This is a genomic window from Pediococcus acidilactici, from assembly GCF_016127815.1.
Taxonomy (GTDB): Bacteria; Bacillota; Bacilli; order Lactobacillales; family Lactobacillaceae; genus Pediococcus; species Pediococcus acidilactici.
On the sequence record NZ_CP066046.1, the window covers coordinates 1,034,221 to 1,091,891 of the forward strand.

The 57,671-nt window shown below is 41.3% G+C and carries 49 protein-coding genes and 1 pseudogene (2 of these 50 only partly in view); 11 read left to right on the forward strand and 39 right to left on the reverse strand.

The annotated features are described in order from the left end of the window. The 4 genes in view from I6H64_RS05145 to I6H64_RS05160 are tightly spaced (at most 25 nt apart) and all read right to left on the reverse strand, a layout consistent with a single transcriptional unit that may run on beyond the window. Positions 1-216, reverse strand: the 5' portion of a protein-coding gene (locus I6H64_RS05145) for an L-rhamnose isomerase (RefSeq protein ID WP_008841905.1). 1,056 nt of this gene lie to the left of the window's left edge; 216 of the gene's 1,272 nt are visible here — the first part of the coding sequence; it begins with the start codon at positions 214-216; its stop codon lies beyond the left edge, outside the window. A 23-nt stretch (positions 217-239) separates the two neighbouring features. After that, positions 240-554 carry an L-rhamnose mutarotase gene (gene rhaM, locus I6H64_RS05150; protein ID WP_005916343.1) on the reverse strand — a complete coding sequence of 105 codons (315 nt, stop codon included), beginning with the start codon at positions 552-554 and terminating at the stop codon, positions 240-242. A gap of 15 nt (positions 555-569) precedes the next feature. Then, positions 570-2,027 carry a rhamnulokinase gene (gene rhaB / locus I6H64_RS05155; RefSeq protein WP_141348654.1) on the reverse strand — a complete coding sequence of 486 codons (1,458 nt, stop codon included), beginning with the start codon at positions 2,025-2,027 and terminating at the stop codon, positions 570-572. Between the two features lie 25 nt (positions 2,028-2,052). Further along, the gene (locus tag I6H64_RS05160; RefSeq protein ID WP_008841903.1) at positions 2,053-3,318 is read right to left on the reverse strand and encodes an MFS transporter; all 1,266 of its coding nucleotides are present in this window, start codon (positions 3,316-3,318) and stop codon (positions 2,053-2,055) included. A gap of 118 nt (positions 3,319-3,436) precedes the next feature. Between I6H64_RS05160 and I6H64_RS05165 the strand changes: the two genes are divergently transcribed. Both I6H64_RS05165 and I6H64_RS05170 read left to right on the forward strand, forming a co-directional pair. Further along, positions 3,437-4,411 (forward strand): AraC family transcriptional regulator, encoded by a 975-nt coding sequence (locus I6H64_RS05165; RefSeq protein WP_036685576.1) that lies wholly within the window; start codon positions 3,437-3,439, stop codon positions 4,409-4,411. A 149-nt stretch (positions 4,412-4,560) separates the two neighbouring features. After that, a complete protein-coding gene (locus I6H64_RS05170; RefSeq protein ID WP_008841901.1) occupies positions 4,561-5,682 on the forward strand; it encodes an NAD(P)-dependent alcohol dehydrogenase in 1,122 nt (373 codons plus the stop codon). Between the two features lie 170 nt (positions 5,683-5,852). Here the strand turns inward: I6H64_RS05170 and I6H64_RS05175 are convergent, their stop codons facing one another. Further along, entirely contained in the window at positions 5,853-6,491 is a 639-nt protein-coding gene (locus I6H64_RS05175; protein ID WP_024862459.1) for an AP2 domain-containing protein, read from the reverse strand. 177 nt (positions 6,492-6,668) lie between these two features. Then, positions 6,669-7,196: pseudogene (locus I6H64_RS05180) on the reverse strand (recombinase family protein); the annotation flags it as partial. Positions 7,197-7,658: 462 nt separating this feature from the next. On the opposite strand from I6H64_RS05180, the gene I6H64_RS05185 reads away from it, so the two are divergent. Beyond that, entirely contained in the window at positions 7,659-8,828 is a 1,170-nt protein-coding gene (locus I6H64_RS05185) for an iron-containing alcohol dehydrogenase (protein ID WP_008841898.1), read from the forward strand. A 78-nt stretch (positions 8,829-8,906) separates the two neighbouring features. On the opposite strand, the gene I6H64_RS05190 is transcribed toward I6H64_RS05185, so the two are convergent. The 9 genes from I6H64_RS05190 to I6H64_RS05230 form a co-directional block, all read right to left on the reverse strand. After that, positions 8,907-9,167, reverse strand: a complete 261-nt coding sequence (locus tag I6H64_RS05190; protein ID WP_008841897.1) for a metal-sensitive transcriptional regulator — start codon at positions 9,165-9,167, stop codon at positions 8,907-8,909. After that, the gene (locus I6H64_RS05195) at positions 9,168-9,461 is read right to left on the reverse strand and encodes a rhodanese-like domain-containing protein (protein WP_008841896.1); all 294 of its coding nucleotides are present in this window, start codon (positions 9,459-9,461) and stop codon (positions 9,168-9,170) included. It lies immediately after the preceding gene. Beyond that, the gene (locus tag I6H64_RS05200; RefSeq protein WP_008841895.1) at positions 9,448-11,112 is read right to left on the reverse strand and encodes an FAD-dependent oxidoreductase; all 1,665 of its coding nucleotides are present in this window, start codon (positions 11,110-11,112) and stop codon (positions 9,448-9,450) included. The genes I6H64_RS05195 and I6H64_RS05200 overlap by 14 nt, the downstream gene beginning before the upstream one ends. 1 nt (position 11,113) lies before the next feature. Further along, positions 11,114-11,425, reverse strand: a complete 312-nt coding sequence (locus I6H64_RS05205; protein WP_008841894.1) for a rhodanese-like domain-containing protein — start codon at positions 11,423-11,425, stop codon at positions 11,114-11,116. Between the two features lie 335 nt (positions 11,426-11,760). Then, positions 11,761-12,198: an RbsD/FucU family protein gene (locus tag I6H64_RS05210; protein WP_036685573.1), complete on the reverse strand. Its 438-nt coding sequence runs from the start codon at positions 12,196-12,198 to the stop codon at positions 11,761-11,763. A 2-nt stretch (positions 12,199-12,200) separates the two neighbouring features. Further along, positions 12,201-13,538 (reverse strand): sugar porter family MFS transporter, encoded by a 1,338-nt coding sequence (locus tag I6H64_RS05215; RefSeq protein WP_056985198.1) that lies wholly within the window; start codon positions 13,536-13,538, stop codon positions 12,201-12,203. Between the two features lie 2 nt (positions 13,539-13,540). Beyond that, entirely contained in the window at positions 13,541-15,043 is a 1,503-nt protein-coding gene (locus tag I6H64_RS05220; RefSeq protein ID WP_008841890.1) for a rhamnulokinase, read from the reverse strand. A gap of 13 nt (positions 15,044-15,056) precedes the next feature. Then, positions 15,057-16,844: an L-fucose isomerase gene (locus I6H64_RS05225; RefSeq protein WP_008841889.1), complete on the reverse strand. Its 1,788-nt coding sequence runs from the start codon at positions 16,842-16,844 to the stop codon at positions 15,057-15,059. Positions 16,845-17,060: 216 nt separating this feature from the next. After that, positions 17,061-17,816, reverse strand: a complete 756-nt coding sequence (locus I6H64_RS05230; RefSeq protein ID WP_056985200.1) for a DeoR/GlpR family DNA-binding transcription regulator — start codon at positions 17,814-17,816, stop codon at positions 17,061-17,063. Positions 17,817-18,001: 185 nt separating this feature from the next. Between I6H64_RS05230 and I6H64_RS05235 the strand changes: the two genes are divergently transcribed. Beyond that, a complete protein-coding gene (locus tag I6H64_RS05235) occupies positions 18,002-18,766 on the forward strand; it encodes a class II aldolase/adducin family protein (protein ID WP_008841887.1) in 765 nt (254 codons plus the stop codon). 119 nt (positions 18,767-18,885) lie between these two features. Here the strand turns inward: I6H64_RS05235 and I6H64_RS05240 are convergent, their stop codons facing one another. Further along, positions 18,886-19,905, reverse strand: a complete 1,020-nt coding sequence (locus I6H64_RS05240; RefSeq protein WP_008841886.1) for a glycoside hydrolase family 18 protein — start codon at positions 19,903-19,905, stop codon at positions 18,886-18,888. A 117-nt stretch (positions 19,906-20,022) separates the two neighbouring features. On the opposite strand from I6H64_RS05240, the gene I6H64_RS05245 reads away from it, so the two are divergent. Together I6H64_RS05245 and I6H64_RS05250 are read left to right on the forward strand one after the other, a co-directional pair. After that, positions 20,023-21,339, forward strand: coding sequence for a PTS sugar transporter subunit IIC (locus tag I6H64_RS05245; protein WP_005916288.1), 1,317 nt, complete (start codon positions 20,023-20,025; stop codon positions 21,337-21,339). A gap of 15 nt (positions 21,340-21,354) precedes the next feature. After that, positions 21,355-22,632 (forward strand): alpha-L-fucosidase, encoded by a 1,278-nt coding sequence (locus I6H64_RS05250; protein ID WP_056985202.1) that lies wholly within the window; start codon positions 21,355-21,357, stop codon positions 22,630-22,632. A 116-nt stretch (positions 22,633-22,748) separates the two neighbouring features. On the opposite strand, the gene I6H64_RS05255 is transcribed toward I6H64_RS05250, so the two are convergent. Together I6H64_RS05255 and I6H64_RS05260 are read right to left on the reverse strand one after the other, a co-directional pair. After that, a complete protein-coding gene (locus tag I6H64_RS05255) occupies positions 22,749-24,326 on the reverse strand; it encodes an alpha-L-rhamnosidase-related protein (RefSeq protein WP_056985204.1) in 1,578 nt (525 codons plus the stop codon). 6 nt (positions 24,327-24,332) lie between these two features. Then, positions 24,333-25,598: an MFS transporter gene (locus I6H64_RS05260; RefSeq protein WP_008841881.1), complete on the reverse strand. Its 1,266-nt coding sequence runs from the start codon at positions 25,596-25,598 to the stop codon at positions 24,333-24,335. Positions 25,599-25,714: 116 nt separating this feature from the next. Here I6H64_RS05260 and I6H64_RS05265 point away from each other — a divergent pair, with 116 nt between their 5' ends. After that, positions 25,715-26,710, forward strand: coding sequence for an AraC family transcriptional regulator (locus I6H64_RS05265; protein WP_008841880.1), 996 nt, complete (start codon positions 25,715-25,717; stop codon positions 26,708-26,710). Between the two features lie 137 nt (positions 26,711-26,847). Here the strand turns inward: I6H64_RS05265 and I6H64_RS05270 are convergent, their stop codons facing one another. From I6H64_RS05270 to I6H64_RS05320, 11 genes are all read right to left on the reverse strand, one after another. Beyond that, positions 26,848-28,275: a C69 family dipeptidase gene (locus I6H64_RS05270; RefSeq protein ID WP_036685570.1), complete on the reverse strand. Its 1,428-nt coding sequence runs from the start codon at positions 28,273-28,275 to the stop codon at positions 26,848-26,850. 24 nt (positions 28,276-28,299) lie between these two features. After that, positions 28,300-28,653: a PqqD family peptide modification chaperone gene (locus tag I6H64_RS05275; protein WP_005916267.1), complete on the reverse strand. Its 354-nt coding sequence runs from the start codon at positions 28,651-28,653 to the stop codon at positions 28,300-28,302. Then, positions 28,646-30,580: an OPT family oligopeptide transporter gene (locus I6H64_RS05280; RefSeq protein ID WP_056985206.1), complete on the reverse strand. Its 1,935-nt coding sequence runs from the start codon at positions 30,578-30,580 to the stop codon at positions 28,646-28,648. Before I6H64_RS05280 ends, I6H64_RS05275 begins: the two co-directional genes overlap by 8 nt. Before the next feature lie 182 nt (positions 30,581-30,762). Beyond that, positions 30,763-32,106 carry an APC family permease gene (locus I6H64_RS05285; RefSeq protein ID WP_004165629.1) on the reverse strand — a complete coding sequence of 448 codons (1,344 nt, stop codon included), beginning with the start codon at positions 32,104-32,106 and terminating at the stop codon, positions 30,763-30,765. 107 nt (positions 32,107-32,213) lie between these two features. Next, positions 32,214-33,266: a bifunctional threonine ammonia-lyase/L-serine ammonia-lyase TdcB gene (tdcB, locus tag I6H64_RS05290; protein ID WP_004165628.1), complete on the reverse strand. Its 1,053-nt coding sequence runs from the start codon at positions 33,264-33,266 to the stop codon at positions 32,214-32,216. A gap of 49 nt (positions 33,267-33,315) precedes the next feature. Next, on the reverse strand, positions 33,316-34,422 hold the full coding sequence (ald, locus tag I6H64_RS05295) for an alanine dehydrogenase (RefSeq protein ID WP_004165367.1): 1,107 nt from the start codon (positions 34,420-34,422) through the stop codon (positions 33,316-33,318). A 410-nt stretch (positions 34,423-34,832) separates the two neighbouring features. Then, complete coding sequence (araA, locus tag I6H64_RS05300; protein ID WP_056985208.1) at positions 34,833-36,257, reverse strand: L-arabinose isomerase; 1,425 nt, start codon at positions 36,255-36,257, stop codon at positions 34,833-34,835. 33 nt (positions 36,258-36,290) lie between these two features. Beyond that, positions 36,291-37,019 carry an L-ribulose-5-phosphate 4-epimerase gene (locus tag I6H64_RS05305; RefSeq protein ID WP_004165370.1) on the reverse strand — a complete coding sequence of 243 codons (729 nt, stop codon included), beginning with the start codon at positions 37,017-37,019 and terminating at the stop codon, positions 36,291-36,293. A 14-nt stretch (positions 37,020-37,033) separates the two neighbouring features. After that, the gene (locus tag I6H64_RS05310; protein WP_036685761.1) at positions 37,034-38,629 is read right to left on the reverse strand and encodes a xylulokinase; all 1,596 of its coding nucleotides are present in this window, start codon (positions 38,627-38,629) and stop codon (positions 37,034-37,036) included. Positions 38,630-38,648: 19 nt separating this feature from the next. Next, positions 38,649-40,019: a sugar porter family MFS transporter gene (locus I6H64_RS05315; RefSeq protein WP_005916241.1), complete on the reverse strand. Its 1,371-nt coding sequence runs from the start codon at positions 40,017-40,019 to the stop codon at positions 38,649-38,651. 196 nt (positions 40,020-40,215) lie between these two features. Next, a complete protein-coding gene (locus I6H64_RS05320) occupies positions 40,216-41,301 on the reverse strand; it encodes a GntR family transcriptional regulator (RefSeq protein ID WP_036685763.1) in 1,086 nt (361 codons plus the stop codon). A gap of 194 nt (positions 41,302-41,495) precedes the next feature. On the opposite strand from I6H64_RS05320, the gene I6H64_RS05325 reads away from it, so the two are divergent. The 4 genes from I6H64_RS05325 (at position 41,496) to I6H64_RS05340 (ending at position 45,449) form a co-directional block, all read left to right on the forward strand. Next, positions 41,496-42,527 (forward strand): aldose epimerase family protein, encoded by a 1,032-nt coding sequence (locus I6H64_RS05325; RefSeq protein WP_008842175.1) that lies wholly within the window; start codon positions 41,496-41,498, stop codon positions 42,525-42,527. Positions 42,528-42,834: 307 nt separating this feature from the next. Next, positions 42,835-43,683 carry a DUF3100 domain-containing protein gene (locus I6H64_RS05330; RefSeq protein WP_005916233.1) on the forward strand — a complete coding sequence of 283 codons (849 nt, stop codon included), beginning with the start codon at positions 42,835-42,837 and terminating at the stop codon, positions 43,681-43,683. Positions 43,684-43,686: 3 nt separating this feature from the next. Beyond that, positions 43,687-44,133, forward strand: coding sequence for a hypothetical protein (locus I6H64_RS05335; protein WP_008842176.1), 447 nt, complete (start codon positions 43,687-43,689; stop codon positions 44,131-44,133). Between the two features lie 17 nt (positions 44,134-44,150). Next, positions 44,151-45,449, forward strand: a complete 1,299-nt coding sequence (locus tag I6H64_RS05340; protein ID WP_008842177.1) for an amidohydrolase family protein — start codon at positions 44,151-44,153, stop codon at positions 45,447-45,449. A gap of 247 nt (positions 45,450-45,696) precedes the next feature. Here the strand turns inward: I6H64_RS05340 and I6H64_RS05345 are convergent, their stop codons facing one another. The 10 genes from I6H64_RS05345 to I6H64_RS05390 all read right to left on the reverse strand — a co-directional run. Continuing rightward, positions 45,697-47,130, reverse strand: a complete 1,434-nt coding sequence (locus I6H64_RS05345; protein WP_056985210.1) for a PTS fructose transporter subunit IIC — start codon at positions 47,128-47,130, stop codon at positions 45,697-45,699. 25 nt (positions 47,131-47,155) lie between these two features. Then, a complete protein-coding gene (locus I6H64_RS05350; RefSeq protein ID WP_008842180.1) occupies positions 47,156-47,608 on the reverse strand; it encodes a PTS sugar transporter subunit IIA in 453 nt (150 codons plus the stop codon). Positions 47,609-47,611: 3 nt separating this feature from the next. After that, positions 47,612-49,531: a BglG family transcription antiterminator gene (locus I6H64_RS05355; protein WP_008842181.1), complete on the reverse strand. Its 1,920-nt coding sequence runs from the start codon at positions 49,529-49,531 to the stop codon at positions 47,612-47,614. 221 nt (positions 49,532-49,752) lie between these two features. Next, positions 49,753-50,751 (reverse strand): alpha/beta hydrolase, encoded by a 999-nt coding sequence (locus I6H64_RS05360; protein ID WP_008842182.1) that lies wholly within the window; start codon positions 50,749-50,751, stop codon positions 49,753-49,755. Positions 50,752-50,786: 35 nt separating this feature from the next. Continuing rightward, a complete protein-coding gene (locus I6H64_RS05365; protein WP_056985212.1) occupies positions 50,787-52,496 on the reverse strand; it encodes a DUF4091 domain-containing protein in 1,710 nt (569 codons plus the stop codon). A 2-nt stretch (positions 52,497-52,498) separates the two neighbouring features. After that, positions 52,499-53,470, reverse strand: coding sequence for an alpha/beta hydrolase (locus tag I6H64_RS05370; RefSeq protein WP_008842185.1), 972 nt, complete (start codon positions 53,468-53,470; stop codon positions 52,499-52,501). Then, complete coding sequence (locus I6H64_RS05375; protein ID WP_008842186.1) at positions 53,463-54,830, reverse strand: glycoside hydrolase family 1 protein; 1,368 nt, start codon at positions 54,828-54,830, stop codon at positions 53,463-53,465. Before I6H64_RS05375 ends, I6H64_RS05370 begins: the two co-directional genes overlap by 8 nt. Then, entirely contained in the window at positions 54,823-55,707 is an 885-nt protein-coding gene (locus tag I6H64_RS05380; protein WP_005916203.1) for an ROK family protein, read from the reverse strand. The genes I6H64_RS05375 and I6H64_RS05380 overlap by 8 nt, the downstream gene beginning before the upstream one ends. Positions 55,708-55,729: 22 nt before the next feature. After that, positions 55,730-57,076: a PTS sugar transporter subunit IIC gene (locus tag I6H64_RS05385; RefSeq protein WP_008842187.1), complete on the reverse strand. Its 1,347-nt coding sequence runs from the start codon at positions 57,074-57,076 to the stop codon at positions 55,730-55,732. A 23-nt stretch (positions 57,077-57,099) separates the two neighbouring features. Further along, positions 57,100-57,671, reverse strand: the end of a protein-coding gene (locus I6H64_RS05390) for a glycoside hydrolase family 3 N-terminal domain-containing protein (RefSeq protein ID WP_008842188.1). 1,636 nt of this gene lie beyond the right edge of the window; the window shows 572 of its 2,208 coding nt (coding positions 1,637-2,208); its start codon lies beyond the right edge, outside the window; its stop codon occupies positions 57,100-57,102.

Sequence of the window (57,671 nt, forward strand, 5' to 3'; positions counted from 1 at the left end):
CCGCGCCATACCAGGATAATCGCCAGAAACCCCAATGCCCCCCGTCAATTCTTGTTCGGGATTCACAAATCCATGAATATCATCACCTTGCCAACAATGCACCGACAATTTAATCTTCGCCAGCTTAGCCAACATAGCTTCGGTATCAACCCCAATTTCGGCGTAACGCGCTTGAGCAACTTTGTACGCGTTTTCAACTTCGCTTGCTTTAGTCATTTTATTTTCCTCCTAAAAATTATTTAATCTAAATGAAAGACTTCTTTTAAATCAGTGGTCACCGGGCTATTATCTGGATTAGTTTCCATCAATGGTTTCATGTAGGCCCACCATTTTTTACAGATTGCCGTCTGAGCGATTTCGTTGTACTTGGCCACGTCTGGAACTTCTAAGTAGGCAAACGTCTGCCCCGTTTTTTCGTTTAAGTAAATCGAATAATTATGTGCACCGTGTTCCTTAAGGGCTTCCTTCATCTCTGGCCATAGCTCAGCATGCCTTTTTGCATATTCGGCGTATGCATCTTTGTGTAAATACATCACTTGTCCAATTCGGATCATTGATACCACTCCTTTCTAAACTTGGCTTGTAATAAATTGTTGGTACTGTTGTAAAATGTCGCCGTATTTACCAGTTTCCGGATAATAATGCTTTAATTTAAACGACTTACCAATCAATTGGCGTCCCGCATTAATATTTTCCACGGCGTCCGTTGCGATCATCTGGACTAAGACGTTACCAATTGCGGTGGCTTCGCTAGGTCCTGCAATAACTTCCACATTGGCTAGCGTACTGGTAAGTTGATTCATCAAGGCAACGTTGCTGCCCCCACCAACAATGTTAAGTCGTTCAATATGGTAGTTTAAAATTTGATCTAATTTTTGAAGCTCATTTGCGTAATATAACGATAAGTTACTGTAAATCGCTTGGAAAAGTTCGCCCGGCGTTTCTGGAACCGGTTGTTGAGTTTCCCGACAGTAATTTTGTAGTTCAGCCGTCATGTTTGCCGGATTGACAAACCGGGGATCATTAATGTCAATGAACTGCTGGAACGGGCGGACTGCTTCCGCTTGCTTAGCAAGTTCTCCAAAACTAATTTCATCTGCTAATTCACGACGAACGCATTGCGCAATCCACAACCCCATGATGTTCTTTAAGAAACGGTAAGTTCCGTAAGCCCCCCATTCGTTTGTATAGTTTTCATGGAAAGCAGCTAAACCATTTTCCGGAACGTTCAGCTCGGTGCCCAGAAGCGACCAGGTCCCCGAACTTAAGAATGCCCAGCGATCGCCCTGGCCTGGAGTTCCCACTACTGCTGAAGCCGTATCGTGGGTCGCTACCGTGATCACTTCAGTTTCTGGCAAATCGAATTGGCGATGCCATTTATGACCTAAGTTGCCCAAAACCGTTCCTGATTCAACTAACCGAGGGAATTGGTCTGGAGAGACGTTAACTTTGGCCAACAAGTCTTTATCAAACAAGCCGACCCGTAAATTTAACATCTGCGTGGTGGATGCATTAGTAATTTCAGTAACTGCATTCCCAGTTAGTACATAGCCAATGTAGTCGGGAATCATCATGATTTTGTCCGTTTTAGCTAGTAATGCTCGATCAGTCTTGTAAAGCTGGTACAGCGTGTTAAAGTCTTGGAACTGGATTCCAGTTTTTTCATAAATGTATTCCTTCGGCAATTCACTGGTTAATTCGGTAATCGCCTGGGAAGTTCGCCGATCCCGGTAACTGATTGGATCTTCTAACTTCTGACCGTCAAAACCTACTAAAACGTAGTCAACTGCCCAAGTATCAATGCCTAATTCAATGGCGTTAATCCCCCGCGCCTTGACCTTGGTTAACCCCACGAGAATCTCGTGAATCAAATGGTCAATATCCCAACGGTCATGTCCATCTTTAAGTTTGAAACCGTTAGTAAATCGATGGACCTCTTCTAATGTAAGCCGCCCATCTGCGGTGGGTTGAGCTAGCATCAGGCGTCCGCTAGATGCGCCAATGTCAACGGCAACGTATGTTTTCATCTTTTCCACCAACCTTCTTTCCAAACTAATCTTGGTCATTACCGTAACGTTCCTTACTAATTTGCTCTAGAGATTTTCCTCGAGTATGCGGTGTCCAAACCGTCCCAATCACTAAGGAAACAATCAATAGTGCAATCATGAAAGTTCCGGCAGCCTTAAAGCCCATGCTAGTTAAGATAGTTGGAAAAATAATTGACCATATTCCAGCGGATCCTCGCACAACGAAAAACATTACACCTTGCGAACCAGCCCGGTAGCGAGTCGGAAACAGTTCAGTAGCCCACAATGCATACCAAGCTTGCGCGCCGATTCCAGCAGACACGCCCCAAAGAATTACGAAAAGCCATAAGCTAGTCCAATTCATTCCCGCATAAGTTAATACAATCCATGACGCTGCTGCCATTGCCGCCCCAACAAAGTAGAAAATTCGGTGGTTTGCTCGATCACCAAATTTAGCGAACCCGACATAGGTACCTAAAGCAGTTAAAATCCAGAGTACTGCTTGCAATAAGTTGGCTTGCATGTTGGTTAATCCCCCAACCGTTTCGTAAACATACGGCATGAAAAATCCCATTGCGCCAGCAACTAGATTCCAGAACATGTAAACTCCAATCAAAAAAAGTAGTGACTTGATATTAACCATGTTGGAAAATAGATCTTTATACGGATGGGAAGTGATCCCACTATCTTTTTCGGCCTGTTTTTGCTCTTCAAAAACTTGAGACTCTTCCAATTTACTTTGCAATCGCCACGCAATAAATGCCACAATTGTTAAGAAAATGAATAAAAGTCGATTTCCAAGCAAACCGATAGGTGCTAAAATGGTCCCCGCGATAAAAATGATTGCTGGTCCCATTGACCAAGCAAATTGGGAAATCCCAATATTCTTTGCCCGATCAGTTGAACCCGATGTTTCTGAAATATAAGTCCAGGACGCAGGCACCCCAGCTCCCACAGCAATTCCCGTAATTAAAAAGCCGGCCAAAAGCATTGGAAAATTAATTGAAAAAGCAATAATGGCAGTTCCTAGCATGTAAACTAACATGTCATAAGTGTAAATTACTTTTCGGCCAAACTTATCTGATAGATGCCCACCGATTAACGCTCCAATTGCTGAACCAAACGCGTTGGCACTTAACGCGCCTAAAAGCCCCACTTGGAAACTAGAAAGACCCAGTTCCTTTGTCCAAAATGTCAATCCACTGGCTCCAGCGACAATTGAGCCTGAATCTAAAAAATTCGTGATTGATACGGCAATGGTCGATTTCACCGATCCTTGTTCTTCACTCATTTCAATACCCCCTCAAATCATTTATATTTGCTTACATTCCGAATTGTAATCGTTTACAACGGGTGATAAAATATCCTAGTTCTTCATGAAAAGTATCATATTTACAGGAGGTATTCAGATGAATCCTAGAGCCTTGCACATGCTGTCACAAACTAATATAGTTGAGGAAAAACAGAAGATTAAGCGATCTTTTGTTGAAGACATGCCATCTTACGTTCTTCAAACTGGCGAATTAAGCGACGATAAAATTCAAATTCTAAATAACAATTTATTTAAGAATCGAGATGTTTACATTAGTCGCCACAATCGTTATGCTCCCTACCCCGCACACAGTCATACTTTTTTCGAAATGAATTACATGCTTCAAGGGCATGCTACTGAAATAGTTAACGATCAGCGAATTGAACTACAGACCGGTGATTTATTGCTTTTAGATATTGGCGCAAAGCACCAAATCGCTGCCCTAGGTGATCACGATATCTTGGTTAATATTCTTTTTAAACGACAAGTTATTAGCATTAATTTATTAAATGACATTCGTCGCAGTAATAGTATTTTGCACGAGTTTTTAATTGATCGAGCCATTGACGATGCAACTGGCACGAAAAATTTTTTATTATTTAAGCATAAATCCGGCCATGAAATTCCTAACGTTTTGGATAAAATTATCGAAGAATATTATTTAAAACGAGATTTTTCTAACTCAATCATTAAATCCTATCTACAAATTTTATTTGTACTTCTCGTCCGCCACTATCCCCTCGATATCGGCCAACATCCCACTAAACAACAAATTTTGGTCACTAAAATCCTTAAACAAATTGCCGAAAACTACCAAACAATTCGTCTTGATGATCTAGCACGTAAATACAAATATAGTAAAAATTATCTTGGAAACCTGTTTAAAGAAGTTACTGGAAAGACGTTCACTCAAGCAGTCACACAGCAACGTTTGATTCAAGCCCGTAACTTAATTTCTTCAACCAACCTACCCATTACCGAAATCATGCATCAAATTGGCATCACTAATAAGACCTTCTTTTATAAAAAGTACGAAGAGTTTTACCACGGGAAGCCAGGAGATGATCGTTAATTTAAATTTTTTGAAAAAATTTCTTCATCTAGTGCATTATTTTTCAGCTTTTTCTGAAACAAATTCACCGAATTTTCTCTTTGCAAACGCTTTCTTTTGTGAAATAATGAACCTGTTAAAACATAAAAGCACAAAGGAGATTTGTTAATATGAAAATTAAAGCAGCAGTTGTTGAAAAACAAAACGCAGATTTTACCATCAAAGACGATATTGAGTTAGCCCCCATGGGTGCGGGTGATATCCAAGTGCACATGGTTGCTAGTGGGATTTGTCACTCCGATGAAGCCTTGCGAGTTGGCGACGCAGTAATTGATTATCCAATTATTCTTGGCCATGAAGGTGCCGGAATTGTTGAAAAAGTTGGTCCAGAAGTTACCCAATTTAAACCCGGCGATCACGTAGTTTTAAGTTTCTACGCTTGTGGTAATTGTGATAATTGTTTGAAAGGCATCCCTACCCAATGCCGTAATTATGCTGCCAACAATCTTTCCGGTGTACGTCCCGATGGCTCCGATCATTTCACTGAAAATGGTGAACACGTTGCAGACATGTTTGATCAAAGCTCCTTCACCACCACCACCGTGGTTCGGGAACGCAACGCTGTTAAAGTTGATGACGAACTCGACCTTCGTAAATTAGGCCCGCTTGGTTGCGGATACGTTACTGGTTCAGGAACCGTGCTTAATACTCTCAAACCGCGGCCTGGTGATACGATTGCTGTTTTTGGTACCGGGGCGGTTGGACTGGCTGCCATGATGGCTGGTAAAATTTCTGGGTGCACTAAGGTAATCGGAATTGATATTGTGGATTCTCGGCTGGAATTAGCTAAAGACTTAGGCGCTACCGACGTGATTAATAGCCGTAACGTGGACGTGGTTGAAGAAGTTAAGAAACTCACGAATGGCCGCGGGGTGAACTGGGCCGTCGACACCACTGGAATCACCCAAGTGATGGAACAATCTATCCAAGTGCTCACCCAAGGCGGAACCACCGCAACCATTGCCGTTACGCCAAATCACATTGACCTAGACACTTGGAACGACCTTTGTGTAGATGACAAGAAGATTGTGGGGGTCAACATGGGGGACTCAATCCCACAAATCGACATTCCTCGTTTAATTGAATTTTACAAAGCTGGTATGTTTGACTTTGATAAAACCGAGAAATTTTTTAAGTTTGAAGATATCAAGGAAGCTAATGAAGCATCCCGTTCCGGAGAAGTTATTAAACCAGTCTTGATTATTGATCCTGACTACGTTCCAGGGAAATAACCTACTCAAAATTAAAGATCTCGAAAAAATGAGTTGAACAAAAGTCGGATAGTTTGGCTTTACTAAAGTCAACGCACCAAGGTAATTTTTTTTAAAAATTTTATCCTTAAAAAAGGAGTTCTCAGTTTTAAACTGAAAACTCCTTTTTAATGCTACAAAAAAACTTTTAATTACTTTAAATATTTTAATTCAGCTTTTCGCCGTGCCGCCACAGCATCATTGAATTCGTCGTAAGACTCATTTAAAACCATTTTGCCATTAACCATCATGCGGGCGACCCACTTGTTTCCAGAAGAGTTAAAGGAAACCCCTACCACACCTGATTGATTACGTGAACTAGTCACTACCGATTGAATTGGATTGCCATTTGGATCCCGAAAAGCGTCCTTAGCTCCCATTTGAGCAGATATCTTTCGGTTATTCTTTAAACGTTCGGCGGATTTCTCCTTTCGTAAGCATCCGCAACTCCTAACCTTGCCATGGCGGAGTAAATAGCTTTCTGCATCCACTTTTCGGCCACAATCACATTGACAAGCCCAATAATAATTACCTGAAGTACTTTTACGGTTGGTCCGTCCCGTCACCACTAGCCGTCCAAAGCGTTTTCCTGTTAAATCGTAGCGAACTTTTGTACAATACCCACAGCTTTTGGTATTGCCGGTTTTTAAATGTTGCAAATCAACATTAGTCACCCTTCCACAATCACACTGGCAATGCCACTGCAATTTACCAGTCTTAGGTGATCTAACTGGATACTGAGCTACAAGTTTTCCAAAACGTTTTCCAGTGATATCGATACGGATTCTCATCGTAATCCTCCCCAAATTTTGGTATCTTATTTTCTGTTTGAAAGTGTCTTTTTAGGGTACACCCTAAAAAGACATCGACTATCAACATGTATAATCATTAAATCGTAACTAACTTTTCAATTTATTGTACACCAAAACACTACTACTTACATAAAGTAAATCTTTGCAGGTGTTAATTTATGACATTTCAGATTTAATTCGGTAAATTAGCGTACGGCTAACACCTAATTTTCTTTTAATTGCCATAATGCTTTTTCCAGCTTCTAAGTTATCACGAATATCAAAATAAATCTTACGCCGGTTAGGATTTTTAACGTCTGGGCCATATAAAACGGGCCGTCCTTTGTATACCCCGCGTTTTTTTGCTAATTCAATTCCTTGTCGTTGACGAATTCGAATTCGTTGCCGTTCTGATTCTGCTTGAAACTTCTTGGTCTCGATAAAAATGTTTTGTAGAAAGTTTCGCATATTTTCATCATCAATGTCGTCAAAGGTTGGTAAATCCAGGATAATCAGTTTAGCTTCCCGTAAATAAACTTCCATAAAAATATGAGTTAAAAACTTATTATTTCTTCCTAGCCGTTCCATCTCTAATACATAAAGCTCGTCGCCAGGTTTTAAAACATCAAGAACTTTAGCAAGTTCGGGGCGTTCATTAATTGCTCCTGAAATCTTTTCTTTGTATATTCGATTAACCCCAACTTCTTTTAACCTGGCTAATTGTCGCGCAAGGTTTTGATCTTTTGAGCTAACTCTTGCATACCCCTATTTCACTTTTCTTCCTCCTTATTTTTGAACTTTTAGGGTGTACCATAAAAAAGCACTTCAACAAAATTGTTACCATTAACAATCGCTTTAAGTGTTGATGTAATCCCCTTCTTAACCTTATTATTGGTATCCAATTGGGTTGCTAAACCTTTTTATATTACCCGATTGCGGTACGATTAGCAAGATAATTGATTAATTAACCGATTCTTTTTAGAGCCTAATTATTTAAAATAACTAATCAACAATACCTTACAAAACTTAAATACGGTAAAATTTGTCTACTAAATCTAATTAGTTTCTCCTATAATTTTCTACCCTTGCTCAATTGAAGCGTTTTCATTAGAGTGGTAACATTAAAGTGTACAAAGTTACTAAAGCGTACCTGAGGAGGTCCTCGTAATGAAAGAAAACTTTGATTTTTTGATGCCAAGCGTAAACTTTTTTGGCGCAGGCGTAATTAATAAGATCGGTGAACGTGCAAAAATGGTGAATATGAAAAAGCCCCTATTAGTAACCGATCAATTCTTAGAAAAAATGGAGAACGGTCCTGTAGAGCAAACCATCAACTCACTTAAGGATGCTCAAGTAGATTTTGCGATTTACGACGGCGTTGAACCCAATCCTAAAGTAAGAAACATTAAGGAAGCTAAACAGGTTTACTTAGATAACCATTGTGACGGAATCATTACCGTTGGTGGCGGTTCTGCTCACGATACTGGCAAAGGAACTGGCATAATTTTAACGAACGGTGATGACATCACCAAGTTAGCGGGTATCGAAACTTTAGATAATCCGCTCCCCCCACTAATTGCCGTAAATACTACCGCGGGAACGGCTTCTGAATTAACTCGGCATTGTGTAATCACCAACGAAGAAACCCATTTAAAATTTGTCGTAGTTTCCTGGCGCAACGTTCCCCTAGTTTCGTTTAACGATCCAAAATTAATGCTTGGCGTACCACCAAAATTGACCGCCGCTACCGGGATGGACACCTTTGTACAGGCGATCGAACCCTACGTTTCGACTAACCATAATGATATTACGGATGGTCAATGCCTCCAAGCAATTCGCTTAGTTGAAGAGAGTTTACGTGAAGCAGTTGCTAATGGAGAAAATCTCGAAGCGCGGACAAAGATGGTTGAAGCTGAAATGCTCGGTGGAATGGCTTTTAATAACGCTGACCTTGGTTACGTACACGCCATGGCACACCAGCTTGGCGGACAATACGACGCTCCTCATGGGGTCTGTTGTGCTGTATTGCTTCCAATCGTGGAACGCTTTAACATTATTGCTTGCCCAGAACGGTTTGCCGATTTAGCGGTTGCGATGGGTGAAAATATCGACGGGCTTTCCGTTCGGGAAGCTGCTGATAAAGCAATTGATGCCATGCAACAACTTAACGACGACGTAGGCATCCCGCGGAGCATCAAGGATCTCGGCGCCGATCCTAAAGATTTCGAACTGATGGCTGAAAATGCGTTGAAAGATGGCAATGCTTTCTCCAACCCACGGAAAGCTACTAAAGAACAAATCGTCGCGTTATTCCAAGCTGCATATGACGCAAAATAATATATTAATTAAACGAAAAGACGAAGCTGAATTCAACTCGAATTCTAAACTTCGCCTTTTTAATTTGCCATCTAAAATTTATTTTTTTACGATCATTTCAATTGCTCGCGCAATCTTTTCACCCTGGGTTTCTTTATCATTCGCCGGATTTTCTAAACAATCTTTTAAATTTTCGGCAACCATGATGCCCTTAATTCGATCTACGCTGGACTTTACTGCATTTAATTGGGGAATAATTTCCGAACATTCTTTTCCATCCGTAATCATTTTTTGAATTCCTCGAATTTGCCCTTCCGCCCGCTTTAATCGATTTAAAATTTGTTGATTACACGTAGCCATTTAGTCAATATCTCCTTGCCAAGCATTCATTCCACCTTCAACATTGATTATATCAAACCCAAGCTGGTCCAAATAACCACAAGCATTAGCCGAACGCGCACCTGATTGACAAATGACGTAGTAAGTCTGATTTTTATCTAAACTTTTAGCTGTATCTTGTAAGGTGCTTAGTGGAAAGTTCTTTGCGGAAGGAACATGTCCCATCCCGAACTCAAAGCTTTCCCGCACATCAATTACGTTTACCTTCTTATTTTCAATTTTCTTCATTAAATCTTTTGCTTTAATACTTTTCAATCTGTTCAACTTCCTCTTTCATTATCGTTTTATACAACCCAAACGCTCCATCTAAATTTTCAACTTTAAATCCTTTTTGTCGTAAAATTCGTTCTCCAACGTAGCTTCGTAACCCGCTTTGGCAGTAAAGAACGTACTCCTGATGGGGATCCAAAAGATCAGTGTGCTCCCGTAATTGGTTTAAAGGTATGTTGGTTGCACCCTTAATCCGACCATCCCTTACAATTTCTTTTGGATCACGCAAATCAAGTAATTGTTTACCCTTTGCTAATTCGGCAGATAGCTCGTGCCATTGAATATTTTTACTTAATCCTTCAACCAGGTTGGTTGCAACGTAACCAGCCATATTAACAACGTCTTTTGCCGTGCCAAACGGCGGTGCATAAGTTAATTCTAGCTCTGGTAAATCAAATACCGAAAGATTCCCTTTGATTGCTGTCGCCAACACGTCAATTCGTTTATCGACACCGTTTGCACCAACTGCTTGCGCACCATAAATTTGCCCCGTCTTTCCGTCAAAAATCAGTTTGAGCCACATCGCCTGACTATTAGGATAGTAGGTCGCATGGTCCGTGCCGCTCACGTGAGCAACTAAGACGTTAGCAAATTCCTGTCGGGCCGTCTGCTCACTTAACCCGGTGGAAGCCGCACTCAAATTGAACGCTTGCACAATTGCCGTGCCAATACTGCCCCGATTTACGCGGCGTAAACCAGCTAATACATCTGCAACTTGCCGTCCTTGTCGATTTGCCGGAGAAGCTAACGGAATTAAAGTTGGTTCGTTTGTAATCTGCTGCTTAGTCACCGCTACGTCACCAACTGCATAAACATGCTTCACGCTCGTTTCATAATTTTCATCCACCATAATGCCCTTTTTCAAGCCTAACTGAAGTCCAGCATTTTCTGCGAGAGCACTATTGGGCTGAACTCCAACGGATAAGATTGTTAGGTCGGAGTTAATCTGAGTTCCGTCATCTAAAACAAGGCGAGTTCCATTACCCTTGATTTCAGCAACTGCCTTAGAAAGTTGGAGATCTACGTTATTTTTTAACAACTCTTCTTCCACAAAAGCTGCCATTTCAGCATCCAAGTTAGGCAAAACGTGGGTTGCTTTTTCTACCAAAGTAACGTGGATCCCCCGCTTATGTAAATTTTCAACCATTTCCACACCGATAAATCCCGCTCCTACTATCGTTGCGTTTTGTACTCCTTGCTCCAACTGGTTTAAAATCTCGTCCATATCGGGAATGTTCCTTAAGGTATGCACATTTTTAGCCTGCGCAAGCCCCTCAATTTGCGGAATAATTGCGCTAGCTCCGGTCGCTAATATTAATTCATCGTAACTTTCTTGGAAAACCTTCCCTCGATGCTGTACTTCCACTATTTTTTCTTGAGGGTGAATACTAATAACTTCGTGGTTAGGCCGTGCGTCAATTCTGAACCGGGCCCATAATGCTTCCGGACTTTGAACCATTAGTGACGTTCTTTCTGGAATCGTTCCTGAAAGGTGGTACGGCAATCCGCAATTGGCAAACGAGACGTACGGCCCCTTCTCAAAAACGATAATCTCAGCATCTTCTGCTAACCGGCGTAACCGGGTTGCTGCTGACATGCCGCCAGCAACCCCGCCAACAATAACTACTTTACTCATTTTATTTCCCCTTTCTTACCGGGCCATCCCATTGGTTCATTCCTCCACGAACGCTTTTAGCATCATAGCCTTGGTTACGCAAAAATTTAGCCGCCCGCTTACTGCGCATCCCCGATTGGCAAATCACATAAACGGGTTGATCTTTTCTGCCAGAAAATCGAGTAATTTTATCTAAGGGAACGTTCTTTGCGTAATTAATGTGTCCGCTCCGAAATTCAACAGGTGTACGTACGTCAATTAGTTCGAAATCCTCTTTACGTTCTGCAATTGCACTAATATTAATAGTATTATGTCCCCAAAATGGTAGTTTCATCCTTTAAAATACCTCCATGGGTATATTAAACTATATTGCTATTTTTAAGTCAAATTTAAGTTACTAAAAATCATTTACCTTTATACATTGCTAATATAAAAGAATTTAAATACCCATAATAGTATTATAGTTACATAAAAAAGACAAAATCACTATGGATTTCATCTTCTTAGATAAATAATCAACTTGTAATTACTTTGAATACATTTTTTAAATTAGGATAATCTTGTTCTTTTATAAAGACCCTACCTAACTACGAAAAATCGTAATTAGATAGGGTCTTCGATTTACAGAATTAGCTTATGATGTCTGAGTTATTTCTCAAAAGAGAAATTTTACATCACCACGCCTTTTCGCAAAATCAAATTGCCATACAGTGCTTTTTCGCCCGTCTGTACAATGGCAAAGCATTGGTGCGAATATTCGTAAAAGGCGGATCGTTCAATCTGTTTTACCGTATAATTTTTAAAGCTTTTTCCAATGCTATCCCGGTACTTCTCCCAAATCGGTGGAGTACCATTAGGAACGTTCTGATCTCCAGGTACAACTTGCATGAAAATTGCCTGGTAATCAGAATAGCTATCTAACGGCATCAATTTTAAAATTGAATCAAGTAATTCTGGAATCATTAAGCCATCTGCTCGAATAATTTTTTTGTTATTGGACACCGCAGGATAATTGGCATCCGCCAACAAGATTTCATCCCCGTGTCCCATTTCTATTAGCGTCTTTATTAGCTCCGGCGATAGATTTTTAGGTACTCGATTTAACATTCTCATTCCTTCTTTCTTGATTCCCAATAGGCTTCAATTTCTTCTAACGACCGCCCTTTAGTTTCTAAAACATACTTATGGATGTACCAAACCGAAAAGGCGGATAAAAATGCGAAGAAATAGAAAATATTTATGCCAACAATACTTAGGCAAATTGGGAAGATCAACGAGAAAATGGCATTTAAAAGATATTGAGTAAAGGTGATTACTCCCATCCCTAAAGCACGCGCTTTTAAAGGTAGGATTTCTGGAACATATGACCAAAACACCGGTCCAAGACCGAAACCGAACATAAACACGTACAGAAAAATCGAAATAACCGCGATAATTACGTTATCTGACCAAATACATAGCGCAATCGCTGGTAGGACTTGACCACCCAAACTGATTTCTAATAATTTTTTTCGTCCCAACTTGTCAATGAAGGGCAAAGAAACGAAGGTCGAGACTACTAAAGCAATTCCCACCCCAAAATCAGCGACGATGCTAGAATTTGCCATTCCTAAGTTATGAAAAATTTCCGGTGCGTAGTAAACGGCGGCATTAATTCCGGTAAAAACCTGAAAGATAGTTAAAATAATTAGTAACGTAAGGGCTGGCCGAAATGTGCCAAATAGTTCACTTAACCCCGCTTCTTTTGTTTTCAGACTATTTTGAATATCTTTAATTTCAGATTCCACTTCTGTACTGGTGAACCGGACTTTAGTCAAAACTTTTCGTGCTCGTTCAACTTTGCCATCCCGGATTAGCCACCGGGGACTTTGGGGACTCATTACCATCCCGATTGTCAGTATCAGGGCTGGCACCACCCCTAGTCCTAAAGTCCACCGCCAATCATCTTGGGGTAAATTGTATGCTCCAACCGCATAAGCAACCAGGATTCCCACGTTAACACTTAATTGGTAAAGTGAAGACATTAACCCTCGAATGTGAGCAGGTGCTAGCTCTGATAAATAAATCAGACCGTACATATTTGCAATTCCGGCCGCAATTCCTAAAACGAAACGTGCCATCATCAAGAAAACTGTTCCCGTCGCAATTGCACTTAGCAAGCTCCCCGCTAAGAATACTACCCCAGCGACAATCAAAACGTTGCGTCGTTCAATTTTCTTTTCTAACGCGGTAAATACGACGATTGAAGGCAACGCGCCGAAAAGAAGAAAGCTAACCACCAGCCCCTTTTGAACCGAATCCAATCCAAAAGCCGTAGTAATCGATGGTAACGCCAACGAAATAGCCCCTGAGTCATACCCGTAAAGTAACCCGGCAAATCCTCCTAAAATAGCAAATAGGTAAACAATCCCCTTCGTTTTTGGTTTAGTAGATAGATTTTCTTCCATAATTATTTTCCTTCCGTATTATTTGCAGCTAATATCCTCATAAATTGGGCATACTTCTGTTCTAAACCAGGAATTTCAGTTGGATTAAAATCTTGTACATCAACCGTATTTGCTAAAACATCTAGTTTAACCGGGTCAGTTATCTTACCGAAAACCTTTAATTGGGCGACTACATTTCCCAAAACACTGGCTTCGACTGGTCCGGTAACCACCTTGCGCTGTGTAAAATCTGCGGTTAGTTGAACTAATAACTGGTTTTGAATACCTCCGCCGAACATATGAACTTTTTGCAAGGTTGTTCCAGTAAGTTTTTCTAACTTTTCAATCACCTGTCGGTAGGAAAAAGCTAAACTTTCTAATACCACTCGGATCAACTGTCCCCGATTCTTCGGTAAAGTTTGATGGGTTTCTTTAAGAAAGGCTACAATCTTTTCTTCCATTTGCCCAGGTTCGGCAAAACGCACGTCTGCTAAGTCAATAAAGGAATTGATTGAGTACGCTTTTGCAGCTTCATCCTGCATCTTAGCAAAGCTTATCTCTGCACCCGTATACGCCCATTCTTTTTGTAGTTCTTGAATTACCCACAAGCCGGTAATGTTTTTTAACACCCGGTTAGAACCATCAAAACAACCTTCATTCGTCAACCCCATTTCAAAAGCCGCTTCGCTAATGATTGGCTGGTCATTTTGTAATCCCACAATCGACCATGTTCCGCAACTAATAAATGCGGTTTGTTTACGTTCCGCTTCGTTTAGTGGCAATGCCATTAAGGCTGCTGCTGTATCATGACCAACACCTGAAATAACCCGCATTTCAGCAGAAACCTTAATCTCTTCACTAATTGCTTGACGAATCGGGCCTAAATCGGCTCCCCCAATAACAACGTCTGCAAACCATTCTGCTGGAATTTCCAGCCTATTTAGAACTTTTGTATTCCAATTCTTAGTTCGCACGTCGAGGAGTCCCGTAGTACTGGCAATGGTAAATTCATTTTGTTTTATCCCGCTAAAAAAGTATTCAATCAAACTAGGCATCATTAACAACTGGTCAACCGTTCGTTTTAAAAAGGGGGCCCGTTGCAGGTCTGCGAAAACTTGCAGATTGGTATTGATCCGATCTGGAGCGTTTCCAGTCATCCTGAACAATTGCTTAGCTGGAAGTCTTTCTGCAAATTCTGCTTCATAAGGGGCCGTACGGCTATCCCGATAACAATGAGGAGCAAAAAGTACTTCTCCTTCCTTAGTCAACAAGCCATAATCGACGCCCCAAGTATCTACGCTCAAACTATCTAGATGTCCTAGGTCTCGCATTGTTAACGCTAAACCACGCTTTACTTCCTGAAAAATCTTTAAATAATCCCAATTAAGTCGGTCATTAATCTCGACGGGGTGATTGGAAAATCGGTACTGCTCCTTTAGTTTAATTTGTTTTCCATCGAACTGACCGGAAATTACGCGACCAGAACTTGCCCCTAAATCTACTGCAATTACATTCACTTTTTCCATATTTCATCACACGCTATTTATATAAAGGACCTAAAGTTTGACAAGCATTAAAGTCCGCTGCTTCTTGATTTTCCGTTCCAATCAGTGACCATACCCGTGGACGGAAAATCTTATCTTCGGACACGTTATGCATGTTAACTGGGATCCGCAACATGGATGCCAACGTAATTAAGTCTGCACCAATATGTCCATAACTGATTGCACCATGATTTGCTCCCCAGTTATCCATTACGTCATAAACACTCTTAAACGCTCCGTGCCCGGTTAAAATTGGCGCAAAGAATGTTGAAGGCCAGCCTTTATCAGTCCGTTCGTTAATCACGTTAAAGACTTGTTCAGGTAAATCAATTGCGTAACCTTCTGCAATTTGAAGAACTGGTCCTACACCCTTAACTAAATTAATCCGTGACATCGTTACGGGCATGCCTTGACTACCACCTTTAGTAAGGTAATTGCTAGAGAAGCCGCCACCCCGGAAGTAACCGATATTTGCAGGAATCCAACGTGTTTTTTCTAGACTACGTTTTGCTTCATCTTCGGTAACTTGCCAGAACGGTTTAATGGCAAGATTGCCATCCACTTTTTCCTCACCAGTCGCGTCCAAGGTTTGCGCGCCAGAGTTACTGAGATGAAGGAAACCATCTTTTCCTAATCCGGTTAACTCGGTTCCAGTAACCCGTTTGATTGCTTCGGGACTCCAGAAGGTCCGTACGTCGGCAAAAATTTGAGGTGTGTTAGTCAGTAAGTAGTTAAGCAACATCGAAGCTCCATTTAAGCTATCGTTCTCCGTTGCAAATACGTGTGGCGCATGGATGCCATTCCAGTCGAATTGAGAGTTCAAAAAGGCCTCCATGTAATCGCCGTTTGGAAAATGATCGGTCCATTGCCGTTGTCCTTGGAATCCCGCAGCAATTGCATTATGTCCGTCAGCTTCTTCAACAAATCCTTTTTCAGCTAACTTCGGGTTCCCTTCCATTAAGTCTCGAGCAATGATGGCCATCTTAACGCAATCGGCCAACTGTGCTTTCTTTTCTTTGTCTGTAAATCGATTAGGATCATCACTATTATATAGATCTGGTCCGATTGGAGTATGTTTTTCAGCCCATTTCATGGCTTTTTCAAACTCTTCCTTGTCATAAATTCCTTCATCCCAACGCCGAACTATTTCAGTCATGTCCACATATTCGTTTCGCATACCTAAATAGTTTTGGAAGAAATCGGCGTTAACCATTGAACCACCAATTCCCATTGCTACGTTACCAATCGATAAGTAAGATTTATTGCGCATAATGCCAACTGCAAGTATTCCTTTAGCAAAACGAATAAGCTTCTTGGCAACGTCATCTGGAATTGATTTATCATCAGCATCACAGACGTCCGCTCCGTAAATCCCAAAAGCAGGAATCCCTTTCTGCGCATGCGCTGCTAAAACTGCTGCTAAGTATACTGCCCCAGGACGTTCAGTTCCGTTAAATCCCCAAATCGCGTGAGGAATGTCAGCGGTCATGTCCATCGTTTCGCTTCCATAGCACCAGCAAGGGGTTACCGTGATGGTTCCACAAACATTTTCCTTATCAAATTTTTCTTTCGAAGCTGCTGCCTCTTTTACTCCCCCAATAGTTGAGTCAGAAATCACGGTTTTTACCGGCGTGCCATCAGGATAAAATAATTTTGATTCCAACAGTTCAGCAACCGCTTTAGCCATATCCATGGTTTGAGTCTCTAACGATTCCCGAATCCCCTTACGCCGTCCGTCGATAGTTGGACGAATTCCAATTTTGGGATAATTAATTTTTAACATGTCCTAACCTCCTAAAGTATTTAAACTGTTTGTTAAAAGAAATACATAATTTCTTTTCGTCCTCATAGTAACCGCTTCCATAAGCGTTTGGAAGGTGTTTCACGTCTTCTGAAAGTTCTTCATATTTTTTGCATCTTTTTGTTCAAAAGCATTCATCATTTTCATTCATTTAACAAAAAAACCGGGAACATCCCGGCCACAAAATTATTTAAATTTTTAATACAAAACCTCCACGTTTTTATGGGACCAAACCGCCATAATTTCTTCCGGTGGCTGTTGATCCATGATAATAACATCAAAGTCATTTACATCGCACAACCTGTAATATCCTTTCACGTTAAACTTTGAATGATCGCATAGCAAAATTTTCCTTTCAGCATTTTCCATCATTCTTCGTTTAACTCCCGATTGTTCTTCACTAGACATATAAACGTCATTAGCATTAATTGAAGAACACGATAAAAACACTAAGTCTGCTCGAAAATCACTAAAGAAATCTAGCGAAATATCGCCCAAAATTGAACCCGTCCCTGAGCGGAGTCGTCCGCCAGCAATGAAAGTTTTTACCGCCGGAATTTCATCCAATTTGATTGCCAATTTTAGGCTATTGGTAACTACCACTAAGTTGGTTAATCCTTCAAAAAAAGGAGCTAAAAAGGACGTAGTGCTGCTGGAATCCACAAAAATGGCCTCGTTGTCCCCTAAAAACGTACTTGCAATTTCAGCGATGTATTTTTTTGATTCACTATTTTCTTGTTGGCGAAATAAAAAGGACAACTCAATATTATCTGCCTTAACTAATTCGACCCGCCCAAATTTTCGGGTGACCTTCCCCATCTTTTCCAACGCAATTAGGTCTCGCCGAATTGTCGAATCACTAACAAAAAGTTCTTTTTGTAAATCTTTGATCCGCATAACCTTCTTTTTTTGTAGCAAATCTAAAATAGTCAAAAAACGTTCGTTCTTAAACATTGCTTTCCTCCTCGATTTTCATTATTTTATTGAAAATGAAGACTTTTGAAGCATTCTGAATGAAATTCCTCAATTATTTTGAAGGCATTTCATAAATCAAAGCCAGCCCTAATTTTCAATACATTTGTCAGTATAATGAGGCCATAGAGTGATTTAACACCTTGAAATTTAGGAGGAATTTAATTATGAAAATGATGTTTGAAGAGGAACGCATTGACTTAGCCCACACCGTACAAAAAATGTTTGATCGTAAAAATACCAACGTAGCAGGTGGCAACATGTCGATCAAAGTTTTTGACCAAAAAATGCACCCTTATATTATCATGACTCCCACCTTTATGTCAGAAACCTATTATTCCGAACTTCATGCTGCACAAATTTTGGTGATTGATGAAGAAACTGGTGAAAAAATTGACGGAGTTGGAGATGTTACTCGGGAAATTAACATGCATAAAGAAGCTTACAAAGCTCACCCAGGAATTCGATGTGTCTACCATTCCCACGCCGAAGAATCGATGTTTTGGGCTACTGCTGGTTTAGACATGCCTAACGTGACCGAAGCAACGCGGGAATTAGGACAAATTAAAGTATTACCCTTCGCCCCTGCCACTAGCCAAGCTTTAGCGGATATCGTATTCAAAAACCTTCAAGCAATTGGAGACAAGGCTATGGAAAACGTCTTTTTATTAAATAGTCACGGCGTAGTTATCACCACGACCGATTTGCACGTTGCTGCTCGTATTCTAGAAACTCTAGAATGGAACGCCAAAATAGCTTACCAACAAGCCCTCTTTATTAAACTTGGCCTGCTGTCTGATTACCGTTCCTGCGGAGCTAACTATAAGGAAGCCCTCCCTAGTGTTCCACCGATTGCCATGCCTGAGGTCCCAATAACTGCCATACCCGCAAAGTTCCCGTCCCACCCTCAACGGCCGGCAAACCTAATGTAACTTATCAATATTGTTGCATTGATAACAATATTTTGTTCACCACGCCGTTAAGTACCTTCCAACAAAAAAAGTTGGGGATTGATTTCTCCAACTTTTTTACTGTTACAAAATTCAAAATTTTATTTATCAAGAGCATTGGTAGCAGCTGAAATTAGTTGATTTTGCGGATCCAATGATAGTTCCCATAACATCAGCCCTCCTAGTCGCTGTTGTTGAACATACTTAACTTTACTTTCCATAGACTTTTCGTCATCAAAGGACCTGAATACTTGTTCATCAAAGTAATATGGCGCATTTGCTTTTTCATCCCAAAAATAGCATTGTGGTTTTTGAGCAATTAATTGACTAATTTTTTGGTAAGGAGTAGTTTGGGTCCCCTTTTCTTTAGCAAGCGCCCCTACTGGGGATGGGGCTTGTTGGTCAACTTCTCGCCAATCGCGGCTGTAAGCTGCACTGCCAATTACTATTTTATCTGTTGGAACTTGCTTAGCGATTAGATACTTAACCGTGGTATTGATACTAAGCTCACCTTCTATGGCATCGTAAGGAAATAGGTTAGTTTGGTGGCCCGTAATGTTAGTCCAACTTCCCCGTAAATCATAGGTCATTACGTTAAGGTAATCTAGGTACTCTGCTATGCTGAGTTTTTCGCCGTTTATCAAACTAGTTAATAAACTGGGATCTCCCGCTATTGCAGCAGAGATTTCATATTCATCACTACAACTTGCCAATTTTTCTCGCAACACCTTTAAAAAGGCATAAAAATTTTCTGCATCTTGAGTGCGAGATTTAATTCCTCCTAATGCAGAACCAGGATATTCCCAATCAAAGTCAACTCCATCTATGCCATATTGCTGTATAAAATTAATTATATTGGTTGCAAATTTATTTCGGCTATCTGCGTTTAAAACGGCATCTGAAAAACCTTCTGCGCCCCATCCACCAATGCTAATGTTAACCTTTAAATTTGGAAAATGTTGCTTTATTGTTGCAATTTGTTTAAAGTGGGCCCCTTTATCCACTAAATTAAGCCCCTCGATTTTCGCAAACGCATAGTTTATATGTGTTAACTTTTCTCCAGGAATTTGTTTAATTTTCCAATTTTGTCTTCCATGTAAATATCCCATTATTACCGTCACGTGAATCCCTCCGATTCCGTTAAAGAAAGCGATTGCAAAAATATTTTAATCCATTATACTACTCTTGAATCGATTCACATTTATTTTTTTCACTATTTTTGAAAAGAGGTGCAGCCCGTGCTTACCAAATACATTACCAAATGGTTAATCCCCGTAGCTACTAAAGTGTCCGAATCACGCCACTTAGTTGCCATCCGGGATGCCTTTATTGATATTATGCCAATCATTATGGTTAATTCGCTTTTCATTTTACTTAACTCGTTAGTTTTTACTAACGCAACTGTCGTAAAAGCTTTCCCCTATGCGACTAAGTTAGTAGACATTGGTACCATGGTAAACCAAGGAACTATGGGAATTATGACCATTCTAGTTTCATTTTTGATTGGTTACCGACTCACTAATTTTTACATTGCTAACGGCCGAATTGATTCTAAAGAAGTTAACCCGCTTCATGCCGGAATCTTGAGTTTAGCAACTACTTTAATCATGTTTCCTCTATACAATGACGTTATTCCCGTGGGGGCCACTAAGCCCGTCCAAGTCGCTGGTATTTATGCCCAAACGTTAACTTCTTCTGGAGGAATGTTTGTAGGAATTATCGCGGCTCTATTAAGTACCGAGCTACTAGTTTGGATTTCTAGTAAAAAGAAGTTTCAAATTAAGATGCCAGATTCAGTACCTCCCGCAGTTGCTCAATCTTTCAACACTTTAATCCCCGAATCATTAGTAATTATCTTATTTGCCATTCTAACTTTTACCTATACTCAAATTGCGGGGCAAAACGTACCACAATTAATTACCGACGTAATCTCCTTGCCTTTACAAGTTGCTTTGGAATCTCCACTAGGTCTCTTTGTAGTTCAAATTTTAACCCAAATCTTATGGTTCTTTGGATTACATGGGCAAAACATTGTTTCTTCCGTAACCTCTCCTTCGATGTTAGTTGCCATTCAACAAAATATCGACGCATTTAACGCTGGCCATGCCGTTCCTAACATTGTTACTAACCCTTGGATTGGCATGTATACATTATTGGGAGGAACCGGGGCAATTTTGCCTTTCTTAATCGCCATTTTCTGGGGTTCTAAGCGAAAAGACTACCGCAACGTTGCTAAACTTGGACTGCTGCCTAGTTTCTTTAATATTTCTGAGCCAATTATGTTTGGAATGCCCGTCGTAATGAATCCCTTTTTCGCAGTTCCGTTTTTATTTGTACCTATCATTAATTTAGCAATTGCCTATCCCTTAACTGCCTTAGGCCTTGTTGCTAAAAGCGTGGTAATTCCACCATGGACGTTACCGCCAATATTAACTGCTTGGGTAACCACTGCAGGAGACTTACCTGCCACCTTACTATCCGCATTTTTATTTATTTTAGATATTTTCTTGTATTTACCATTCGTTATTGCTAGCAACCGTAGCAAAAAAATTTAATGTAGGTTATATGAAATGAAAAAAATTCGTCAGGATATCGTTGAAAACCAAAAAACCGCTGTTGAAGAATACGCTTCGCTTACTAATTCCCAAAAGCAACAACTTCGCTGGTTTCAAGACCAGAAAATTGGGGTCATCTTTCATTGGGGACTTTATTCAGCAGCTGGAATCGTCGAATCATGGCAACTCTCGAAAGAAGATACCTGGGCTCGCAAAAAGCCTTGGAGAAAAGACCTTACCACCCTTCGCCATGATTATTGGAACTTAGCCAAAGCTTTTAACCCAGCTAAATTTGATCCCGAAAAATGGGCTACTGAAATTCAAAAGGCTGGCTTTCGTTACGCAATCTTTACCACTAAACACCATGACGGTTTCAATATGTACGCTACCCAGCAGTCTGATTTTAACGTAACTCATTACACTGGGAAGGACTTATTTCACGAATTTGCCAAAAGCTTGACTGCCCATAACGTTGCGGTAGGTGCCTATTATTCTAAAGCTGATTGGCATTGCCCTTATTATTGGACACCTGGATCCGACCCTCGCGGACGTTATGCCTCATATGATCCCCTTTCTAATCCGCAACTGTGGAAGAAATTTAACAACTTTGTTAAAAAACAATTATTGGAAATCACCCGAAATTACGGCAAAATTGATATTCTCTGGTTAGATGGTGGTTGGGTAAATAGCGAACACCATGAATTTTTAGATATGGACAGGATTGTCTCCCAAATCAAACAAACCCAGCCACAAATCCTAGTCGTTGACCGAACCATCGGTGGTAAATATGAAGATTACGTAACTCCTGAGCGCAAAATTCCGGATGTAATTCCGCATAAGGTTTGGGAAAGTAACCTTCCCTTAGCCAAAAACTGGGGTTACGTTCCTAATGACGTTTACAAAACATTTCCAGAAATCTTACATTATCTTGTAAAGATTGTTTCACTAGGTGGGAACGTCATCTTAGGTATTGGCCCTAAACCCGATGGCACTTTACCAACCCCTGCCTTGAAACTGATTCGCCAATTAGGAAAGTGGTTAGCAACTTACGGAGACGGCATATACGGAACTCGCGCCCTCCCCAACTTAAAACAAACCAACTGGTACTTTACCGCGAAAGACCATTTTCTTTACGCTTTTGCCGAAAAAAAATACTTTCGTCCTCAAGATTTACAATTAGGAATTTTTACGCCTCACGTGCTTAATCGCCAAGATCTATCCATGCAGAATCCAGATGACCCAATCCTTGGTTTAAAAATTACTATGGACAAAAATGTCACCGAACTGATTTAGATATAAAAAAGCGTTTGAACTCTTCATGTAGTGGCCCCCAAAAAGTTTAATTTTTTGGGGAGCAACACATCATTGTTAAGAGTTCTAAACGCTTTTTGTATTCTCATTTTAGTTATCTAACTTAAATACTTTCTCATTAAGTACACTGGTGTACAACTCCAAGCATGGCAATAGCTATTAACCATTGCACTACCATATGGGGAGTAACTTGGATCATTGGGATCAAATGCTTCCCAAAACGTGTCGGCACCTAATTCAATCATCTTCCCCCAGTAATCTTTCAATAGTTGAATTCCCGCATCCAACAATCCTGCTTCAAAAAGTGCTTGGGTTACGTGATGATACATATACGGAGTTGCAATCCCTTTAATTGGGAATAGTTTTTTAACTGCGTTGCTCATTAATTGGTGATTTTCTTCCGGAGTCATTACTTGAGCTAAAACCATCCAAACTTGACTAGCAATATTAATTTCATGATCAGGACCAGAAATAAATAATCCTCTTTCTTCGTTATAGAGGTTTTGCTTGGCATAATTTGTAATTTGGGCCAATTCTTTTTGGTAGTAATCAATCGTGTCCAATTTTTGAAGCCGTGATAAATGGATAAACTGTTTCAAAGCGTATATTATAATGGCAACTCCAGCCGTATCTTTATTAAATTCATTGGACCAATCCACAAAAACCGGGTAATCCTCATCAAAGACAATTTTGCCATTACTCTGAACCATATTTTTCATAACGTAATCAATTTGCTTTTTCGCCACTGGATATAAGTCTTCAAGTACTGTGTAATCATCCGTGTGTTGAAAATAATCATCTAAGATACTAACAAAAAACAAACTGTAGTCGAGCAAGAATGTGTCATCTGGCGTATAAGTTGGTTTAACAAATACGTTGGCAGGAATTCGCCCATCTTTGGCTGCCAATGCACCAAATAAATATAAACATCTCTTAATTAAGGTTTGGTTGTCATAGGTTTGATAATCCGCTAAAGCTTGTAAGCGTAAGTCCCCGATCCAAAGCCGTCGATCTCGTTTAGGTCCGTCTTCAAAAACGTCTTGCATACAGTCCGCAAGCGTCTTCAGCCCCACCTGATCAATTTTTTGTAAAAGTTTATCATCAGTATAAAATGGGATTGGCGCTCCTTGTGCCGCACTTTCTGCAATTAAGGCTGGTTCAAAGAAACTAACTTGCCACTTAGGAGAAGTATCCACCACTTTAATTTCAACATAACGAAAACTGTAACGTCTTGGTAAGCACAAGTTGGCAGGCAATTCGTCCAAATGAACAGTTTCTTCTTGCATCCATGAACGGCTTAACCAGCCTTGATAATCTTGACTATCTTGGTTTAACTCAGTAGGCAGCTCGGCGAATTTCAATTTAAGCGTTAAGGGCGCATCCATTGGTGATCCGACTGATTTAATTCGAATTGTAAAGTGCCCAACGTAATGATTGCCAAAATCTAAAATCAACCGATCATCCCGGCCAAATTTCATTTGACTAAGCTGTGTAGTATCAGCCGCTTTTTTTGTTCCAACATTATCTAGTAAATTTTTATCGATCACCGTTTCAACTACCTGCACCGGAGTTACTACTCGTTTTGTTAATTCCGGAATGTTGTCATCTGCTTTTTTTAGTAACTGTTTGTCATGATTAAATTCTACATCATCATTAATTTGAAATGTAAATGCCATCGCCACTCACTCCTCAACGTTAATCTGGTACCTTTTTTGTAATCGAATCATTACCAATCCCGCAATTAGACATACGGCAACAATTCCAGCGAACCCAAACATAGTCATTCGGATGTGGCTTGGTAAAACTAAAGTAGGGGTAATGAATGCAAAAATCCCACATAAGAAACGGGAAAAGCCACTAATAAAACCTTGAACTGAAGCCCGGCTATCAATTGGGAATGACTCTTGGGTCCAAACCTTATACATAGCTTCGCCAGCAATGTTATTACCTAGGTTATAAAAACCAATGGCAATAACAATTGGCCACAATGCATGGCTGCTTAATGCTAAACCTAGCATGGCTAGTAGCTCGATAACTGAACCTACCACAAAAAATTTGTTACGGTACCGGCTACCTGCCACTGAGGCAAATGATATTGACGCAATTAAAGCCACTACATTTAATACTAATCCTGCTCCTGTAGCAAAACTTTGGCTCGCGTGTGCTTGTACCAAAGTAAAAGTTTGAAATTGTCCAAATGTATTCGCTAACAAATTCCAGCAACAATAAAAAATCATGATCCAAATAAAGAATAACCCATACTGGTGATTTTGGCGCAAAATTTTAAATAGCGAGCCAGATTCAGAAGTTCTTTGAGACTGCATTTGGTCAATCCGTTGATTGGCTTCACGATGAAATTCTTTAAAACGACCAGAAAAAGTGCGCCAAATAAAAGTGATGGCAGCACATACTGCTAAAATCGTAAAAACAATTCGTGCCCCAGTTGCCCCAGTCATTTTAGAAACTACAAAGGCACAACCATAAGAGAAAAACACCCCAATTTGCCAAAAAACTTGGGTGAAGGACACTAACCGAGCCGTTGCTTTGTCATCAGGAACATCATGAGAAATAATCGTTAAGCTAACTGGTAAATCCGCTCCAGAAGCTAATCCTGCAATAATCACTCCTGTTAATAAAAAGCCATAGCTGTTAGCTAACACACAAATTAGTGCACCTACCGCATAGCCTAAATTTAACCAGTTAAATGAACGGGTTAATCCCCAATTTTTGGTTAACCATCCGGCAACTAACGAACCAATTGCAATTGCAAAAGTTAATGCTCCTGAAATCACCCCAACTTGGGTGTTAGATAATGCTAACCCCTGTTGCCACACCGTAATTGTTGCTGATAATCCAACAATGATCCCCGAACCTAAAATTGAGCCGATTCCAGCTGCAATAGCTAGAGGACGGTATTTTTTCACTAAATTATCACTTTGATTTTGCATAAATCTCTCCTCCTTAACTATCCTCATTGTAAGCGCTTAAAATAAGTGCTACAATATCTCCAGTCCACCCGAATCCTTGCAAAACTACAGGTAGGATCATTAAAAAGGAGCAGCTAATGATAAATTTTATTACCTTGGATAAAAAAATACGTAGTCTAAATTATGTAGAGAACACTCAGCGAAAAAATCACGCTAATTACAATTATATGAAGCTCAATTTTAAGGAAAGCCCCATCCCTAAAATGCCAAAATACAATTTTTTTAAACATGGCGATTTAACCATTGTTAAAGGAAATCGTTTTTCTTACGTTCCCGCGCATACTCATGATTTCATCGAACTTAACTACATGTATTCAGGTAGTTGTATTCAATCGCTAAATAACGAGCAATTTGAGTTTACAGAAGGTCAACTACTTTTAATGGATAAGAATACTGTTCAAAAAATTGGCTATACTGGGGAAAATGACGTCATCATTAACATTTTGTTAAAAAACTCTCTAACTATCACTAAAATATTGGACTTACTTTCTGGTCAATCCAACGCCGTAACGGACTTTTTGCAAAATTGTAACTTAAAAACTACCAACCATAATTTCATGATTTTTGATTTACCTGCACAATCATTGTCGCGTAGTCTGATTATGGACTTATTATTCGCAGCCTTTGAATCTGCCCATAAAAATAATAACCAAGTGCTAAAATTGCTCTTTTCAACCTTGATTACGCAATTACCACCGTTAGTTAGCCATCACCATCTAAATTTTGCGGCAGACAACAATGCTGAATTATTGGCAATTTTAAAGTACATCGAACAGCATTATTCAACCACTAATTTGCAATATACAAGTAAACATTTTGGATACAACATGAATTATCTCAGTAATAAGATCAAAGCAGCGACTGGGCAAACGTTTAAAGAATTAATTGAACAACGCCGTCTATATGCAGCCCAAGAACTTTTATTTCAAACTAACCTATCGCTTGACCAAATTTCCTTGCGAATTGGTTATAAAAATCCTTCTTCCCTAAACCGATTGTTTAAAAAATATGTAAATACTACCCCCATTAACTATAAAAATGAATTGATTAAGAATCGCGATGATTTATATTGATTAACAAAAAGCGGTCGTCAGGATTACCCAAAATCCTAACGGCCACTTTAATTATTAAGAAAAATTAGTTGAAAGTTTTATTCAACCGCCCCTTAACACTTTTAGACGACTATATAACACCAAGCCTATCTTTTGAATCACAAATTTGGATCCATCTTAAAGGTTAGCTTCGATAATTCCGCACCCTGCTTGGTTAACTTAGCTAAAAGTTTCTTGGTTTCTTTATTATAATGTTGCGCAATAAGGTGATTTTGTTCAGTAAGATATTTTGTCAATTCTTTTCCCGACATCTTCTTAGCTACTTGGTCAACTTCTTCAATCTTGGTCCGTGCCCATTGCGACAACTCTTTTTGGTAATCCAAATCGTCCTGAATAAATTCAGCGTAGTGAGATTCCACTACCATTGCTAAAGTTTCATACAACCAGTATGCACTATCTAATGACATCTCTTCCGGTAATTCCCGGTAGGAAACGTCAGTATCATTAGCGTTGGTAAAGAATGGTACGTGTGGGCAAAAACTTGGTACGCCAAAGCCAATCCACTGAACTCCAGCCGCTTCATTTTCATGACTATTCCGCATTTGCAAAATATGTGAATTGGCTGTTCGAGATAAGGAAATTACCCGGTACGTCTTCCGATCGTGTTCGCTACCACTTCCTAATGGGTCGTACTTAGTTTCGTTATAGTGCGACTTCAGAATATATTGAATATCTTCAACCGAAATCTTTCGACTAGCTTTCCGAATAAACGGTAGATCTGGTGATTCAGGATCTTGTTCAATCTCCGGGTTTAAGTAACGTTGAGCAAACCAAACCCGAGGAGTATTGTAATGATGATCCTTTTCCGTATCCGTTCCAAAGATGTGCCGGAAATTCCAGCGATCTTCGTCAGGATTCAAACCATGCTTTTCGACAAATTCTTGAATACCATCCGCCCACATGTAATTGTCAGGATCATTGAAGTCAATGTCTTCAATCGCGATTTGGTTAGCAGCCACGGCATAGCAATCGTCCGGAATCCGAACGGCAACCCATTGATGGCCCGTAACAATCTCCATGTACCACACTTCGTCAGCATCATTAAATTGGACGCCATTACCTTCTGCTGAACCGTACTTTTTCACCAATTCGCCTAGGTAACGAACCCCATCCCGAGCAGAATTAATGAATGGTAATACTAACGTAGTCATGGAATCTTCTGCTAAACCATTTTTAACAAATGGATCGTACGCTAAAACTCGTTCGTTAGCGTAAACACTTTCCGTGGCACTTTCACCAACGTTTTTTTCGTTAAAACCGTCTTCTTCATTAGGCCCTTCGCTCTCATCAGCGTTAGGTGTTGAAGTATACCGATAGCCACTTTCAGGCAACGGTACAGTCAATCCGTTATATGGTGATTTATAAATTTCTTGTCGGCCGGAGACGGCTGGTTGAACCAAGAAGCGTTTTGGATGAATAGCTACTAACCGGTCTTCATTTCTGGAAATGTAGGTTGCACCATCGAGCGAAGCCTTTTTTCCAACCATTACTGAAGTACACGCTGACATTTCAATTCTATCTGTCATGATAAATCCTCCTTTTAAATTTCTTTAAACTCGTTCAATAATTTGTTCGTTAACCTCTAGCTGCTTCAAATACAATAATAATCGACTATACAAATAGTCATTGGCTTCCTCGAACTGTTCGCCTAAATTCTGACCAATCTCATACGCGCTGCGTTGCCCATCAATTTGTTGAAATACAAAACTACCGTATTCATCTAAATCTAGGTAAGTAAACTCTGGAATTTTAAAATGCAACTTTCGTAAAAATTGTTGAATCCAATGGTTTTGAGCACGAATAATGGTCACCTGTTTACCTTCAACTTTATAATTAACCCGCGGATTCTTCTTAAAAACTAATTCTTTTAGATCAGCATCCGTCAGTTTAGGTGACTTACTCACGTTCTTCAGCCTTCCCTTGATTTTCAGATTTTTTAATCATATACAACGGAATTACAATCGCTCCCGCCATAGCTGCTAGTAGTATTAATCCCATTGCGTTGCTTGCTAAAAAGCCACTTGGTGCACTATTACCCAACAATCCGGTAACGTGGAAAATAATTCCAACAAGGCCGATGATTGAACCACCGGCAATTAGTCCAGAAGAAAGGCTGACGCCGCTTTGTACCCGTTTGTCACGTAACTCTTTGTCTTTAGTAGTCTTATTGATCAAAAGTTTTAATAATGCCCCTACTAAAATAATTGAAGTAGTTGAAATTGGTAAGTAAAAACCTAACGCAACCGTCATAATTGGTAAGTCTAGCATCCAGAAAACTAACGCCATTACAATCCCGACAATGATCATAATCCATGGTAAATCTCCAGACATGATGCCAGACGTTAAAGTTGCAATTAAGTTAGCCTGTGGCAGTCCAAATGGCGGGTTAGAACCCGTGATCCGCAATTGTGGTTCCAAAAGTACCGTAGTTCCAATTACGGTGAGCACCCCCACAAAGCCAGCAATCATGTAGTACTTCATCATTTCCTTGTTTGAGCCGCCAATCATGTAGTTAACTTTTTGGGTTTGCATATATCCGCCACCGACTGAAACCGTAGTAACGATAAATACCCCAAACAAAAGCAAAATTTCTGTGTAATTTTTGGTAGTCCAGCCCATCAATACGAAGGCCAAAGTCATGATTACTAGCGATGCAATGGTCATCCCTGACACTGGTTCGTTAGAACAACCAATCGTCCCGGCTAGTCGTGCAGAAACAATTACAAACAACAACGATAAAATTAGCGTTAAGACCCCGCCAAGCAAGGCAACGATAACCGATCCCGAAATGATAAAGCCAGCAACAAAAATGGCGATTACCGATGCTAATAAGGCAATTAACCCCAAAGCATTTTTATCTTCAGTAGTACTATTCCGCGCATTAAGTACTTTTTTGATTGAAGTCCAAATTACTGGTATCAATTTAACTGCACCAATAATTCCGCCGCAAAGCATCATTCCTGCGCCAATATACTTAACATACGAGCCTGCAACATCGTCAACGCTCATTTGGGAGATGCTCAGCGCAGCATCATTCCAAACGTGTGCACCGCTTCCTGCCATTTGTGCAAAGTAACTAACTAAAGGCACCACGGCAAAGTTTGACAGGATTGACCCCGCAAACATGGTCATTGCAACTTCTAAACCAACCACAAAACCAATTCCGGCTAGCATAGGATTAACTTCTGTCGACATCTTCCATCGATAAAACGAGTTCCCGGTGAAAGTGATCATGCTATTTACCCAACCAAAAACTTGAGAAGTAAATAAAGTAATTAAGCCCCCGATTCCAAAACCTACCCCTAGGAATTTTAATGAATCTCCACCGCTTTCCGAAGCGACTAACGCTTCGGTAATCGCCATGGATTCTGGGTAAGCAAGGCGCCCATGTTCCTCAACAATCAGATAATTTTGAACTAATGATGCGCTCCCAATGGCAAACATTACTGCCAAAGCACCAACCATTACCCCAGTGAAAAAATTAACGTGTCCGCCAATCAAGATAATTGCTGGAAGGACGTAAATCATCCCACTCGCAACGGCTTCTCCACCACTAGACATTCCTTGCAAAATATTTTTGCCAAGAATCCCCCTTTTCTTAGCAAAAAGACTTACTAAACCCGAACCAATGATTGACCCAGGAATCCCAGCTGCTACCGTTAGTCCAGCTTTCATCCCCGAGTATGCTGTTGACGCTCCAAAGATTACGGCTAAAATAATTCCCATAATCAAAATAGCAATACTTCCGCCATGCCCCTTTTTAGTAACGTAAGGAACGTACTTGCTCTTACCATTACCACCATAATCTTTCTTAGAAACATTTTGTGCCATCCAATTCAATCCCTTTCTTTAACAACCACTAATACCTAACTTTTGTGAATCAATTATCATATGTTTAATAATAGCGCTTCCACCTATTCTTATCAAGTAGCGCTACTGCCTAACCATTGTCTACTAAAAAAGGCAGAAATCCTCCCTGACTGGGATAGTTTTCTGCCATTTCAAACACAAAATTATTTTTCACTCTTAAAATTTTCTGGATACTTATTTTTTAAATAATAGTAGAAAATAACCCCTACTGCGGTAGCTACAATCCCAATCGCTGTCGTAGTAAATTGTGTGAAGAGCGTGTTAACCAAAATGAAAACTCCTCCTACAAGAGCAATTGCCGGAATTACTGGATAAAGTGGGACCTTATACGGTCGATTTGCATTTGGTGTCCGTTTTCTCAAAACAAATACCGCCACAAAAGCCATGCAGTAGAAGAACCAAATTACGAAAATTAGCATATTGGTAATTGCATCAAATTGACCAGAAAGCATCATTAAGCAAGCAATCAAGTATTGGATAACTCCAGCTGCCCAAGGTACCCCCGCTTCATTTAATTTAGCAAAAACATCTCCGAATGGTAGTTTATGTTCTTTACCCATTACGTAAGGAATTCTCATTCCTGTCATAGTGTATCCATTGAGTCCACCATACACTGAAATCAAGATACCGATTGTAACAAATTTACCGCCGATACCGCCAAAAATAACCTTTGCAACGTCAGAAGCAATGTTCAAATTTCCAGCAACGTGATTAACTGGAGCAATGTAGAGGAATACGGCATTAACTAACAGGTAAACCACCATAATCAGTCCGATGCCAAGAGCAATCGCTTTAGGTAGATCCTTACGCGGATTTTTCATTTCACCGGCAATGTTACCAACGTGAATCCATCCATCATAAGCAAACATGGTCGCTAATAATCCATTCCCTAAAGCTGTCCAAAATGCGCGATGTGGGCCAGCTACAACTGGGAATAGTGAGAAGTTAACCGAACTACTATGGAAAAATCCTAACAAAACAATTACGGCTAACGGGATCAGCTTAACTACTAAAGCTACCGATGTTACCCAACCACCAAATTTTGCGCTAATGCAGTTAACTAACAATAATGAAAGTGCAGTAATGATTGCTACAGGAACTATCCATGTTTGCGAAAGATTAAATAAGTTCGTGAACTGGGTTCCAAACGCAATCGCAATGGCCGCTACGTTAGCAGGAAAATAAATAATTGCTTGTGCCCAACCTGCTAAAAATCCCCAAAAGTGACCATAAGTATGTTCAATGTAACGAGTCAGCCCCCCAGTTTCAGGGAACATCGCCGCTAGCTCAGCACCAGTCAACCCAGCGCAAATACTAATTAGTCCACCCAATAGCCACGCGAAAAGGGCCATTGAGACCGTCCCAGTATATTCGGTTACCGCGGCTGCCTTAAAGAATACGCCGGTACCAATAACCGTTCCCATAACCGTTGCTAACGCCGGGAAAAAACCAATTGTCTTTTTTAGAGATGTACTATTATCATTCATTGATAATCACTCCTCATTGTTCCAATTTTAATTATTTTAAAAAAGGGACGCTGCAATTCATGCAGCATCCCTTAGATTTTCAATCTGCAATTGCTTGCCTAATCATTCTATCCAATCCCAACTTTGTGTGTATCAACTGGGGAGAAGAAGTGATCAATAATTTGTGAAACACGTTGAAGGTCAACGTTACCACCGGATACTAGGGCAACGACTTTCTTACCTTCGATCCATTTCTTATCAATCTTGCCTGCTTCAAGTGCAGCAGTTGGTAATGCGCCAGCACCTTCTGCAACAATCTTGGTGCGTTGCATCAAGTCCTTCATTGCCTTAGAAATTTCTTCTTCACTAACTAGAACAATTTCGTCAACTAACTTAGAAACAATTCCGTAAGTGATATCCCCAGGAACAGCTACATCAGTGCCGTCAGCAAGTGTAAAGTCATCGTGATGCTTTACAATCTTACCAGCATCTACTGAAGCTTTCATTCCGTGAACGTTTTCGGATTGAACCCCAACTACGTGAATGGAAGGGTTGATTGACTTAACTGCTGTGGCAATTCCTGAAATCAACCCACCACCACCAACTGGTACAATGATGGTTTCTACATCAACCAAGTCTTCAAGAATTTCTAGACCGATGGTTCCTTGACCAGCACAAACGAGGGAATCGTTAAATGGATCAACGATAGTCTTTCCTTCTTTTTCAGCTCTTTCATGCATCCAGTCGTGAGCATCATCGAAAGTTGCTCCGTGAATATCAACTTCAGCCCCGTATCCGCGAGTTGCATCACGCTTCATTTGAGGAGCTTCGTCCGGCATTACAACCGTGGTGTCAATTCCAGAAAGTTTACCAGTTAAAGCAACTCCTTGCGCATGGTTCCCAGCTGAAGCTGTAATTACTCCATGCTTTTTTTCTTCATCAGACAAGTGGTTAATTTTATTATTAGCTCCTCTGAATTTGAATGAACCAGTAAGTTGCATATTTTCAAGTTTTAGATATACATCCGCATGAGCAACATTGTTACTTAAAAACATTGACTGAACTAATGGCGTCCGACGTGCGTATTTACCAATTACTTTACGCGCTTCTTCAATTTGATCTAAGTTTAATAAATCGTAGGTTTGAGCAACTACTTCATTTCTTGGTTCGTTATTTTTCATGATTTTCACCTCATAATTTAAACGCAAATTTAAAAGTTCGAACGCCTATTTATACATCTAGTTCAGTGTAAGGAAGGTCTAATGAATCTGCAAGACCCTTGTTAGTTACCTTACCTTCGTAGAGGTTGACCCCAGATGCTAAAGCTTTATCTTCCTTGATTGCTCCTTCAATTCCCTTATCGGCAATTTCCAAAATATAATCAAGGTTACCAGCTGCTAACGCCATCGTAGCAGTCCGTGGAACGGCACCAGGTTGGTTTGGTACAGCGTAGTGGATTACTCCATCCTTAATGAAGACAGGGTCATCAATAGTGGTTGGGTGATCAATGGTTTCTACTGTTCCACCTTGATCGATTGCAATATCAGCGATTACAGAGCCCTTCTTCATGCTTTTTACCATGTATTCTTTAACCAACTTCGGTGGCTTGGAACCTGGGATTAAAATTGTGGATACAAAAATATCAGCATCTTTAATTTCTTTTGCAAGATTTTCTTCGTTTGATTTAACTACGCGAACGTCTTTACCCTTATATTGTTCTTCCAATTGAGCAATCCGGTCGTCGTTTAACTCAATAATTACTACTGAGCATCCTAAACCTAAAGCAGTGTCTGCAGCGCCTGTCGCGGCGTTACCACCACCGAAAATCACTACATGTCCAGCAGGGATAACTCCTGGAATTCCAGAAACTAAAATACCTTCCCCTTGATGTTGTGCTTCAAGGTAATAAGCTCCCATGATTACTGAACGACGTCCCGCAATTTGGCTCATTGGTGCTAACAACTCTAATTTACCATCCTTAACGATGGTTTCACCACCGATTGCAGTAACTCCGGCCTTCATCATTGCTTCAACAGTTGGTTTGGAAGATGCAAGGTGTTGGAATCCCCAAATAATTTTACCTTTATCAAAGTATTGGTATTCTTCAGCATCAGGTTCTTTAACCTTAATGCACAATTCTGCTTTCCATGCATCTTCATGAGAAACGATCTTCCCACCAGCTTTTTCAAATTCTTCGTTAGAAAAGCCTGCACCGATTCCGGCATCCTTTTCAACTAAGACTTCATTACCGGCATCAACCATCTTTTGAACATTTTCCGGCGTGGCCGCTACACGACCTTCCCCTTCTTTTTGTTCTTTAATAACAGCAATTTGCATAAAGACACTTCCTTGTGATTTATTTAACTACACGTATATTATTGCACACTTTACTCAAAGAAGTAAAGCGGTTGCATAATTAAAATCCAATTAATTTATTTAGATTTAATTATAAAAATATTATTAAAAATTTTAAATATTACGAAAAAACGTTGAGATAACAATATATTAAATCTAATTCAATTCAAATTTTTGTCTAGTTACGATACTCATATTATTAGAAAAAAATAAAACAATGGATTCACATTCACAAAAAGTAAGTCTTTAATTAAGCTCCTAATCACATAATGTTGACTTCTTTTCCTAACTTATTTTTCTGCCCTTCTTTTTAACCCTTTATCGAATCATAATAAAAGAACCGATCAATCAAATTGATCAGTTCTTTTAGAAATATTTATCTTAGTAAACAATTATTTGATATTAACGTATGTCAATCCAAACATGTTGCTGAGGTCTTGTAATTGTTCAGCATCCACGTTGAAGGAAAGTACGGTATGATGGCCACCACCAAGTGTGAGCCAGCCTTCAGCACCCTTCTTCCAACCTTGTTTTGGAGTCCAGAGTTGTTTAGCAACTGGAAGATGTGGTGTTTCTTTTTCAGGCTTGTTGCCTTGAACATCGTAAGACATGAGCTTGAATTCATCACCGTAGTCAGCCATTGTAACGTCAACCGCGTCGCCTTCCATACCAGTGAAGACAAAGCGTGCAGGGTCATCCTTGCCACCAATGTCAAGCGGGTGAACTTCGACCCGTGGCGTGTCACTAGCTAACGTTGGGTCAACTTCTAGCATGTGTGAGCCAAGGATTGCTTCGTGTCCCTTACGAAGGTCAAGGGTGTAATCTTCCATGAAGGCAGTGTGTTGGTTATGCGCAATGATCTTCATTAAGCGATCCAAAGCAGCGGTCTTCCAGTCCCCTTCACCAGCGAAGCCATAGCCTTCAGCCATCAACATTTGAACAGCCAATCCTGGAAGTTGTTCCAAACCAGCTAAGTCTTCAAAGTTAGTTGTGAATGCGGTGTATCCGCGATCGTCCATGAATTTCTTCAATGCAAAGTATTCACGAATTTGGTACTTAGTATTGTGTTCGAATTTTTCTGAAGAATTTTCTCCTTCAACGAAGTTGTATTCCTTCTTCATTTCTTCGTACTTATTGTTGATGTCGTCTTCAGCAACGGCGTTAACTTCTTCAACTAAGTCCGCAACTCCCCAGTAATCGACGGTCCAGCCAAATTTAATTTGCGCTTCAATCTTGTCACCGTCAGTAACCGCTACGTTACGCATCTTGTCAGCAAAGGTTACTACCTTGATACCAAATGATTCATTGTAGCCAACGGATGCGTCCATCCATTTAGCGATTTGTTTTTGAATGTCTTCATCACCCCAGTAACCAGTGATGATCTTGTTGTTCTTACGCAAGCGTGCATTAATAAATGCATATTCACGGTCACCATGGGCAGATTGATTTAAGTTCATGTAGTCAAAATCAATGGTGTCATATGGAATGTGGTTCAAGAATTGGGTTGCTAAGTGAAGCAATGGTTTTTGCAATAACTTAGTACCGCGGATCCAGTTTTTAGCTGGTGAGAAGGTGTGCATCCAGGTAATTACCCCGGCAACTTTGTCGTTATAGTTAGCATCCTTCATTACTTGAGTGATGTTTTCAGCAGTAGTTGCTACCAACTTGAATTTAACTGGATAAGGTAAGTTCTTGGATTCATTTAACTTATCAACGATTTCGCGAGCGTCCTTTTCTACTGAACGAAGGGTTTCTTCACCATATAGGAATTGACTACCTGTAATAAACCAAAATTCATAATCTTGCATTTTTTTCATGTTAAAGCGCTCCTTTTCTAATTAAAAATATTTTTATTTTCTTTGTGCGTGTTCTTTAGATTTGGCATTATTTTGCCCATAATAAGCATTCTTCCCGTGTTTACGATAGTAGTGCTTATCTAATAAGTATTGAGGAACTTCGATATTCCGCCGGGTCATTTGTAAAGCGTGATAGTCGATTTCAGCAGCGACTTCCAATACTTTAGCGTTGTAAACCGCTTTGTCCGGTGTGGCACCCCAGGTAAATGGTCCGTGTTGGCTAACCAATACAGCAGGAACCGCATTGTGGTCCAAATTCCGTTCCTTAAATTCTCGAACGATTACCTTACCGGTATTTTCTTCGTAGGCTTCTTCAATCTCTTGTTTAGTTAAGGCCGGAGTTACCGGTACGTCACCGTAGAATGTGTCAGCATGGGTCGTACTTAAAGCTGGCACGTCAATTTCGGCCGCTGCAAACGATACCGCCCATGGAGAATGGGTATGCACGATTCCTCCAATGTCCGGAAATTCGTTATATAAAACGGTGTGGGTCGGTGTATCGCTAGAAGGATTCATATCCCCTTCAACAACCTCACCCTTTAAATTAACTACCACCATATCTTCGGGTTTCATTTCTTCGTACGAAACTCCCGAAGGTTTAATAACAAATAATCCCTTTTCGCGGTCGATCCCGGAGACGTTCCCCCAGGTAAACGTAACTAAATCCAGCTTGGGTAGCTGCATATTAGCTTCGTAGACTTCCTGTTTAAGTTTTTCTAGCATCAAATCTCCCCTTCTTAAATTACTTCACCGGCGCGTGCTTCAACTGGCAAACCAGCTTCGTAGTGCTTAGTAAATTCATTGTAAGCAGCCACTCCCTCTGGCTCAGGACTAAGCGTCATGCTTTCTGGATTATTAAAGACGTTGTAGTCTAAATAATCACTTAAGCTTTGTCCTTGATTATCGGCAGCGTACATTGCCAAAATTGCCATTCCCCAAGGTCCGCCTTCACCAGCATTACTCATTACGGTAATTGGGGTGTTGAGGGCGTCTGATAGAACTTGCTGTGCAATTACGGCTGTCCGGAACAACCCGCCTTGTGCGATCATTACGTCGGTTTTAATATTTTCTTCCTTGCTCAAAATATCCATGCCGATTTTTAGTGGCGCAAATGCAGAATAAAGCTGGGTTTGCATGAAGTTTGGCAAGTTAAAGTGGCTGTCTGGCTTCCGGACAAACAATGGCCGGCCCGCCTTGATATTGGTGATATTTTCACCAGACTGGTAACTGTAGTTGACCAATCCGCCAAGGTCGTGATCCGCCTTAGCCGCCTCTAAGAACAGTGCTTCGTACAACTTATCCGGCGTCAAATTAATCCCTAGTCGAGTCGCAAATTCGTTAAAAATTTGGGCCCAGGCGTTAATATCTGAGGAACAGTTGTTAACGTGAACCATGGCTACTGCAGCCCCGTCTGGCGTCATCACTACGTCAATATCCCGGTGCACTGATTTCAATGGTTTTTCTAATACAACCATTGAGAAAGCAGAAGTACCAACCGAAATATTTCCGGTCCGTTTGCGGACACTATTAGTCCCGACCATTCCGGTTCCAGCATCCCCTTCTGGTGGTGCCATCAAACTACCTGCTTGCAAATTTCCCGTAATATCTAGTAGCTTAGCGCCCTGCGCGGATAATTGCCCCGCGTTTTCGCCAGCCTTTTTAACGCTTGGCAAGACGTGCTTGATGTCCCAGCTAAATGGTTTAACTTCAGGCAAGTTAGCAAAAGTTGCTAACATATTTTCTGAATAATCCCCCGTCTGTTCATCAATTGGAAATACTCCAGAAGCATCCCCAACTCCTAATACCTTTTCACCTGATAATTTCCAGTGTACGTAACCGGCCAAGGTAGTAACAAAATCCAAGTTTTCAACGTGGTCTTCACCATTTAAGATAGCTTGATAAAGGTGAGCAATTGTCCAACGCTGAGGGATGTTGAAGTTAAAGGCTTCAGTTAGTTTGGCTGCCGACTCTTCGGTGATGTTATTCCGCCACGTCCGGAACGGCACTAATAGGTCACCGCTTTGGTCAAAAGCCAAGTAGCCGTGCATCATTGCACTAATTCCAATCGACTTAATTTTGGTCAACGGTTTGTGATACTTACTTTTGACTTCGGCCGCCATTTTTGAATAACTGGTTTGAATTCCCTTCCAAACGTCTTCAAGCGAATACGTCCAAATGTTGTCTTTGTATTGGTTTTCCCAAACAAAACTACCAGAAGCAATCGTCTTATAGTCGTTAGTGATCAAAACCGTTTTAATCCGGGTAGAACCTAACTCAATTCCAAGGGCGACGTTTCCTTGTTCAATTTGGTTTGATATTTCTACAATATTCATTTTCAAAATCTCCAAATTCTTATTTTCTAAGTCCCTGTTCTTCAATTTCTTCTAGACTGTGACCCTTTGTTTCGGGTACCCGAGTTCTGATAAACAATACACCTAATAAACAAATGATTCCGAAGATTGCAAACACTGCTTCTTGCGGCATGTTTGCCGTCATAATTGGGAATAATAAACCAACTAAGAATGAACCGATCCAGTTGAATGATGATGCAACCCCGGATGCTTTACCACGAATGGCTAACGGGAAGATTTCCCCAACAATTACCCAAGTAAGTGGTGCCCAGGTAAAGGAGTAAAACGCTACGTAAATACATAAGAAGACTACGATCATCATCGGATTCATATCTTTAATAAACATGTTTAAGATTGCTGGGAGGATAAAGGATAGTCCCATAATGGTGCCACCCATTGTCAAAAGTGTCCGTCGTTTGAATTTATCGGCAATCCATAAGAATACTAACGAGCCCAGTACCAAGATAACCCCTTGAATAATCGGCCACATTAATGCTGAACTAGCAGCATTCCCGGTAGCTTTTTCAACAATCAATGGAATGTAATAGAAAATCGCGTTAGCACCTTGGAATTGTTGGAAAGCAGCCACCCCGACTCCGGCAATTACTAGGTAACGATATTTACCATTTAGCAATTGTGCAAAGGAAGATTTTTCGTTGGCACTTGCTTCTTCTGCGGCAGTCTCTTGAATCGTTTTCAATTCAGGTTCTACTTCCGCTTCGTTACGGATGTAAGTTAGCGTCCGCCGTGCACCTTCAACATCGTTGCTCTTAACTAAGAAACGAGGTGATTCTGGTAAACGCAAAACTCCAAAGTAAAGGATGATTGCGGGAACCGCAGCCAATCCAAGCATCAAACGCCATGCCATTGTTTCAGGCAAATCTTTAAGTAAGAAATCAACAATGTAAGATAACAGCATCCCAGAAACAATCATGGTTTGGTTGATTCCGGATAGGCGGCCCCGCAAACGAGCAGGAGCCATCTCAGACATGTACGCTGGTACCAGCGCTGAGGCTGCCCCTACCGCTAGTCCTAAGAAGATCCGAACAATTATCAGATAAATTTGACCATCGTGCGGCGATAATGCGGATAATAGCGAACCAATTACGAAAATTAATGATGAAATCAAAATCATTTTCCGCCGACCTAGCCGATCTGATAAGTTACCAGCTAAAGCGCCTCCAAAAATAGCTCCAAACATTACTGCACTAGTAATCCAACCGATTACACCGGCGTCACCATATAAATTCCAATCGTGTTGTAAGAACGGGAGTGCCCCGGTCATTACCCCAATGTCATAACCAAACAAAATTCCTCCAAATGAACCGAAGAAGTAAATAAATCCACTTGGAATTTTCTTTTCCTTGCCCATGCTATTCCTCCTTAAACCGTTTCCATTTCTTTGAAAACGTATTCATTAACTTGCTTTCATCTTAGAATATTTATACGGACAAGTCAACATGAATTTTTAAAATTTATTAGCATAAATTTATCTTATGGACACTAAAAAAGAGGTGTAATACCAAAGATTGGTACTACACCTCTAAATTTATCTAATCAATTGACTGTTACGATAGTTCCTTAATTGACTCTCGGTAGATAATTTCAGGTTCGTAAATTTTATTTTGAATATCCGTCTTTCCATCAATCATGTCAAAAATCATCTTGGCTGCGTCCCGCCCTAATTTTTCTTTCGGGTGTTCTACAGAACTTAGCTGTGGAGACATATACTTTGATAGCTTATAGTTATCAAAGCCAAAGATGGAAATGTCATCCGGCATACGTAAGCCTAAGGACCGCACTAGTGCCATCACCTGAATGGCAATTTGGTCATGGTAACAAATAATCGCAGTTGGCCGTTCATTTGGCGAGCGGCTCAGAATTTGTTCGATTTTCGTAAATACCGACCGCATGTTATCCGAAGTTTGGTACATCACAATTTCACTTTGATAAACTAAGTCTTGGTGTTCCTTATAGGCCTTAATAAAACCATTCATTCGGTGAACGCCTTGTTGGTCATCAACTTTAAAAACGCCTAAAATCTTTTGATGTCCCATACTAATCAATTTATTAGTAATGATTTTCTCTGCCCGGGTATCAGCCATTTCCGCGTATGGGAAATCTAATTCAGGGTAATGCGCGTTAATAAACACGGTAGGCAGTTTCGACTCTTTAATTTTCTCATACAAATCACGATTAGGGTTGCCTAAAGCGCTCTGGGTGGGCTCGACAATCAAACCTGATAAATTACTATCCATCATTTTTTGGACGCTCTTTCTTTCTCGAGCAGGATCATTTTGCGTATTACTAATGAGGATTGAATAACCACGTGAGGAAATCAACCGGTCAATGCCCGTAATAATGTACGGAAAGATATACTCCGCAATGTGGGTGGTGATGACGCCAATCACCTTATTTTCTACCTTTTGGTTTACGTATTTCTGCCAGTCGTCGACAAACATTCCCCCGCCTTGCACCCGGTAGATGTAGTGATCATTTTCTAAATCGCCAACCGCGCGTCGGATTGTATAACGACTCACGTCATATTTTTCCATTAATTCTGATTCAGTTGGCAATTTATCGTTAATTGAATAACTCCCCGATAAAATTTCTTCCTTTAAATCTTGTTTAACCAGTTCGTACTTCTTTTCGATGATTGCTCCTCCTCTACTACAGCAAATTTATTATACGATAAGTAAAATGTTATCACTTATTTTTAAATGATAAATCTCTAATACCGATTCTTTTTTAATTCTATGCATTCGTCGTTAAAATCATTGACATTTATCCGGACAAATTTTAGGATTAAGAATAATGATAACGGTTTCAAACATGGAGGTACATAAATATGCACATTGATATACTTAAGTTCGATCAATTTCGCGGCCACCAGGTCGAAAAAATTCGCTTAACTAATGACCACGATGTTTCCGTTGGGGTGCTCACCATGGGAGCCATTCTAAATGAATTTTCGGTCCCCCAAGCTGATGGCCGAAAAAATCTCGTACTTAGTTTTGACCAAACTAAAAAGTATTACGATAACCCCTTTTACATTGGAATGGCAATCGGTCGAACCGCGGGACGCATTAAGGACGGAACCATGCCGTTAGCAAAAGGGGCGGTTCATTTACCACCAAACGAAAATAATAATACTCACCACGGCGGTCCCCACGGTTTCTTTGATTACCTCTGGGACTACCATCTGCAAAAGGGTGAAGACTTTTTGTCCGTCACCTTTACTCATCAAATCAAAGAAAGCGACGACGGCTATCCAGGAAACATTGCTGTTGCCATTACGTTTAAACTCACTAACGACGACCAAGTTATCATTACTTATCAAGGAACTGCTGATCAACCAACGCTTTTCAACCCAACTTGTCATGCATACTTTAACTTAAGCAATCGTGACCATGTATTGAACCACCAGTTGACGATTGCTAGTGCACAGTATTTAGCCGTTGATCAGCAAAAGGTCCCCACGGGGGAGTTTCTTGCCACCGCAAATACAGCCTACGATTTCCGTCAACCGGTAAAGCTACAAGACGCCATTGCCGCCTTGCAGAGCACCCCAGAAAAAGGCCTCGATGACATTTTTAAAATTAACGAAAACGCCGCTCCCATCGCGAAACTACAAGACTTAGATAGTAAAGATGCTCTCGAAATTTATTCTAAACGTAATGGTCTAGTGGTTTACACCGCTAACGCTCTCGACAATACCTTAAGCTTTACTAGGGGACCGGGGCGGCCTCAAATGGGGATCGCTATGGAAGCTCAAACTCTGCCAGACACCCATAACCATCCCGGTTTTGGCGATATCACTTTATCAGCTAACGAACCCCAGTCCTACACCATCACTTATCGCTATTTAAAAGGTAATTAATTTTTGAACCACAAATTCCCGTAGTTATTAGATTTTTTTCTAATAATTACGGGTTTTTATTTACCAAATAAAGATTTTACATTCTATTCATTAAAATGGGTAACAATTTGATTGGCAAAAACCAGTCTCTTCCCACTATACAGGAGCCTCTTTAAAAAGCAAGCGTTTTCTTAGCCTCGAAGCCAGCTCGTTTCATTTCCAATAAACACGAACTATAAAAACAAAAATAACGTTAAAAGTTCTTTTATTGCTAATTATAACGTGTTAAACTCAAAACATAGTTAAGATCCAGGAAGGAGTGCTTTGAATGAAACGATCCGTCGATGATTATTCATCCCTTTGGCAGCGCCTTAAAAATGAAAAGAAAATTTACCTAATTAGTTTGATACTAGTGTTAATTGCCGATGGGATTGGCGAGGTCACCCTTAAAATTGGCAACGGAGTGATTATTTTCTTCCCCGTTTTCTACGCAATTATTTTAGGAATTATGCTCGGTCCTCAGGTTTTAAAATTAATCCGGCCTGCCGAAACTACGGCTGCTGGAAAACTTGTTTTAGTTGGGATCTGTCCCTTCATCGTTAAACTTGGCATTACCGCGGGAGCTAATCTTCATTTAATTTTAAACGCCGGTCCCGCCCTGTTGCTACACGGTTTTGGGAGTCTCCTTGGTCCAATTTTGGCTCTTCCGATTGCGATGTTACTTGGCCTACATCGCGAAACCATCGGGGCTTGTAGCTCCTTAAACCGTGAATACCACTTAGCCGTGATTAATAACGCGTACGGTGCGGAATCTGCTGAAAGTAACGGCAGCTTAGCCCTTTACATCGTTGGCGGCATGATTGGAGCAATTTACTTTGGCATCATGGCTTCCTTAATTGCCAGTACCGGTTGGTTTAGCCCTCAAGCACTCGGAATGGCTTCCGGAGTTGGCGCCGGAATCTTCATGGCAAGTGCAAGTGCTAGTTTAGCCAACGCCTTCCCTGCCCACGCCGCAATAATTACCACAATGGCTTCAGCTAGTAACACAATTGCTGGAATTACCGGAATTTACATCACCATGTGGCTTGCCCTCCCCCTGACCGAAAAGTATTACGACCTACTTTGTAAAATTTTCCGTTTACAAACTCAACGTCATCTTAAATTGAACCGAGGTTAAAGCATGCGTTATCGAGAATGGACTTTTCTATTAATTGTATGTGGGATTGGTACTGGATTAGCCAATTGGATTGGTTACGGTATCTCATTCCAAAAAAGCCTTAACGGCATCTTTGCATTGACCGTGATCACGCTTTTAGCGGTGCTTTGCGTAAAATACCTACCCCTTAAGCTTCCGCTAATTGCCTACTGTTCAATTTTAGGACTATTGGGAGCGGCGCCCTTTTCGCCCGTTCACGCGTGGCTAATTAGCAGTGCAAACGCCATTGAATTTGCAGCCCCCTTTACCATCGTGGGTTCCTTTGCCGGAATCGCCATTAGTGACCAGTTGCAGCGTTTTGTTAGCCAGGGCTGGAAATACGTTATCGTTGGAATTCTAGTTATGACCGGAACTTTCTTAGGTTCTTGTTTATGGGACTCCTTCACGTTGGGCTTAACCAAATTACTTTAGCGAGGTTCTTATTAACGATGTCTGATATTCTAATCAAAAATGCCACCATTTTAAAACAAGCTGGACAAATTAATACCAAGCAATCGATTTTGATTCATGACGGTCATATCCAACAGGTGGGTGATTTTCCCTGTCCTATTAAATTCACGGGTGAGATTGTCGACGGAGCCGACCGCCTTTATCTTCCCGGATTAATTGACAGCCACTTACATACTGGACAGCAACTTTTGCGGGGACGCGTACTTGATGCTAAACCAGTAATTTGGACCCGGATTATGCTACCTTTCGAAAGTCAACTAACCGCGTCCCAGATGAAACTAAGTGCAGAATTAGCTGCTTTAGAAATGATCACTGGCGGAACCACCGGTTTTGTAGAAGCTGGCAGCTACCACATGGAAAGTGCTGCAGAAGTTTACGCTCGTAGTGGTTTGCGTGGCGCGTTGACTGCCTCCACCATGGACGATCCCCAGCTACCAGCGTCAATTAAAATGAGCGCCCGCGAAGCCGTCGCCCAAACCGCCCAACTATATCAGCAATTCCATCACCAAGGTCGTTTACAAGTTTACTACTCGCTACGGGCCCTCACCGCTTGTTCCGATGAATTAATTGACCTTACTGCTGAGGCTGCTCAAACACACCATACTTTTTTAACCGCGCACATGAACGAATACCCCTCCGAAATACTCAACATTATTCAACGAACCGGATTACGGCCCTTCGAATGGTTAGCTAAGCGTCACTTACTTAGTAACCATTTTTTAGGTGCCCATAGCCTCTTCCTATCTAACCACGAAAAGGAACTCATTAAAAAATACCGGGTTAAACTCTGTCACTGCCCGTTTAGTAACGCTGGGAAAGGAATCCCCGTCACCCCCGAGTTACTTCAAAATCAAATTTCCGTTGGGTTAGGAACTGATGGCGCCGCTCACGGTGGTTTAAGCCTTTGGAACGAAATTAAAATTTTTCGCTCCCTAATGGTCGCTACCCACGGCCTTCGATTACGGCAACCTAACGTCATGCCCGCTGCTCAAATTTTTCGAATGCTCTTAGAAGGTGGCGCCGCCGCATTAAACCACGCTGGTCAGTTAGGTAAAATTCAACCCGGTTATAAAGCCGACTTAATTGCAATTGACCTTAATCAGCCCCACCTTTACCCTTCCGGCAACTGGCAAAATACCCTGTTAGAGTGTGTCAACGCTAACGATGTCACGGATACGATGGTTGACGGACAGTTCTTGATGCGAAATCGGCAAGTACTCACCCTCGATCAAGAACGCATTATCGCCGAAGCTCGCAATTACGCGTGCCACCATTGAATTACATACTATTCCAATACAAAAAGAGGTTGGAAAAAAACTAAAAAATCCTTTTCAAGGATGAAAAGGTCCTTGAAAAGTTGTTTTGATATTTTGATTTCAATAAAGCTAAAGCGTGTACTAAAAGTCAGTTTGTTCCCCTTAACCAAAAATTGACCATTATGCCAAATTCAGGCATAATGATCAATTTTCAGTTAATACTCGCAAACTATCCGACTTTTTACCCACTCTCTTTTTCAATTAATTTTTAAGAAAGTTGTTTAGCCGCCTTTTTGCCCGCTCTGATTTTTAAAATAGCAATAATCAAAACGGAAACCGCGGTACCCGTTAAAATTGCGATAATAAACAATCCTAAATTATTAGTTGCCCCAAGCACACCGACAATTGGGCCGCCATGAGGAACCGCGTCTGTAATCTTAAAAATCATCCCGGTGGCGCCGGCAACTGCTGAACCGATGATGATTCCCGGAAATACTTGTCCTGGCCGGGTCGTTGCCAGTGGAATAGCCCCTTCCGTAATGCCAATCAACGCCATTAACATGGCAGAAATTCCCGCCGACCGTTCTTCTTCATTGACGTTTAGATCTGGGCGAATTAAGGTCGCAAGTCCCGAAGAAAGTGGTGGAACCGAAACTGAACAAGCCACGGCACCCATAATCATGGGATTCCCTGCGGTAATTGATGCTACCCCAAACAGGAAGGCTACCTTGTTAATTGGACCACCCATGTCAATCGCTACCATCGCGCCCAAAATCAATCCAAGTAATACCGAAGTTGACGGGCTCGCCGATAGCGTATCAAGCATGTTTTGCAGTAACGTCATCAACGCAGAAATTGGACCACCCAATAGGTAAATAAACGCTGCCGAAATTATCGCGGTACCTAAAAGCGGAATCACAAAAATTGGCATGACGGACCGCAAGTTTTTCGGGATTGGCCAGGAGTTCATCCATTTAACTAAGTATCCCGCTGCAAAACCAACTAGAATGGCTCCTAAGAATCCGGTTCCCGCCTTGGTTCCCAAAATATCTGGTGAATTGGCAACCATGGCACCAATCATGGCGGGGGCTAACGCAGCCCGCCCCGCAATTGCATGAGCTGTAAATCCTGCAAGAATTGGAATCATTAAGGTGAAGCCTAAGGTTCCGATTTGATTCATTGAACTCCAAATGGTCCCGGGAGTAACCACCATTCCGGCATTGGCAGTTGGATGGCCACCTAAAGCAATTGAAAGGGCGATGAACAATCCGCCGACAACTACGAACGGAATCATGTGCGAAACCCCGTTTAACAACTGTTTGATTGCTGGATTTTGCCCCTTGGCATTGTCCGTAGTTTGCGTTGAGGCTGCCGAAGTTTTTCCGGCGTAGTATACCGGAGCGTTGGTAACTTTCTCAACTAGCGCTGCCGAATCCTTAATGGCCGCCGAAGTTTTGCTGAATAAAACCTTTTTCCCGTTAAATCGTTCCATCCCGTCAATTGCTACGTCAACCGCTAAGATTACGTAATCGGCAGCGTCAATTTCGGCCTGGGTTAACGGATTTTCGGTTCCCGAAGCGCCCTGCGTTTCGACCTTAGCCTCGTATCCAGCTGCTTCGGCCGCTGCCTTTAACTTTTCGGCCGCCATGTACGTATGGGCAATTCCCACCGGACACTTGGTTACGCCAACAATTTTTTTCATTTTACTACCTTCTTTCCATAAACGTTTATTCTGCTAAAGCTTGTTGAACCTGTTTGGTAAGTTGTGCAGCATCGTGCGCGGACCGACGAAGCCCTTCTGCATAATCATGATCGACTAATTTACGAGCCAACTTGGAAAGCAACCGCAAATGAACTTGATCTGCCTTAGTGGGTACGATTAACGCAATCGCAAGTGAAACCGGTTGTTCATCAATCGCCGCCCACTCAACTGGGTCAGCGTACGTTAAAATTCCCACTACCGGAGCTTCTAACCCAGAAACCTTTGCATGGGGAATCGCAATTCCATCCCCGAATCCTGTCGAACTTTCCGCCTCCCGGTTAACAAAACTGGTATACAATTCTTTACCATCAATCGACCACTGGTTCGCTAATAGTTCGGCCGTAGTCGCTAACGCCGCCTCTTTTTGCGGTGCTACCTTCACGTCAATAAAAGCTGCGCATTTTACATCTGAATCCATTACTCAATCTCCCTCTTTCTGTATAAATTTTTGAATATGTTCCATCGCTTTGGAGACCGTCGCTACTTGAGCCAATTGCTGACAAAAAGCTGTGTTTTCGACCATCCGATTTAAAATTTTATAAACTTCCCGACTTGCGGCAACCTGTTCACGCGTGAGGGCCAAAAAGATAACCACGTACACCGTGTTCCCCAACCACTGCACTCCTTGCGGCACTAACCATAGCGCGATGGCTGATTTTTGCACGTAATTAGGCGCAATGTGGGGGATTGCAACTGCATTAAGCGCGGTTGACGCCATCTTTTCGCGTTCCACCAGCATTTCCAAAATTTTAGGATTATTTACCAAGATGTTTTGTTTAGTGAGTGAGCCCACAATTTCTTCGAGTACCGTTACGTAACTCTTTTTCACTGAATCGATTTGAATTAGCTGCGTATCCAACAAATTGAAAAATGAATTTGAATGATTGTTTTTAGTTAGGCTAATAATTGCATGATTGATTTGTTGGATATCCTCGGGGGGTAGAAGCGGGCTAACTAAGATTACCGGTTGTTTCAGTCCATAAATGGGAATCGTACTAACCACCATTTTTTCTGCTAAATTAGTCTTCATCACCGTTGCCAAGTCTAAAATCCGGGTAACTTTCAAACTGTTATTGAAACGCTCCTCCAATCGTTGCGCCAGCAATTGCGATGCTCCGACCCCAGCAGAACTGACCACCACCGTTTCAATTGGAGCATGCAGGTGGCAACGTTCAAAAAAGGCTTCAAAATGGAGGGCTAAATACCCTAATTCTGCGTCGTGAAGTTGAACTGAGTACTGGGTTTCAATTGCCTCCCCTAACTGGATTGCCACATCAAAAGCAATCGGTAAGTTCATTTTGATTTCATCCGTATACGGGTTATCAATCACAATGCCCTTCTTTAAACGGTCGACCGCGGTCGCCAAGTGAATCGCTAAATCCCGTAGCAGTACTTCATCAGGCTCTAATTCTGCTAATTTATCCAGTAAAAACTGATAATACTGTTTTTCAGTTTGGGCTACGTCAGAAGTTTGGTAACTATTTTTTTGACGGGCAACAATTACTTCAAGGTACCGGTTCACCCTTTGAAGTCCCGTAGCAGAAAAATTAATAGTCCGCTGTTTTTTAATGGCGTTTAGCAATTGGCTAGTTTCGGGGAGGAGATCCGGGCCCAAACTTTCTACGTCGTTGGTTATTTTGTCATCCGTATTAATGATTAAATGAATCGCTAAAGACTGAAGATCGTAGTCGGTTAATTCTAAGCGACTGGTCACCATAAAATCCGTAATTCCGGCCAAGACTGCTTGGACAAGGTCGGCAGGAAAAAAATTTAGTAAATAATCCGGCAATTTAAGGGTGGAAGCAATTTGTCCATTAGCGTCCTGGATCACGGAAATATTTTGGCCCCAATACGTTTTTAAAATTTTTGCCATTAACCGCTCGCGTTGTTCGCCAGAAGCCCGAATGGCAATTCCATTCGCTCCCCGCTTGATCTTGACGTGGTACTCATTAAAGAATTCCCGAATCTGCTTGAAATCACTTTCCAAAGTGCTTCGGCTAACGTATAGGTCATCGGCCAGCTCGTTTAGCGTATAGCTTCGGTCCGCATCCAGCAATTTGATTAGTAGATAGCGAATCCGCGCTTCCTTCGAAGTAAAACCGCTATGTAACTTTAACGCCGCTAAGAAATCTTGTTTATTGCGCAACTGTCCGTTTAAATAAATTCCCACGTTTGGCTTTCTTGTTAACTTCAAGTTAAAGGGCTGAGCGTCATTTTCGATAATATCTAGGTAATTTGCAATACTTCTTTTCGACAACTTGGTCGCTTTAGCGATTTGTTCGTAATGGACCACTCCGTGATGAATTAAAAATTCGACAATTTCCGCTTCCCGATCATGCATTATTTCGGTTCACCTCCTTTCAATATGTACTATACGTGCTTATCGTCTCGCGGAAAACGTTTTCTATTGCATGATTAATGTTGCAACTTCTGTAAAGGACTTATTTTTGTATAGGAACTAAAAAGTACTTCTCAAGAATTTTCACTTTCTTGAGAAGTACTCATGGTTAGCCGCTTTTAAAACACAAAAAATTTATCGCCAGCGTTAAACCCCTTTAATAGCTATTCACTTAAAAAATCCACCAACTTAGCATAGGTTTCCTGGGCTTCTTTATTACTAAAGTCAAATTGATACTCGTGATTCAACTTGGCGGTTTTCTTCGGATAACTCACTTTAGTCACCTGTCCGTTATGGTCGCTAATTGCCTTAGCAGTGGCATTCATTTGCTTTGTAAAGGTATTCGTGTTGCCATCAGTCAAAAAAATCTTCGGCGCCCAATCTTTAACGTTGCTGATAATTGATAAGTCACGAATGGACTTCTTTTTTTCAAAATGCTTGTCGGCAAAATACGCCCAGCCGCATTTAGCATATAGGAAGCTAGATGTACGGTCACTAACCTGGGTAAACTTTTGGGGTTCTAGTAATCCCGATAGCGACACAAACTTTTTAACTTGCTGACTTTTTAAAACCGGCTGCACTTGATCCATTTTACGAATCTTTTTATTTTGCAAAGCTAAAACATATTCACTGCTTATTTGCGCCCCAGCTGAATCTCCGCCAATGGTGACATTGGACCAATCAATTTGTTTTCCGTATTTTTGCTTGGTTGCCTGAACGGCTTGGTTGAGCTGTCTAACTGGTGTCGCATGATGCCTTTCTGGTGCAAGAGCGTAGTTAATATTCACCACGACTTGATTAGTATCCGCGCTTAAAAGTTTTAGATAATCCTGACAATCGCGTTTATCCCCGCCGACATAGGCACCGCCATGCATCCAGAAAAGCACGGGCCTTTTACTAGCATGGGGCGGTAAATACACGTCCATGACACTCTTGCTCAAGTGCTTTCCGTACTTAACGTTTTTTTGCACCGTTAGCCCAGCCGTTTTTTGCTTGAACTTTTTGGGCCGGGGGTACACTTGATGTTTTTTGGATGTATCAAATTGTTGCCGGGTTAATAAACTGATTGGTCGGGGCGTTAACGCGTTAATTAGCATTGCTCCGCCAATTAATAAAATTACCAAAGCTGGTATTATGATTAACAATCGTTTTATCCATCGCATAATTAGTATCTTCCATTTTCACTAGGATTATTCTCTTAAACGTCGTTATTGATCACCGCAACTAATTCATCCCGCATTTGCTTAAAATCGTTCGTAGTTTGCCTAAACAATTTTGGCGCTGCACAATGACTATCTTCCATCCATTTCTGAGGAGCTGTTTCTTCCAAAAAATGTTCTAGGATCGCCGTGGTCCGTTTTTCATCCGTAGCCTTTGCAGACTTGATTAAACTAAAGTCCTCGACCGCCCGTTCCAACTGCTTATAGCGCAACGACAATAATAAATGCCCATTTTCTCCTGGGTACACCAAACAATTATCCCCGATCGGCAACGAACTGGTGTTGTAACGAATATCCTCGCGGGCGTTGCTTGGCCAGCAGTTAAATGCCCACCGCAGTAAGCCATTTACCGGTAAAAATGCTGTCAACGTACCTTGCAACCGGGTTTCCAATAACGGGCTGTGCAAAAAGGTATTGGGATGGTCTGGGTAATTGCAAATATAGTACTGGACTTCCCCAGGATGGCTGGCTTGCAATTGACTGCCGAATTGGCTAGTACAATAAAACGAAGTTGCCAAGGTATCTACTAGCGGAGCTAATTCGTTTAGGATCGGTTCCTTATCAAAAGCAACCTTAACCTTGAGATCTGGCACCATCTGTTTCAACGCAGATAATGCGTCCTTAAATTCTTTTAACTGTGCTTGTTTGGGCTCGTCTGCAATTAGCCGAGCTTTCTCCCAAACTTGCAAATCTTTTAGATGATCGCAAAGTGCTTTAACGTAGTTCGTTAAATCCGCTACGTTATCGATAAATTGCATCGTTTCGGTAGTTTCGTTTAGGTAACGAACCACTAAATTTTCTGGATAATCTTTAATGGTTACCTGTGGAAAGAATGGTGGCTTCCAAACTCCTAGTAGGCCAAAAATTTCAATCTCTTGGTCAATCCCCCATTTAGCAAAGCTAGCGAGGTAACGATCCAAAATGGTAAAGTCACATTTCAACTTACCTGTGAAATCTTTACTAACCTGGACCATTGAATATTCGTATAGGTTTGCGGGGTAGTCCTTGACAATGTAGTTAAACCATCCCTTCCAAGGAATTTCACCAGCAATCACCGTTACTGTTTTTTGTCCAATTTGCGCTAGTTTTTCGGCCATTTCATCAATTACCGCAAAGTGCTGGTCGCCCCACATGGGTACGTGGAACGTACGGGCTAAATTAGAGGGCTGCTGCCAGACGTCAAGGTGAAAATCCTTCGTTGGTTCGGGTGTTAGTGCAAAATCAGCCACCATAATTTGGACCTCTTTTTCGGCCACCAAAACTTCTGCTCCAGTTAAACTAGTTTTGTAAATTTTGATTTTCACAGGGTAGTTACCCGTTTTTACCGTTTGACTAACCGGAATTTCTACATAAATCGGGGCCCACTGGTTTCCTGGATAGGTATGACTGGCCTCGCTTAAAAGTTTATCGGCATAGGCGACGTCATCCTTCCCCAAATAGTATTCCACAAAATTAGTTGTCAAAGGCAACTCAGTTTCAAACGCAACCCGGTACATCGGAGTTTCCAAATCGTCTGGAATTGAAAACTGGGTGCCTAACGTATAGTGATTGCGGTGTCCGTCGTTAAGCAACAGCATAAATGCTGCCTTACTGTTTTTGAAACTGTGCACTTGTGCAATGGACGGCGGAAGCGGTTGGTTAAGCGCGGTCGTTGGCCGCCAACTTTCGTCGGTGATGATACTTTTCATTATTAATTTGCTCCTTCCCCCATCGTTAATTTACTTTGTAGTTGTTGCAGAATCGTTGCATTAAAAATTTGCGGCGCCACCTCGTGAAGTTCCGTAAGGTTAAACTTACGAACGATTTTATACCGGCTACGATCTTGCCAAACTGGAAAATACTCTAAGAGAATTTTTTTATTAGCTACGTTACGCATTAGTTCGCCGACCGGCATGGCTAAAACATCCGGATACTCCGCCGGCTTAGACGTCTTCTGCCAATTAATTTCCATCCACTCGCAGCATAAGTCAAACCACTGGGCAAACCGCGGGTCATTTTTTCCCACTGCCGGAGTCCCCAACGAAAGCCCATGCTTACCTTCTTGAAAAATGTGGGCCTCAAACAAAACGTCGTGCTCCTCTAAAGCTCGCAGATATAGCAACGAATTTTCCACCGGTACCACATTATCTTGAAAGGTGGTAAATAAAAAGGTTGGCGGAGTCGTTGCGGTAACTTGCTGGTCTAAGGAAGGGGCTTGCACCCGCATTACCTCGGCAAACGAATCTAAAATTGCCGGATAGCCTAAAACACATAGGCTGGGCTTTTCGCTTAGCATTGTCGACATCGCCGCCGCTAAATGCCCACCTGCAGAAAAGCCCACTACCGCAATTTTATCCACCTCAATTGCAGCGTTTGAAGCAATTTGTTTAATTTGCTGTAAAGCCAGTTGACCATCATTCAAAGCTGCTTGAAAATCGCGAAATTCTCCCACGTGATAACGTAATACCGCGGCATGGTAGCCTTTTGCCAAAAAAGCTAAGGCCACCGGTTCAGCTTCCCGTTCACTACAAAAATTGTAACCGCCTCCCGGAATTATTAAAATTAGCGGCCGGGGAGCACTTAAATCCATTTGTAAATACACCGTCATTCCCGTATTGGCTGACTCGTCAAATACGTAATTACTTTTTTTGATAATCGGAACCCCCTTCCTTAAACTAGTCAACTATTCCGTTATGTTCAATTACCCGTTGGTACCAATTAAAGCTATCCTTTTTATAACGCGCTAAATCTTTAAGCTCGTCGTCGGTCCGGTTAACGTAAATAAAACCGTAACGTTTCTGCATCCCTTCGTGCGTGCTAATTAAATCAATTGCACTCCAAGGACAATATCCGATCACTTCAACGCCGTCTTGGATAGCTAATTCCATTTGTTGGATGTGCTGTTTTAGATAATCAATTCGATACTGATCATGAATTTGATGGTCTTCCGTAAGTTCATCATGCGCGCCGATTCCATTTTCGGTAATTAACACTGGCAAATGGTAGCGGGAGTAGATTTCGTTCAGGGTAAACCGGAATCCTTGAGGATCGATTGGCCACCCAAATTCAGTCAATGGTAAATGTTCGTTGGTGACCGTTTGGAAAAATCCTGGAATCCCAAACCCCGATTGTTGGTCAATTTTATTTTCTTTAGCAAAGTATGCCGCAACCGTCATGGTGTTGTAGTAGTTAAAGGCAATGTAGTCGCACGTCCCCGCCGCTAAAATTTCCCGGTCGGTTTCCGTAACCACTGGCGCAGCTCCAATACTTTCTAAAATATGCCAAGCATTGTGGTTGTAGCGTCCGTAAACTGCCACGTCTAAGAACAACCAGTTGCGTAACGCACTCATGTTAAGCGCTGCCAACTGGTCCGCTGGACGGTCAGAAGCAGCATAGACACTAGCAATGTTGGGTGCCGGCCCAATTTTTCCTGGATAACCTTGTTCATGATAGTGTTTGGTTACTAATGCTTGAGCAACGAGCATGTGATGATTTTCCTGGAATTTTTCACGCATGCTTTTTTGGCTAGTCCCAATTACCGAACCAGCAAGTGCCATTACGTTTTGCTCGTTTATCGTCTGCCAGTACTTAACGTCTTGGCCAAAGTTTTCAAATAAGACGTCGCAGTAGTCCGCGAATTGCTGAATGGTCTCCCGATTTTCCCATCCGCCAGCTTGGTCAATTTCCGCAGGTAAATCAAAATGAAATACCGTAACAATTGGTTCAATCTGATTTCCCTTAAGCAAATTAATTAGGTTACGGTAAAATTTAATGCCTTCTGGATTCACTTTACCATTAGGCATGACCCGGCTCCACGCGATTGAAAAGCGGTAGGCCTTTAGCCCTAATTCTTTAAAAAGCTTTACGTCTTCAGCAAACCGGTGATAGTGGTCCACCGCGACCTTGAAATCAGTGGTTCCCGCTGGAATGTCCTTTACATCTTGAACGGAAGGTCCCTTTCCATCGGCGTTCCACCCGCCTTCAACTTGATAAGCACTGGTGGAAGCTCCCCACAAGAAATTTTCTGGAAATGTTTTAGCCATAATTAATTACCTCCGCAGCCCCAATTAAGTTGGCATTCGCCTTAAAAAAAGCGTCCGTGATGTCAATTTGCTTAACCGTCTTCTTAATAATTGGGGATGTATTTAAAATTTGTTGGTACGCTTCCTGAACCTTTTCGATTAATAGGGGCTGACTGCTAATGCCGCCACCGATGACGATTTTGTCTAAGTCTAGTACAGTTTGTAAATTGAAACAAATTTGTGCGACCCCAAAGCAATAGTCCGCAAAACGTTGGTTAGCGTCCGCGTTAGCTTGCTGGTTCAACCGGGCAAATACGGTAGCTCCGTCAGCTTCGGTGTTTAAAATGCTTGCTAGATCTTCCACTAGGTTAACGGCGGATAAGCCAATTCCAACAAACGAGTCGCCTGATTGAACGCGCCGATCCCGCATCATGAAACTTAATTCGCCTGCTTGGTGATGGCTACCTTTATACAAGGAGCCATTCAAACAAATTCCTAATCCAACCCCGGTTCCTAAAATGAGTGCGGCCCCATTACGAATTTCCCGCAAGTTACCCCTGCGCATTTCACCTAAGGTTGCCGCCTTAGCGTCATTTTCGATTGTGACCGGTAACCCAGACATTTTGTTCACAACCGTCTTTAGATTAATCTGGTCAAGATATGGGATTGCCCCGCCAAACCGGACGGTTCCATCATTTTCAACGGTGCCCGGAACGGCAACCGCAATTAATTCAAAATCATCTACCGTCCGGTACCGTTTGATAAGGTCTTCAAGTAATATTTTAAAATCTAAATAGGTGTTGGGGGTCGAAAATTTTTGGCGGTCACTAACCGTACCGTCGGCTACAATCCCCGCTTTAACGCTGGATCCCCCAATATCAATACTTAACTTTTTCATTTGTTTTCCCCACGTTTGTACACTATTCAGTAACTGCTTCCGCTTCTTTTTCCGCTGCAGTTTCAGTCTGTTCTTTTTTAGCGAGTTCCATTTCTAAGCGGTATTCTTTGTTGTCAGCAACCTTAATGAATGGGTACCACATTAAAATTCCAATTGCCATACAAATTACCATTAGGATGGTGTAGTTTAAGCCCCCTGAAAACGGCATCTTAACGAAAGTTGGCGTAGTCCATGGGAGTAGCGACATCGTTGGGTTAAGTGAAATTGGTAAAATAGTGGTCGTTAAGCCCCAGGTTACAAAGCCCGCAATTAATTGCGTAAATACTTGCGGAATAAAGAAGAGCGGGTTCAAAATAATTGGCATCCCAAACATAATCGGTTCTGAAATATTAAACAGTGATGGAATAAATGCTAATTTACCTAATTGCTTCATCTTAGTTGACTTACTGCGAATCATTACAAAGGTAACTAAGCCCATGAATCCCGCTGCGTACATTCCCATGTAAATTACGGAAGGTAACAAGTATGGTAATTTTTGGCCATGTTGGAAAGCAGTGATGTTACCAACGATCATGGTCATGCTAACTGCGCCTAAAGGTCCTTGTAAAACAGCGTTGTGGATTCCAAAGAACCAGAAAATTGCTAAGAGTTCCATTATCAAGATAATTGAAAGCGGACTAGCAACTAATGAATTTAACGGAGCATTGATTGCGTCAACGAAGAATTGGAAGATAGTTCCCGAAGGAGTCAAACCAAACAATACCCGGACAATGAATACTAGTACGAAGATGATGGTAACCACGAACACTGGAGATAAAGATTGGGTAACCATTGGCGGAACGCTTTCTGGAAGCTTGATCATCAAGTTCTTTTTGGAAAGAGCTGCGTAAAGTCGAGTGATTACCAATGCTAAAATCATTCCAATAAATAGTCCCTGTCCGCCTAAATAATCAAGTTTTAATGCTCCAATTGCTTGGCTAGTCGTGTGGCCGCTCTTCATTACCGTGGTGGTAACCGATTGCGGCATTAACATGATGAAACTGGCTAACGAAATTAATGAAGCATTCCGTTCGTTAGTTTTCAATTGCTTCGCGTAAGAAAAGGCTAAACTATACACTACGTATAGCGAGAAAACTCCGGTAGCCCCGTTAGTAATCGCTTCGACATGTTGGAAAATTCCAATCTTAGTTAAAAATTGAGTCCAACCTGGAACCGGAAAGTTTCCGATAATGGTGATTAACGCAATTCCCAACGTAATTGGACTGGTCCGAATAAACCCTTCCATTAACGCTGCTAGAATTTTATTTTTTTGTAATCTTTCTGAGATTGGCAATAATTTGTCATTTAAAAATTTCTCTAAATTGTTCATTTTTGATACTCCTTTACCTAATTTTAATTTAGTTTCAAGTTAATTTCTGAGGTTTCCCCTAAAATATCGAGTTGGAACTGGTACTCAATGTGCTCGAGATGTTTTTCACCCTGGTTGTCAAAGTATGCTAATTCTGCCACCGGTATTTCGACATCAATTACTTGCTTACCAGCTCCCGTAAACTGAACCTTAACGGCCTTAACTAACCGTTTGATTGGTTGGACAATCTCCGCCGGGAATTGCTTGAGATAAATCTGAACCACCGTCGCTGCGGCTCGGTCACTTAAATTTTCCACTTCAAATTTGCCCTTTAAAGTCGTTGTAGCTTGGTGCAATTCTCGCCAACGTCCCGTGAACCTTGCATAACTAAGTCCGCTGCCAAATGGGTACAATGGCTCGTTACTTTCATCAATGTATTTGGAAACGAACCGGCCCGAATGGTTGCTTTCCCCCAGCGGACGGCCGGTCGGGGTGCGAGCTTGATAAATTGGCAATTGTCCTTCACTCCGTGGAAAAGTCATTGATAACCGCGCTGAAGGGCTTGCCTTACCAGATAGTAAATTAGCAATTCCGGTTCCACCCATAATTCCAGGGA

Excerpts from the sequence above, each read along its gene's own strand:
- rhaM (WP_005916343.1), bottom strand. The coding sequence starts at position 554 with ATGATCCGAATTGGACAAGTGATGTATTTACACAAAGATGCATACGCC.
- rhaB (WP_141348654.1), bottom strand. The coding sequence starts at position 2,027 with ATGAAAACATACGTTGCCGTTGACATTGGCGCATCTAGCGGACGCCTG.
- I6H64_RS05160 (WP_008841903.1), bottom strand. The coding sequence starts at position 3,318 with ATGAGTGAAGAACAAGGATCGGTGAAATCGACCATTGCCGTATCAATC.
- I6H64_RS05165 (WP_036685576.1), top strand. The coding sequence starts at position 3,437 with ATGAATCCTAGAGCCTTGCACATGCTGTCACAAACTAATATAGTTGAG.
- I6H64_RS05170 (WP_008841901.1), top strand. The coding sequence starts at position 4,561 with ATGAAAATTAAAGCAGCAGTTGTTGAAAAACAAAACGCAGATTTTACC.
- I6H64_RS05175 (WP_024862459.1), bottom strand. The coding sequence starts at position 6,491 with ATGAGAATCCGTATCGATATCACTGGAAAACGTTTTGGAAAACTTGTA.
- I6H64_RS05185 (WP_008841898.1), top strand. The coding sequence starts at position 7,659 with ATGAAAGAAAACTTTGATTTTTTGATGCCAAGCGTAAACTTTTTTGGC.
- I6H64_RS05190 (WP_008841897.1), bottom strand. The coding sequence starts at position 9,167 with ATGGCTACGTGTAATCAACAAATTTTAAATCGATTAAAGCGGGCGGAA.
- I6H64_RS05200 (WP_008841895.1), bottom strand. The coding sequence starts at position 11,112 with ATGAGTAAAGTAGTTATTGTTGGCGGGGTTGCTGGCGGCATGTCAGCA.
- I6H64_RS05205 (WP_008841894.1), bottom strand. The coding sequence starts at position 11,425 with ATGAAACTACCATTTTGGGGACATAATACTATTAATATTAGTGCAATT.
- I6H64_RS05210 (WP_036685573.1), bottom strand. The coding sequence starts at position 12,198 with ATGTTAAATCGAGTACCTAAAAATCTATCGCCGGAGCTAATAAAGACG.
- I6H64_RS05215 (WP_056985198.1), bottom strand. The coding sequence starts at position 13,538 with ATGGAAGAAAATCTATCTACTAAACCAAAAACGAAGGGGATTGTTTAC.
- I6H64_RS05220 (WP_008841890.1), bottom strand. The coding sequence starts at position 15,043 with ATGGAAAAAGTGAATGTAATTGCAGTAGATTTAGGGGCAAGTTCTGGT.
- I6H64_RS05225 (WP_008841889.1), bottom strand. The coding sequence starts at position 16,844 with ATGTTAAAAATTAATTATCCCAAAATTGGAATTCGTCCAACTATCGAC.
- I6H64_RS05230 (WP_056985200.1), bottom strand. The coding sequence starts at position 17,816 with ATGTTTAAGAACGAACGTTTTTTGACTATTTTAGATTTGCTACAAAAA.
- I6H64_RS05235 (WP_008841887.1), top strand. The coding sequence starts at position 18,002 with ATGAAAATGATGTTTGAAGAGGAACGCATTGACTTAGCCCACACCGTA.
- I6H64_RS05250 (WP_056985202.1), top strand. The coding sequence starts at position 21,355 with ATGAAAAAAATTCGTCAGGATATCGTTGAAAACCAAAAAACCGCTGTT.
- I6H64_RS05255 (WP_056985204.1), bottom strand. The coding sequence starts at position 24,326 with ATGGCATTTACATTTCAAATTAATGATGATGTAGAATTTAATCATGAC.
- I6H64_RS05260 (WP_008841881.1), bottom strand. The coding sequence starts at position 25,598 with ATGCAAAATCAAAGTGATAATTTAGTGAAAAAATACCGTCCTCTAGCT.
- I6H64_RS05265 (WP_008841880.1), top strand. The coding sequence starts at position 25,715 with ATGATAAATTTTATTACCTTGGATAAAAAAATACGTAGTCTAAATTAT.
- I6H64_RS05270 (WP_036685570.1), bottom strand. The coding sequence starts at position 28,275 with ATGACAGATAGAATTGAAATGTCAGCGTGTACTTCAGTAATGGTTGGA.
- I6H64_RS05280 (WP_056985206.1), bottom strand. The coding sequence starts at position 30,580 with ATGGCACAAAATGTTTCTAAGAAAGATTATGGTGGTAATGGTAAGAGC.
- I6H64_RS05285 (WP_004165629.1), bottom strand. The coding sequence starts at position 32,106 with ATGAATGATAATAGTACATCTCTAAAAAAGACAATTGGTTTTTTCCCG.
- tdcB (WP_004165628.1), bottom strand. The coding sequence starts at position 33,266 with ATGAAAAATAACGAACCAAGAAATGAAGTAGTTGCTCAAACCTACGAT.
- ald (WP_004165367.1), bottom strand. The coding sequence starts at position 34,422 with ATGCAAATTGCTGTTATTAAAGAACAAAAAGAAGGGGAAGGTCGTGTA.
- araA (WP_056985208.1), bottom strand. The coding sequence starts at position 36,257 with ATGAAAAAAATGCAAGATTATGAATTTTGGTTTATTACAGGTAGTCAA.
- I6H64_RS05305 (WP_004165370.1), bottom strand. The coding sequence starts at position 37,019 with ATGCTAGAAAAACTTAAACAGGAAGTCTACGAAGCTAATATGCAGCTA.
- I6H64_RS05310 (WP_036685761.1), bottom strand. The coding sequence starts at position 38,629 with ATGAATATTGTAGAAATATCAAACCAAATTGAACAAGGAAACGTCGCC.
- I6H64_RS05315 (WP_005916241.1), bottom strand. The coding sequence starts at position 40,019 with ATGGGCAAGGAAAAGAAAATTCCAAGTGGATTTATTTACTTCTTCGGT.
- I6H64_RS05325 (WP_008842175.1), top strand. The coding sequence starts at position 41,496 with ATGCACATTGATATACTTAAGTTCGATCAATTTCGCGGCCACCAGGTC.
- I6H64_RS05330 (WP_005916233.1), top strand. The coding sequence starts at position 42,835 with ATGAAACGATCCGTCGATGATTATTCATCCCTTTGGCAGCGCCTTAAA.
- I6H64_RS05335 (WP_008842176.1), top strand. The coding sequence starts at position 43,687 with ATGCGTTATCGAGAATGGACTTTTCTATTAATTGTATGTGGGATTGGT.
- I6H64_RS05340 (WP_008842177.1), top strand. The coding sequence starts at position 44,151 with ATGTCTGATATTCTAATCAAAAATGCCACCATTTTAAAACAAGCTGGA.
- I6H64_RS05345 (WP_056985210.1), bottom strand. The coding sequence starts at position 47,130 with ATGAAAAAAATTGTTGGCGTAACCAAGTGTCCGGTGGGAATTGCCCAT.
- I6H64_RS05350 (WP_008842180.1), bottom strand. The coding sequence starts at position 47,608 with ATGGATTCAGATGTAAAATGCGCAGCTTTTATTGACGTGAAGGTAGCA.
- I6H64_RS05355 (WP_008842181.1), bottom strand. The coding sequence starts at position 49,531 with ATGCATGATCGGGAAGCGGAAATTGTCGAATTTTTAATTCATCACGGA.
- I6H64_RS05360 (WP_008842182.1), bottom strand. The coding sequence starts at position 50,751 with ATGCGATGGATAAAACGATTGTTAATCATAATACCAGCTTTGGTAATT.
- I6H64_RS05365 (WP_056985212.1), bottom strand. The coding sequence starts at position 52,496 with ATGAAAAGTATCATCACCGACGAAAGTTGGCGGCCAACGACCGCGCTT.
- I6H64_RS05375 (WP_008842186.1), bottom strand. The coding sequence starts at position 54,830 with ATGGCTAAAACATTTCCAGAAAATTTCTTGTGGGGAGCTTCCACCAGT.
- I6H64_RS05380 (WP_005916203.1), bottom strand. The coding sequence starts at position 55,707 with ATGAAAAAGTTAAGTATTGATATTGGGGGATCCAGCGTTAAAGCGGGG.
- I6H64_RS05385 (WP_008842187.1), bottom strand. The coding sequence starts at position 57,076 with ATGAACAATTTAGAGAAATTTTTAAATGACAAATTATTGCCAATCTCA.